This window comes from Methylobacterium sp. 1030 (assembly GCF_040544715.1).
Lineage (GTDB): Bacteria > Pseudomonadota > Alphaproteobacteria > Rhizobiales > Beijerinckiaceae > Methylobacterium.
In genome coordinates this window covers 1-56766 of sequence record NZ_JBEPKM010000005.1, presented here as the reverse complement: position 1 = coordinate 56766, position 56766 = coordinate 1, and the positions used below count along the sequence as shown (strand labels likewise).

General features: G+C 72.2%; 48 protein-coding genes and 1 rRNA gene (1 of these 49 only partly in view). 29 read left to right on the top strand and 20 right to left on the bottom strand.

Features of this window, described 5'->3' with window-relative positions:
* Positions 1–457, top strand: partial view of a zinc-dependent alcohol dehydrogenase family protein gene (locus ABIC30_RS08285; protein ID WP_020095033.1) — the final stretch only. Its footprint begins 500 nt before the window's first position; 457 of the gene's 957 nt are visible here — the last part of the coding sequence; its start codon lies beyond the left edge, outside the window; its stop codon occupies positions 455–457.
* Between the two features lie 408 nt (positions 458–865).
* On the opposite strand, the gene ABIC30_RS08280 is transcribed toward ABIC30_RS08285, so the two are convergent.
* Positions 866–1030, bottom strand: coding sequence for a hypothetical protein (locus tag ABIC30_RS08280; protein ID WP_020095034.1), 165 nt, complete (start codon positions 1028–1030; stop codon positions 866–868).
* A gap of 258 nt (positions 1031–1288) precedes the next feature.
* On the opposite strand from ABIC30_RS08280, the gene ABIC30_RS08275 reads away from it, so the two are divergent.
* Entirely contained in the window at positions 1289–2416 is a 1128-nt protein-coding gene (locus tag ABIC30_RS08275) for a Gfo/Idh/MocA family protein (protein ID WP_020095035.1), read from the top strand.
* A 2-nt stretch (positions 2417–2418) separates the two neighbouring features.
* A complete protein-coding gene (locus ABIC30_RS08270) occupies positions 2419–3501 on the top strand; it encodes a Gfo/Idh/MocA family protein (RefSeq protein WP_020095036.1) in 1083 nt (360 codons plus the stop codon).
* An 80-nt stretch (positions 3502–3581) separates the two neighbouring features.
* On the opposite strand, the gene ABIC30_RS08265 is transcribed toward ABIC30_RS08270, so the two are convergent.
* Positions 3582–3725, bottom strand: a complete 144-nt coding sequence (locus tag ABIC30_RS08265) for a hypothetical protein (RefSeq protein WP_020095037.1) — start codon at positions 3723–3725, stop codon at positions 3582–3584.
* Positions 3726–4295: 570 nt separating this feature from the next.
* Here ABIC30_RS08265 and ABIC30_RS08260 point away from each other — a divergent pair.
* Positions 4296–4727, top strand: a complete 432-nt coding sequence (locus ABIC30_RS08260; protein ID WP_020095038.1) for a helix-turn-helix domain-containing protein — start codon at positions 4296–4298, stop codon at positions 4725–4727.
* A 166-nt stretch (positions 4728–4893) separates the two neighbouring features.
* On the top strand, positions 4894–6501 hold the full coding sequence (locus ABIC30_RS08255) for a putative bifunctional diguanylate cyclase/phosphodiesterase (protein ID WP_106735940.1): 1608 nt from the start codon (positions 4894–4896) through the stop codon (positions 6499–6501).
* A gap of 37 nt (positions 6502–6538) precedes the next feature.
* On the opposite strand, the gene ABIC30_RS08250 is transcribed toward ABIC30_RS08255, so the two are convergent.
* On the bottom strand, positions 6539–7441 hold the full coding sequence (locus tag ABIC30_RS08250; RefSeq protein ID WP_020095040.1) for an MBL fold metallo-hydrolase: 903 nt from the start codon (positions 7439–7441) through the stop codon (positions 6539–6541).
* Between the two features lie 243 nt (positions 7442–7684).
* Here ABIC30_RS08250 and ABIC30_RS08245 point away from each other — a divergent pair, with 243 nt between their 5' ends.
* From ABIC30_RS08245 to ABIC30_RS08230, 4 genes are all read left to right on the top strand, one after another.
* Positions 7685–8350: an SCO family protein gene (locus tag ABIC30_RS08245; RefSeq protein ID WP_020095041.1), complete on the top strand. Its 666-nt coding sequence runs from the start codon at positions 7685–7687 to the stop codon at positions 8348–8350.
* An 87-nt stretch (positions 8351–8437) separates the two neighbouring features.
* Positions 8438–10027, top strand: a complete 1590-nt coding sequence (locus tag ABIC30_RS08240; RefSeq protein ID WP_020095042.1) for an OpgD/OpgG family glucan biosynthesis protein — start codon at positions 8438–8440, stop codon at positions 10025–10027.
* Positions 10028–10120: 93 nt separating this feature from the next.
* Positions 10121–10351 carry a hypothetical protein gene (locus ABIC30_RS08235; protein WP_091976355.1) on the top strand — a complete coding sequence of 77 codons (231 nt, stop codon included), beginning with the start codon at positions 10121–10123 and terminating at the stop codon, positions 10349–10351.
* A 4-nt stretch (positions 10352–10355) separates the two neighbouring features.
* Positions 10356–10721 carry a hypothetical protein gene (locus ABIC30_RS08230; RefSeq protein WP_020095044.1) on the top strand — a complete coding sequence of 122 codons (366 nt, stop codon included), beginning with the start codon at positions 10356–10358 and terminating at the stop codon, positions 10719–10721.
* Between the two features lie 9 nt (positions 10722–10730).
* Here the strand turns inward: ABIC30_RS08230 and ABIC30_RS08225 are convergent, their stop codons facing one another.
* Positions 10731–10997, bottom strand: coding sequence for a DUF6894 family protein (locus ABIC30_RS08225; RefSeq protein ID WP_020095045.1), 267 nt, complete (start codon positions 10995–10997; stop codon positions 10731–10733).
* 246 nt (positions 10998–11243) lie between these two features.
* On the opposite strand from ABIC30_RS08225, the gene ABIC30_RS08220 reads away from it, so the two are divergent.
* Positions 11244–11735 (top strand): DUF6894 family protein, encoded by a 492-nt coding sequence (locus ABIC30_RS08220; protein WP_181049218.1) that lies wholly within the window; start codon positions 11244–11246, stop codon positions 11733–11735.
* Here the strand turns inward: ABIC30_RS08220 and ABIC30_RS08215 are convergent.
* Positions 11717–12436, bottom strand: coding sequence for a Crp/Fnr family transcriptional regulator (locus tag ABIC30_RS08215; protein ID WP_020095047.1), 720 nt, complete (start codon positions 12434–12436; stop codon positions 11717–11719). The two genes, ABIC30_RS08220 and ABIC30_RS08215, sit on opposite strands and share 19 nt — an antisense overlap.
* A 425-nt stretch (positions 12437–12861) precedes the next feature.
* Here ABIC30_RS08215 and rpoN point away from each other — a divergent pair, with 425 nt between their 5' ends.
* From rpoN to ABIC30_RS08195, 4 genes are all read left to right on the top strand, one after another.
* Positions 12862–14436: an RNA polymerase factor sigma-54 gene (gene rpoN, locus ABIC30_RS08210; protein WP_091927410.1), complete on the top strand. Its 1575-nt coding sequence runs from the start codon at positions 12862–12864 to the stop codon at positions 14434–14436.
* Positions 14437–14511: 75 nt separating this feature from the next.
* Positions 14512–15888 (top strand): bifunctional UDP-N-acetylglucosamine diphosphorylase/glucosamine-1-phosphate N-acetyltransferase GlmU, encoded by a 1377-nt coding sequence (gene glmU, locus ABIC30_RS08205; protein ID WP_354454663.1) that lies wholly within the window; start codon positions 14512–14514, stop codon positions 15886–15888.
* Between the two features lie 146 nt (positions 15889–16034).
* Positions 16035–17861 carry a glutamine--fructose-6-phosphate transaminase (isomerizing) gene (glmS, locus tag ABIC30_RS08200; protein ID WP_020095050.1) on the top strand — a complete coding sequence of 609 codons (1827 nt, stop codon included), beginning with the start codon at positions 16035–16037 and terminating at the stop codon, positions 17859–17861.
* A 168-nt stretch (positions 17862–18029) separates the two neighbouring features.
* Positions 18030–19181, top strand: coding sequence for a M20 family metallopeptidase (locus tag ABIC30_RS08195; RefSeq protein ID WP_354454661.1), 1152 nt, complete (start codon positions 18030–18032; stop codon positions 19179–19181).
* A 4-nt stretch (positions 19182–19185) separates the two neighbouring features.
* Here the strand turns inward: ABIC30_RS08195 and ABIC30_RS08190 are convergent, their stop codons facing one another.
* The gene (locus ABIC30_RS08190; RefSeq protein WP_091976350.1) at positions 19186–20181 is read right to left on the bottom strand and encodes an aldo/keto reductase; all 996 of its coding nucleotides are present in this window, start codon (positions 20179–20181) and stop codon (positions 19186–19188) included.
* 93 nt (positions 20182–20274) lie between these two features.
* Between ABIC30_RS08190 and ABIC30_RS08185 the strand changes: the two genes are divergently transcribed.
* The gene (locus ABIC30_RS08185) at positions 20275–21162 is read left to right on the top strand and encodes a LysR family transcriptional regulator (protein WP_354454658.1); all 888 of its coding nucleotides are present in this window, start codon (positions 20275–20277) and stop codon (positions 21160–21162) included.
* A 14-nt stretch (positions 21163–21176) separates the two neighbouring features.
* On the opposite strand, the gene ABIC30_RS08180 is transcribed toward ABIC30_RS08185, so the two are convergent.
* From ABIC30_RS08180 to ABIC30_RS08160, 5 genes are all read right to left on the bottom strand, one after another.
* A complete protein-coding gene (locus ABIC30_RS08180) occupies positions 21177–22307 on the bottom strand; it encodes a serine hydrolase domain-containing protein (protein WP_354454656.1) in 1131 nt (376 codons plus the stop codon).
* 143 nt (positions 22308–22450) lie between these two features.
* Positions 22451–23428, bottom strand: coding sequence for an FAD:protein FMN transferase (locus ABIC30_RS08175; protein WP_354454654.1), 978 nt, complete (start codon positions 23426–23428; stop codon positions 22451–22453).
* Entirely contained in the window at positions 23425–25524 is a 2100-nt protein-coding gene (locus ABIC30_RS08170) for a 4Fe-4S binding protein (protein WP_354454787.1), read from the bottom strand. The genes ABIC30_RS08175 and ABIC30_RS08170 overlap by 4 nt, the downstream gene beginning before the upstream one ends.
* 392 nt (positions 25525–25916) lie before the next feature.
* On the bottom strand, positions 25917–26924 hold the full coding sequence (locus tag ABIC30_RS08165) for a YVTN family beta-propeller repeat protein (protein WP_354454652.1): 1008 nt from the start codon (positions 26922–26924) through the stop codon (positions 25917–25919).
* The gene (locus tag ABIC30_RS08160; RefSeq protein ID WP_020095058.1) at positions 26921–28174 is read right to left on the bottom strand and encodes a lanthanide ABC transporter ABC transporter substrate-binding protein PedA1; all 1254 of its coding nucleotides are present in this window, start codon (positions 28172–28174) and stop codon (positions 26921–26923) included. Before ABIC30_RS08160 ends, ABIC30_RS08165 begins: the two co-directional genes overlap by 4 nt.
* A gap of 217 nt (positions 28175–28391) precedes the next feature.
* Here ABIC30_RS08160 and pedF point away from each other — a divergent pair, with 217 nt between their 5' ends.
* The 9 genes from pedF (at position 28392) to ABIC30_RS08115 (ending at position 36549) form a co-directional block, all read left to right on the top strand.
* Entirely contained in the window at positions 28392–28820 is a 429-nt protein-coding gene (gene pedF, locus ABIC30_RS08155) for a cytochrome c-550 PedF (RefSeq protein ID WP_020095059.1), read from the top strand.
* A complete protein-coding gene (locus ABIC30_RS08150) occupies positions 28810–29670 on the top strand; it encodes a substrate-binding periplasmic protein (protein WP_502915832.1) in 861 nt (286 codons plus the stop codon). The genes pedF and ABIC30_RS08150 overlap by 11 nt, the downstream gene beginning before the upstream one ends.
* 347 nt (positions 29671–30017) lie before the next feature.
* Entirely contained in the window at positions 30018–31787 is a 1770-nt protein-coding gene (locus ABIC30_RS08145) for a PQQ-dependent methanol/ethanol family dehydrogenase (RefSeq protein WP_026605230.1), read from the top strand.
* A 174-nt stretch (positions 31788–31961) separates the two neighbouring features.
* Positions 31962–32621: a response regulator gene (locus ABIC30_RS08140; protein ID WP_020095062.1), complete on the top strand. Its 660-nt coding sequence runs from the start codon at positions 31962–31964 to the stop codon at positions 32619–32621.
* A gap of 258 nt (positions 32622–32879) precedes the next feature.
* A complete protein-coding gene (locus ABIC30_RS08135; RefSeq protein ID WP_020095063.1) occupies positions 32880–33011 on the top strand; it encodes a hypothetical protein in 132 nt (43 codons plus the stop codon).
* Positions 33008–35056 carry an FUSC family protein gene (locus tag ABIC30_RS08130; protein WP_020095064.1) on the top strand — a complete coding sequence of 683 codons (2049 nt, stop codon included), beginning with the start codon at positions 33008–33010 and terminating at the stop codon, positions 35054–35056. Before ABIC30_RS08135 ends, ABIC30_RS08130 begins: the two co-directional genes overlap by 4 nt.
* Entirely contained in the window at positions 35053–35262 is a 210-nt protein-coding gene (locus ABIC30_RS08125; protein WP_026605231.1) for a DUF1656 domain-containing protein, read from the top strand. Before ABIC30_RS08130 ends, ABIC30_RS08125 begins: the two co-directional genes overlap by 4 nt.
* A complete protein-coding gene (locus tag ABIC30_RS08120; RefSeq protein WP_020095066.1) occupies positions 35259–36185 on the top strand; it encodes an efflux RND transporter periplasmic adaptor subunit in 927 nt (308 codons plus the stop codon). Before ABIC30_RS08125 ends, ABIC30_RS08120 begins: the two co-directional genes overlap by 4 nt.
* Positions 36186–36258: 73 nt before the next feature.
* Complete coding sequence (locus tag ABIC30_RS08115) at positions 36259–36549, top strand: hypothetical protein (RefSeq protein WP_020095067.1); 291 nt, start codon at positions 36259–36261, stop codon at positions 36547–36549.
* 82 nt (positions 36550–36631) lie between these two features.
* On the opposite strand, the gene ABIC30_RS08110 is transcribed toward ABIC30_RS08115, so the two are convergent.
* The 6 genes from ABIC30_RS08110 to ABIC30_RS08085 form a co-directional block, all read right to left on the bottom strand.
* Positions 36632–38104: an NAD-dependent succinate-semialdehyde dehydrogenase gene (locus tag ABIC30_RS08110; protein ID WP_020095068.1), complete on the bottom strand. Its 1473-nt coding sequence runs from the start codon at positions 38102–38104 to the stop codon at positions 36632–36634.
* Positions 38097–40109, bottom strand: coding sequence for an acyl CoA:acetate/3-ketoacid CoA transferase (locus tag ABIC30_RS08105; protein WP_020095069.1), 2013 nt, complete (start codon positions 40107–40109; stop codon positions 38097–38099). Before ABIC30_RS08105 ends, ABIC30_RS08110 begins: the two co-directional genes overlap by 8 nt.
* A gap of 24 nt (positions 40110–40133) precedes the next feature.
* Positions 40134–41264: a class III poly(R)-hydroxyalkanoic acid synthase subunit PhaC gene (gene phaC, locus ABIC30_RS08100; RefSeq protein WP_020095070.1), complete on the bottom strand. Its 1131-nt coding sequence runs from the start codon at positions 41262–41264 to the stop codon at positions 40134–40136.
* Complete coding sequence (locus ABIC30_RS08095; RefSeq protein WP_020095071.1) at positions 41257–42087, bottom strand: poly(R)-hydroxyalkanoic acid synthase subunit PhaE; 831 nt, start codon at positions 42085–42087, stop codon at positions 41257–41259. The genes phaC and ABIC30_RS08095 overlap by 8 nt, the downstream gene beginning before the upstream one ends.
* Before the next feature lie 187 nt (positions 42088–42274).
* Positions 42275–43450, bottom strand: coding sequence for an iron-containing alcohol dehydrogenase (locus ABIC30_RS08090; protein WP_020095073.1), 1176 nt, complete (start codon positions 43448–43450; stop codon positions 42275–42277).
* 43 nt (positions 43451–43493) lie between these two features.
* Positions 43494–45146 (bottom strand): acetolactate synthase large subunit, encoded by a 1653-nt coding sequence (locus ABIC30_RS08085; protein ID WP_020095074.1) that lies wholly within the window; start codon positions 45144–45146, stop codon positions 43494–43496.
* Positions 45147–45410: 264 nt separating this feature from the next.
* On the opposite strand from ABIC30_RS08085, the gene ABIC30_RS08080 reads away from it, so the two are divergent.
* On the top strand, positions 45411–46898 hold the full coding sequence (locus ABIC30_RS08080) for a DUF2252 domain-containing protein (protein ID WP_234082762.1): 1488 nt from the start codon (positions 45411–45413) through the stop codon (positions 46896–46898).
* Positions 46899–47072: 174 nt separating this feature from the next.
* Here the strand turns inward: ABIC30_RS08080 and ABIC30_RS08075 are convergent, their stop codons facing one another.
* Positions 47073–48011: a LysR family transcriptional regulator gene (locus ABIC30_RS08075; RefSeq protein WP_020095076.1), complete on the bottom strand. Its 939-nt coding sequence runs from the start codon at positions 48009–48011 to the stop codon at positions 47073–47075.
* A gap of 937 nt (positions 48012–48948) precedes the next feature.
* Positions 48949–50592 carry a GMC oxidoreductase gene (locus ABIC30_RS08070; protein ID WP_020095077.1) on the bottom strand — a complete coding sequence of 548 codons (1644 nt, stop codon included), beginning with the start codon at positions 50590–50592 and terminating at the stop codon, positions 48949–48951.
* Positions 50593–50802: 210 nt separating this feature from the next.
* Between ABIC30_RS08070 and ABIC30_RS08065 the strand changes: the two genes are divergently transcribed.
* Genes ABIC30_RS08065 through gluQRS form a run of 3 tightly spaced genes read left to right on the top strand, consistent with a single transcriptional unit; the run spans position 50803 to position 54041 of the window.
* On the top strand, positions 50803–52833 hold the full coding sequence (locus tag ABIC30_RS08065; RefSeq protein WP_331327343.1) for an ATP-binding protein: 2031 nt from the start codon (positions 50803–50805) through the stop codon (positions 52831–52833).
* A 46-nt stretch (positions 52834–52879) separates the two neighbouring features.
* Positions 52880–53161, top strand: coding sequence for a hypothetical protein (locus ABIC30_RS08060; protein WP_234082766.1), 282 nt, complete (start codon positions 52880–52882; stop codon positions 53159–53161).
* Positions 53162–53177: 16 nt separating this feature from the next.
* Positions 53178–54041, top strand: coding sequence for a tRNA glutamyl-Q(34) synthetase GluQRS (gene gluQRS, locus ABIC30_RS08055; RefSeq protein WP_354454644.1), 864 nt, complete (start codon positions 53178–53180; stop codon positions 54039–54041).
* A gap of 16 nt (positions 54042–54057) precedes the next feature.
* Here gluQRS and ABIC30_RS08050 read toward each other — a convergent pair whose 3' ends face one another.
* The gene (locus ABIC30_RS08050) at positions 54058–56082 is read right to left on the bottom strand and encodes a M23 family metallopeptidase (RefSeq protein WP_091927400.1); all 2025 of its coding nucleotides are present in this window, start codon (positions 56080–56082) and stop codon (positions 54058–54060) included.
* 602 nt (positions 56083–56684) lie between these two features.
* Here ABIC30_RS08050 and ABIC30_RS08045 point away from each other — a divergent pair.
* A 16S ribosomal RNA gene (locus ABIC30_RS08045) occupies positions 56685–56766 on the top strand; the annotation flags it as partial.

The following is a 56766-nucleotide window of genomic DNA, read 5'->3' as shown; positions in this document are numbered from 1 at the left end:
CGGGGCACGGGTCCTGGCGACGGCGCGCGGCAGCGACGTGGCGCGCGTCGAGCGGCTCGGCGCCTCCGCCGTCATCGATTTCGAGCGCGAGGACTATGTAGACGCCGTCGATCGCCTGACCGAGGGCAGGGGCGTCGACGTCGTCCTGGACACGATCGGCCGCGACACGCTCGCGCGCTCCCCGCGCATCCTCCGCGAGGACGGGCGCGTCGTCACCCTGGTCGACACCGCGACGCCTCAGAACCTCATCGACGCTTGGGGCCGGAACGCCACCTACCACTTCGTCTTCTCGCGCCAGGACGGCCGCAAGCTCGACGCCGTGACGCGCCTCCTCGAGCGCGGCCTCGTGGTGCCGCGAGTCGGCCTGGAGTTTCCCCTCGACGAGGTCGCCAGCGCCCACGCGCGCTCCGAGGAGGGTCGGCTCGGAGGCAAGATCGTGCTCCGGGTGAGATCGTGAGGCGGCCAGACCTCGATCGCTGTCCCTGACGTGACACCGGCAGCGTCCGGCGCCGCGAAGGGAAGCGGCTCACCTGAGATCGAACCCGCGGAAACGGTGATGTCGCACCGTGGCAAGCCCGACCGGTCGGCGGGTCGAGCGGCACCCGGAGGCACGCGATCCTGCCGTCGACGACCTCGGTTACGTCCGTTCCGGTGACCGCGACCGGCCCGATCCCGACCCGCCTTCCATCGAAGGGATCCCAGGCGGTGGTGCCCGACGGCTACGTCGACCGGGGTGAACCGGTTGAGGGTCAGGGATCCTCGCGCGACCTGGGCACGACGGATCTTCCCGGCGGGAACCCGACCCGACCGCGAACTTAAAGATCTGAGACGCCGGATACTCGGCCGGTGCCGGTCGAATGCCGACCTACGCGCGCCCGAAGTGACGGAGCACGAGGGGCTCGGTCCGGGTAAGCTTGAGGCCGCGCGGCTGCGAGCGGCCGCTCCGGCCGGCGACGATGGCCAGGCCGACGAGGCCGACCGATCCGGTCAAAGCCACGGCCACACACCACCAGAAGGCGACATCGAGCATGGCTGTCCACGGGGCTCCGGTTGCACCCGAACTGTCGGACCGTACGGTAAACGGAGCGTTAAACGCGCGTTCGACCGAATAGCGTCAGCGCCTGCGGCCCGAGCGCCGTGTACTGCCGAGACATGGGCGCCGAATTCGGGCGCCGGAGAGCGTCGCTGAGCTCTCGGCGCGTCGATCCTACGCCCAATGGATGAAGGCGCGGAACGGAGCGCTGCCGCTACGACCCGAATCCGGTGCGGATGACCTTCAGGGACAGAGATGCAGATCGGGATCGTCGGCTGCGGTTACGTCGCCGACTTCTACATGACGACCCTCGTGAACCACCCCGAACTGCGCCTCGCCGGCGTCTACGACCGGGACCCGGAGCGGCGCGCCGTCTTCTGCCGTCACTACAACGCCCGCGCCTTCGACAGCCTCGAGGCCCTGCTCGCCGAGCCGGAGATCGGCCTCATCCTGAATCTGACCAACCCGCACAGTCACTACGTCGTGACCAAGGCCGCCCTGGAGGCCGGCAAGCACGTCTACTCCGAGAAGCCGCTCGCCATGGAGTACGCCCAGGCCGAAGCGCTGGTGGAACTCGCCGAGGCGAAGGGCCTCTCGCTGAGCGGCGCGCCCGCGAGCATCCTGGGCGAGGCGGGCGCGACCGTGCGGGAGGCCGTCGCGTCCGGCCAGGTCGGGTCGGTCCGGCTCGTCTACGCCGAGTTGGAGGACGGGCCGGTGTTCCAGGAGCCGGTGCATGAATGGCGGAGCGTGACCGGCGCCCCCTGGCCGGCCGAGGACGAGTACCGGGTCGGCTGCACCCTGGAGCACGCCGGCTACTACCTGACCTGGATGAGCCTGATGTTCGGCCCGGTCGAGCGCATGACTGCCTTCGCGTCGCGCCTGTACCCAGACAAGGGCACCGGCCAGCCCCCGGACTCGGTCGCCAACGACTTCTCGACAGCGTGCCTGGAGTTCCGATCCGGCGTCGTCGCGCGGATCACCTGCGGCCTCGTCGCGCCGCAGGACCGCTCCCTGCACATCATCGGCGACCGGGGCGTCCTGACCGTGACCGATTCGTGGGCCAGCCAGGGCCCGGTCTATCTCCGTTCGCCGAGCGGCGAGGCGCCCGGGCGGCTCGGCCGGCTGCTGCACCGGATCCAGCGCTACCTGCCCGGGCGGATCTTCCTCGGTCGGAAGCTGCCGACTCCCCGCTTCGGGGGCAAGCTGCCCAGCTACCCGTCGCAGATGGATTTCGCCCGCGGACCCGCGGCCCAGGCCGCGGCGATCCGGGCGGGCGTTCCGGCGCCGCTCCCGGCGCGGTTCGTGCTGCACATCACCGAGATCGCGCTCGCCATGCAGAATGCCGGCGGCGGCGCCGTGATCCAGCTGAGATCCAGGTTCTAGCCATGGCACAGACCGTCTCGTGGGGCGTCCTCGGCACCGGGGTCATCGCCCAGCGCTTCGTCAGCGACCTTCTCGGGCGGCCGGACGCGCGCCTCACAGCCGTCGGGGCGCGGAGCACGGGGAGCGCCCAGGCCTTCGCCGCGGCCTTCTCTCAGGCGTCCGGCGCGCCGGCCGCCGTCGCCGGCGTCGAGGCCCTGGCCGCGCGGCCGGATATCGACGTCGTCTACATCGCCACGCCCAACAGCGACCACATGGACAGCGCGCTGGCCTGCATCGAGGCCGGCAAGTCGGTCCTGATCGAGAAGCCGATCGCGCTCTCGGGCGGGCAGGCGCGGCGCATCGCGGAGGCGGCGCGGCGGAAGGGCGTCTTCTGCATGGAAGCGATGTGGATGCGCTTCACGCCCGGCGTCGTGCGGGCTAAGGCGATGCTGGAGGCGGGAGAGATCGGCGATCCCCTGCATCTCGACGCCCGCCTGTTCTTCCCCCGCGCGTTGAACCCGCCCGGACGGACGGACGATCCGGCCGAAGGCGGGGTGATCCTCGATCTCGGGGTCTACCCCGTGTCGCTGGCGCTCCACCTGTTCGGCGCACCCACGGAGGTCTCGGGCGTCGGCCTCGATCGGGGCGGTGCGGCGGCGCAGCAGGCCGCGCTCGCGCTCGGCTGGAACGCCAGGACCGCGACCCTGAGCTGCGGCTCGACCGGAGAGGCCGACAACGCCGCCGTGATCGTCGGCACGCGCGGCCGCATCCACCTGCACCGGCAGTTCCTGTGCCCGCCCTTCCTCACGCGCGTGCGCACCGCCGCCGCGCCGGCGCCCGCCGACCGTGCCCCGCCGCGCCGCCAGGCCGTCGACCGACTGGCCTTCGCGAAACGCCTCCTGCAGCCGCTGGACTTCCGCCGCGTCGCGCTGATCCCGACGCCGTACCTCGGGTTCGGGCTGCGGCATCAGATCGACGAGGTGCATCGCTGCCTGCTCGCCGGCGCCCGCGAGAGCCCGATCATGCCGCTCGCGGACAGCATCCGCACCCTCGACATCCTCGATCGCGTCCGCGCCCGGCCGCAGCCGCTGGAGGCCGTCGCCTAGGAGGGGCGTCCGGACCGGGCGCCCGTCCCGAGCGGATGATCCGTCCGGGCAGGTCGCGGCGCCGTTCCCGGCGGTCGAGGTCAGGTCGTCTTCGTCGCCTTGGCGGGAGGCAGCCTGCGCAGAATCCGCGCGATATGCGCGCGCAGGGCCGACGTCTCGGATCCCGGCCCGGCCTGCCCGGCGGGTTCGGCTGGCTCCTGGAGGGTGACGAGAAGGTCGGTCATCGACGAGGGCGCTGTGATGGGAGACCGACTCTACCGTCGAGCCTGGCCGGTGAATACATCATTTCATAGATTTTCTCGACCGGGACTTAAAGTGTTTAGGCCGGCGATAGACGCGGCCCGATGTCGGAAACAGGGGTGTGTGTCCCACCGGCCGCGACATTCGCGCCGGTGAATTGCATCGCCGATGTCTTGATGGAGACCCGCGGCCGCAGTCCCATCACAATGCCGGCCGCATCACATATCCGTCACCGTCCGCCACGACGATCGGAGGCCTCGGTACTTTACCACCCCTTCGACCGATCTCCGATGTATCGTCGCGCACGGCGACTGAGAGGCTGCCGTAGCCGGCGAAGACAGGCGCAGGAGGGAAACCGTCTGTGCGCTGCGTGACGGATACAGTTGACCATTGCGGTTTCACCGTCCCTGGGCGTACAACCAACAGCCAAGCCATGCGTCCAGTGCAACTAGGAATTGCGCAACTTATTGGTGCGCTAAGCAGTTTTCGGTTGTGTTTTTTTCCGCGACTCTGGGTAAGTGCCACTCATCCCGCATGCTGAAGGTTTCCGTTCGATGTCGTCCTCCCCGAAGCCCAAGTCCGCCACCGAGACCGATCGCTCGATCGGCGGCCGCATCGCGGCGCTCCGCGTGGCACAGGGCCTGAGCCAGACCGATCTCGGTCAGGCCATCGGCGTCAGCTTCCAGCAGGTTCAGAAGTACGAGAAGGGGCGCAACCGCATCGGCGCAGGGCGTCTTCAGGCCATCGCCGACCTGCTGAGGGTGCCGGTGGACACGTTCTTCGCGGATCCGCGGGACAACGGCGGCGGACGCGTCGGACCCGCGGCCCTGTTCGAGGATCCGAAGGTCATGGAACTCGTCCTGGCCTTCACCAGCATCACCGACGAGACGACCCGCGGCGGGATCCTGTCGATCGTCAAGGCCGCCGCCACCCTCCAGGAGAGCCGCTCGGCCGCGCAGCGTCCGGACGCCGTCGACGAGGCGTGACGGCGCGGCCCTGTCCATCTCTTACCGCGACGGAACATACCGGCGCCCCCGAGCCGCGCGCAGCGTGGCGGCGCGATTTAATCCAAATTAAACCAAGACAAAGACCCGTAAAGATGTAGAGAAGCTGCCGCGTCCGGAGCTGATCTACAGCGCGTGAGCGGACGGCATGCTTCGCTCTGACGTTGGAAACCGGGTCCTGACCATGCCGATCGAGACGTCGAGAGCCTGGGGCCGCGGCGAGCTGTACGAGACCCTGTGCCTCCTCGTGATCGGCGTCGGGATCTGGTTCGTCGGCGTCACGCTCGGGACCTTCGCGTATCTGAACAGCGTCGTCGCCACCTACAACCTCACGGACCTGCTGCTGCTCGCCGCCTGCATGGGCGTGGCGCAGTGGGGCGCCAGCATCCGCAAATCGATCATCCTCCGGCGGCTCATGCTCGAGCGCGCCGCCGCCGCCGCGCAGGCCGAGGCGATCGCCCGGCACGACGGGCTGACCGGTCTGGCGAACCGCCGCCGCTTCATCGACGCCGTGGAACGGGCGCACGCGCCGGGCGCCGCGGACGCGGCGGTGCTCCTCATCGACCTCGACCGGTTCAAGCCGGTCAACGACCTCTACGGCCACGCGGCCGGGAATGCGGTCCTGTGCGCCGTGGCCGAGCGTCTGCAGCAGCTCGTGCCGTCGGGCGGCCTGGCGGCCCGTCTGGGCGGCGACGAGTTCGCCATGCTGGTCCCGCTCCGCTACGAGAGCGAGGCGCTGCGGCGCCTCGCCCAGGCGGTCATCGCGCGCATCGCCGAGCCGGTGACGTGGAGCCAGAACGACCTGAAGGTCGGGGCCACAGTCGGCGTCGCCGCGGTGTCGGCCGAGCACGGGGACGCCGACGCGATCCTGCACGCGGCCGACCTCGCCATGTACCAGGGCAAGAAGGACGGGCGCGGCAATGTCCGCTTCTTCCGCAGCGCCATGGACGCGGAGCTGCGCGCCCGCGCCCGCATGGAGACGGAACTTCGCCTCGCCATCGAGACGGGCGCGATCGAGCCCTTCTACCAGCCGGTGGTGTCGCTCCCCGAGAAGGAGATCGTCGGGGTCGAGGTCCTGGCGCGCTGGCGCCACCCGACGCGCGGGGTGGTGGGCCCGAGCGAGTTCATCCCGGTGGCCGAGGAGACCGGGATGATCGCGGATCTCAGCTACAGCCTGATCCGCCGCGCCTGCCTGGATGCCCGGGCCTGGCCGCCGCACCTGATCCTCGCGGTGAACATCGCCCCGCAGCAGTTCCAGGACGCGTGGCTCGCCCAGCGCATCCTCGGGATCCTGACCGAGACCGGCTTCCCGCCGCAGCGCCTGGAGGTCGAGATCACCGAGAGCGCCCTGATCCAGGACCTGGAGGCGACCCGGACGACCCTGCTGTCGCTGCGCGAACTCGGCGTGCGCATCGCGCTGGACGATTTCGGAACCGGCTATTCCAGCCTGTACCACCTGCGCGAACTGAAGTTCGACAAGCTGAAGATCGACCGCAGCTACGTCGACGCCATCACGATGAGCGACGAGCGGGCGAAGCTCGTCGACGCCATCATCAAGCTCGGGGCGAGCCTCGGCCTCTCCACCACCGCCGAGGGGATCGAGACCGACGCCAGCCTCGACTGGCTCTCCGAACAGGGCTGCCATTTCGGCCAGGGCTACCTGTTCGGCCACGCCATGCCGAAGGCCGAGATGGACGGCGTGCTCGCCGCCGTGCGATCCCCGGCCCCGTTCCAGGATCTCGCGCGGGCCTCGTGAGGCGCGGGATTCCGCCCGCGCGGCCGCATCACGTCGGTCAGCGCGGCGCCCTGTAGGCGGAGCCGTCGGCGGCCCCGAGCGGGTGCTCCACGAACCGGCCCGTCTCCGGCACCGCGACCCGGTCGAAGTCCGCCGCCAGGGCGTCGAGGGCGCGGCGCATCTCGGCGCCCTGGAGCGGCCGGCCGTGTCCGGTGATAACCCGCTCCGGGGCGAGCGCGGCGAGCGCCCGCACCGACGCGCGCGCCGCCGGCCAGTCGATCGTCAGGTACATCGGCGGCCCGTGCAACTCCGGCGCCTGCGTCGCGACCGCGTAGGCGGATTCCTGCGCCGTGGTGATGAAGGCGTCGCCCGCGATCAGCGTCCGGTCGGATTCGCGCCAGAGCGAGACGTGGCCCGGCGCGTGGCCGGGCGTGTGGATCCAGCGCCAGCCGGGCAGGGGCGGCACCGAACCGTCCTCCGGCAGGAGGCGGAGCCGCCCTGAGACGTCGACCGGGCTCGTCGGGAACAGCGGCGACAGGCGGCCGAGGAGCCCGCCGCCGACGCTCGGATCCGGCGTCGGGTAGGCGGCGCTGCCGTCGAGATAGGGCCGCTCCAGGGCGTGCACGTAGACCGGGACGTCCCAGTCCTCCGCGAGGTCCTCCAGGACGCCGACATGGTCGAAATGGCCATGGGTCAGGACGATCGCGGCCGGCCGGGCGCCTTCGCCGAAGCGGGCCCGGGCCGCGGCCTCGATCCCGCGCTTCGCGCCCATCACGCCGGCGTCGATCAGGACCCAACCCCGGTCGCCCGCGCCGGGGGGCCCCACGAACACGACGTTGACCAGGACGTGGCGCTGATAGGCGACGTCATCGGCGATGGCGTGGGTGGCGTCGTCCCGCTCGGCGTCGCGGCGGGGATCGTCGGCCCGGGCCTGCGGGTCGACGGGGATCTGCTGGGCCATCTGGGGCGGCTCCCGTGCACGGTCGCGGAGGGGACGGTCGGGCCCGCGGCCCGAGTGTCCCGGCGCCGGATGGCGCGAGCGCCCGTACCCTGGCCAACCGGCCGCTCCCAGGCGTGTTCCTGACGTCGTCGCCTCTCCAGGTCCGGCCCCGCACGGGAGGCCGCGGCCTCACGCCTGTCGACACGGACCCCATATTGGCGGCATCGATACCGGCCACCCCGACGCGCCGTCGCAGGTCACAGCATGGCACCGAGCCCTCTCGCCCTCATCGCCTCCGCCGCCCTCGTCGCCGTGATCGCTACCGGCACCGGGGCGATCGTCCTCCAGCAGGGATCGCGGTTCAGCCATTCCCGGAAGGTCGGCGGCCCGTTCACGATGGCGGATCTCGACGGCCGCCCGGTGACCCAGGCCGATCTCCGCGGCAAGCCGTCCGTCCTGTTCTTCGGCTTCACCCACTGCCCGGACGTCTGCCCGACCACGCTCGCGACCCTGGCGTCGGCCCTCGGCCGGATGGGCCGCGACGCGGATCGCCTCAACGTCGTCTTCGTCACCCTCGACCCGGAGCGGGACACGCCCGACACCCTGCGGGCGTACCTGGCCTCGTTCGATCCGCGGATCCGCGGCTTCGTCGGCACGCCGCAGCAGGTCGCCCGCATGGCCGACGCCTACCACGTCGCCTACAAGCGCGTGCCGACCAAGGACGGCGACTACACGATGGAGCATTCCGCCACCGTGGCGCTGTTCGACAGGACCGGCCGCATGGTCGGCGAGATCGGCTACGGCGAGGACGAGGCCAACACCTTCGCGAAGCTGATCACCCTGGCGCTGCCGGGGCAGTGCCCGCCGGGGGGCGGCGCCAACCTCTGGACGACCGACGGCAGCACCGGCAACTGCGGTCCGCGGAGCTGAGCCGCGGCCGGGAAATTGCGCCGCCGCGCCGGCGTGGCTAGAGGGCGGCGCGGGTCGCGAGGCCCGACCGAATCCGGGGGTTCCAGCTTGATCACGCGCCGCGTCCTGACCGCCATCGGGCTCCTCGCCCTCGCGCCGTATCCCGGCCTCGCCCGGGCCGCCGGAGGCGGGCCGCGCCTCGCACCGCCCGAGCCCATGGACCTCGACCGGCTGAAGGATCTCGCCCGGACGCTGCGGGACCGGCCCTACGCGCCGCCCCCGGAGGCGCCCGCCTCGGCGGCCCTCGACGCCCTGACCTACGGGCCGCTCCAGGAGATCCGCTACCCGCCGGGCCACGCCCTGTTCGCCGACAGCCCGTACCCGGTGACCTTCTTCCACCTCGGCAACTTCTTCCGCCATCCCGTGAAGGTCTACGCCCTGGAGGGCGGGCAGGCCCGCGAGGTGCTCTACAGCCACGACCTGTTCACCTACCCGCCGGGCAACCCGGCCAAGGACGTTCCGGACGGGGCGGGCTTCGCGGGGTTCCGGTTCCAGAAGGCGCCCGCCGGGCAGCCGGGCGACGACGGCGACTGGCTGGCCTTCCTGGGCGCGTCGTACTTCCGCGCCGCCGGGGACGGAGCCCAGTACGGGGCCTCGGCCCGGGGCATCGCGATCGACACGGCGCCCGGGCCCGGGAAGACCGAGGAATTCCCGGTCTTCACGCGCTTCTACGTCAGCCCGGCCGCGGACGGCGCCGTGACCGTGCTGGCGCTCCTCGAGGGCCGGAGCCTCACCGGCGCCTACCGGTTCGTCGCCCGGAAGGAGCCGCACGTCGTCATCGACGTCGCCTGCACGGTCTACATGCGCAAGGCGGTCGAGCGGTTCGGCATGGCGCCCCTGACCTCGATGCTGTGGTACTCGGAGGGCATGAGCCGCTTCCTCGCGAGCGACTGGCGGCCCGAGGTGCACGATTCCGACGGGCTGCTGATGCAGACCGGCGCCGACGAGCTGATCTGGCGGCCGCTCAACAACCCGCCCCGCCTCAGCGTCAGCGCCTTCGCCGACCGGTCGCCGAAGGGCTTCGGCCTGCTCCAGCGCGACCGCGCCTACGAGAACTACATCGACGACGGCTTCGAGGAGAACCGTCCCGACATCTGGGTCGAGCCGCAGGGCGACTGGGGCCGCGGCAGCGTCCAGCTCGTGGAGATCCCGACCCATCAGGAGACCGACGACAACATCGTCGCTCTCTGGGTGCCGGACGACGCGCCGCAGGCCGGGTCGGACCGCAGCTTCGCCTACCGGCTGCGCTGGACCGTCAAGGAGCCGGTCGCCACCGACCTCGCCCGGTGCGTCGCGACCCGGGCCACCAAGGCCGCGTGGCTCGCGGATGCCGACAGACGCCCGGGCCGGGCCAACCTCGTGCGGCAGTTCGTGCTGGAATTCGAGGGCGCGGCCCTGTCGGGCCTCGATCCCGAGAAGGCCACGGTCGCGCTCACCCTGTCGCGCGGCAGCGTGGAGGAAGTCGGCGCCACCTGGGCGCCCTACGGCAAGCCGAGCCCCTGGCGGGTCTTTCTCAAGGTCTACGCCGAGGGTCCGGATCCGGTGGAGATGCGTCTGCAGCTGAAGTCCGGGGAGAGGCTGCTCTCGGAGACCTGGGCCTACCAATACTACCCGCAGGCACCCAGCACGGTACTGTGAGCGGCGGTCGTCGCCGGACGGCCCGTCGCCCGAACCGGTCCGGCTCCGGGCGGTTCCGCCCCGGACCCGCCCATCGTCGCATCGGAGACCGCCATGACCGGCGAGACACCGCCCGGCCCGCACCTCCCGGAGGTGCTGACGCGGCTCCTCAAGGCGCCCCGGGCGGCGATCTGGCCGACTCCGGAGGACCGGAACCGCCTGCGCCCCGGCCGGTCGCGACCGCGGCAGCCGAGCCGCGCCGTCCTGGGTGTCTGGATCTGGGCGATCCTCTACAACGTTCTCGGCTTCGCGATCCTCGCGGCCCTGTGGTGGACGATGCGCTGACCCGATGAGCCGACACGCCCAGATCCCCGGCCGAGCGATTCTCGCGGCAATCCTCCTGCTCGGCCTCGCCCCCTCCGCGGCGCAGAGCCAGGGGGACGCGCTCAACGCCGACGACGGCACCGGGGCGGTCAAAGTCTGCTCGCCCGTGGCGATGCCGCGCTGGCGGTCCATGACCCCGGTGCCGAAGACCTGGACCTTCCTGGACTGCATGGGCTTCGCGGGCGAGATGGGCGCGACCCACTTCCAGCTCGGCTGCCTCTTCGCCAACGTCACGCCCCACGCCCAGAAATACGCCTGGGGCGCGATGGTGCCGATCGAGAAGTCGGCCATGGCCAAAGCGCAGCCGCCGATCCCCAATTGCGGCTGGTAGGGCCCGCGCTCAGCCGTCGGAGGGCTGCCAGTCCAGGTCGAGGGTGAGGCGGGCGCGGAAGACCGTGCTGCCGGTCGCGTCGCGGACCCGCGCCTCCAGCACCAGGCCGGCATCTCCGGGGGCCGGTCGGTCCGCCCGGACGCGGAGCCGGTCATGCACGGCCTCGATCAGGGCCTCGGTCGCCGACAGGCACGCCTCGTGACGATCGGCGAAGGGCAGCCCCTCCTCGTCGAGGGACAGGCCGCGGTCGTCGGTGAAATCGGTGAAGTAGCGCATGGCGCAGAACCTCACGGCCAGCTGAGGAGCGTGCGCCGCGACCTGAGCGGTGTCGTTAACCTGTGTGTGGGCGCCGCACGGCCTCGCGCGACGGGCCGCCGGATCCTCGCGCCGCGGCGACCGCGCGAAGAACGCGGCCGCGCGGGCCGCGATCCACCCGCCCTCAGAAAAATGTATGAGTGTGGACAGACGCCGCGCGTGCGGCCGGACTGATTCGGCCCCGAACCCTCTGCACGAAAGTACGATATGGCCGGCGCGGTCGGCCCGGTACCCGTCGGTGCGCGAACTGCCGCAGCCGCCCTCGCGCGGGTTGCCCTCGCTCGGGTTGCCCTTGCGCGGGCCGCCCGTCTCGGCGGACACTCGGCGGCCGGTAACCCGCGCGGCGTGGTTCGCGCCGATCCGACACGCCGCTCAGGCCCGCGACGCCGTTCCCGATGGCGCGGCACGCGGTCTTCGGCGGGCGCCCCGAAGGCCCCGCTGGCCGATCCTCGAAGGGGATGTCACCTGCCCCGCTTCTTCCTCAACGTCCGGCGGCACGGCACGCTGATCGCCGATCGGGAGGGCGACGATCTGCCCGATCGGACGGCGGCCGAGCACCTCGCTCGCGACATCCTGCGCGAGATGCGCCGGCTGCCGCACGTCTACGGCGCGCCGCGCGGCTGGCGCGCCGACACCTTCGTCATCACCGACGAGGCCGGCGCGGTGGTGGCCGAAGTCCCCTACGCCAGCGTGCTCTGAGGCCGCCGCAGCGGGCCGATCAGGCGCTCGTACTCGGCCTCGGCCGGGCCGTAGGTCTGGCCGGCGGCCTCCTCCAGGCGGGTGCGGCTCAGGACCCGGATCCGGCCGCGCCGGGCCCGGATCAGGCCGGCGCCCTCCAGAGTGTGGATCGCGACCGTGACGGTCGGGCGGCGCACGCCGAGCATGATCGACAGGAACTCGTGCGTCACCGACAGGTCGTCGCCGTCCTGCCGGTCGTGGTACATGAGGAGCCACCGCGCGAGCCGCTCCTCGGCGGGCGCGCCCGCGTTGGCGATCGCGGTCTGGGCGACCTGGACCAGGAAGGTCTGGACGTAGCGCAGCAGCAGGTTGCGCATCGACGGGCTGGATTTCAGGGCGTCGCGCAGGGCCGGCACGGAGATCCGGCGCCCTCGGCCTGCGACCTGCATGAAAATCTGGTACGGGATCGTGTCGGTTCCGAGCAGCAGCGCCGGTGCGGCCATGCCGTCGCGTCCGAACAGGCCGACCTCGATCCGGCCGCCCTCGGCGAGAGTCGACACCACCGAGCACAGGCCGGTGTCGATGAAGACCGCGTGCGGGATCGCGGCGGCCGGCTCGACGAGCACTTTGCCGAGGGGCAGGTCGATCGCCTCCAGATGAGGCCCGAGCAGTGCGCCGTCCGCCTCGGATAGGGCGGCCAGAAGGCGGTTCTGATGCGGCATCGGCAAACGCGTACGCAGAAATCGACCTCCGCGCAGCGGCTCTCGTGCGGGAACCGCGGCGCACCCCCGAGCCATGCTCGGATCAACACGGAATAGCGAGCGGATATTGCATCTAGCGGGGGAAGCGTCTGCAACCAGACAAAGCTTTGCCGGCGGATTTCGGATGTCCTGGCAAATGCGCGCGGATGATTGCGCAAACCTTCCTTTAAGATCTGCCCTCAGACTGCCGGGCGGCGGATCGGGATGTGACTGGAACGCTGCGCGTCCCGCAGCGCCGTGCACTTGCCAACAGCGGCGTGCACGGTCGCGCTTTGACGCGCGGGTCGGATCGCGTTACAGAAAGTGCGACGGAGCAAGCAAGAACCATGCCGTGAGCAGCGTGGCTCCGGCTGGCGAACCGCGCCGGAAGGGCATCGGGGCCTCGCATGAGTTTGGTGCAACGGCTGGAAGTGCGTCAGGGCCAGGCCCTGGTGATGACGCCGCAGCTCCTGCAGGCGATCAAGCTTCTCCAACTCTCGCACCTCGATCTCTCGGCCTACGTCGAGGCCGAGCTGGAACGCAACCCGCTGCTGGAGCGCGCCGAGCCGGACCTGCCGGCCGCGGGTGACGCCGCCGAATCGGGCAGCCATGCCGAGGAGGCGGGGGCCGACGGCTTCGACGCGCCGGAGCCCGACTCGTGGCTCTCGGCCGACCTCAACCCGAGCCGCGGCGAGATCGAGAGCGACTTCGACACGCGCCTCGACAACGTCTTCCCCGACGAGAGCCCCGTCCAGGCGCGCGAGGCGGGCGGGGGCGACATGCTCTCGCTGACGCCCCCGCCCTACGGCAGCACCGGCGGCAGCTTCGACGCCGAGGCGCCCGATTTCGAGGCGACCCTCACGGCCGAGACCTCGCTGCGCGAGCACCTCGCGGGCCAGCTCGACCTCGCGACCCGGGAGCCGGCCGAGCGGTTGATCGGCGGCTTCCTGATCGACGCCGTCGACGAGGCCGGCTACCTGCGCGAGACGGTGGAGGGCGTGGCCGAGCGGCTCGGCGCCGACCCGGCCCTCGTCGGCCGGATGCTGGCGCTGGTCCAGACCTTCGACCCGCCCGGGATCGCGGCCCGCGACCTCGCCGAGTGCCTCGCGATCCAGCTGCGCGAGCGCGACCGGTTCGACCCGGCGATGCAGGCGCTGGTCTCGCGGCTGGACCTCGTGGCCAAGCGCGATTTCGCGGCCCTGCGCCGGCTCTGCGGCGTCGACGACGAGGACCTCGTCGACATGCTGGGCGAGATCCGCCGCCTGGATCCGAAGCCCGGCCGGGCCTTCGGGTCGAGCGCCGTCGAAGTCCTGGTCCCGGACGTGTTCGTGCGCGCCGCGCCGGACGGCTCCTGGCTGGTCGAGCTGAACAGCGAGGCGCTGCCCCGGGTCCTGGTGAACCAGAGCTACTACGCCCGCGTCTCGCGCAACGCCGCCGCGGAGGGTGACAAGGCCTTCCTGTCGGAGGCCCTCCAGAACGCCAACTGGCTGACCCGCTCGCTGGAGCAGCGCGCCCGCACCATCCTGAAGGTCGCCACCGAGATCGTCCGCCAGCAGGACGGGTTCTTCGTCCACGGCGTCACCCACCTGCGGCCGCTGAACCTCAAGACCGTGGCCGAGGCGATCGGCATGCACGAATCGACCGTCTCGCGGGTCACCTCCAACAAGGCCATCGGCACGAGCCGCGGGACCCTGGAGATGAAGTACTTCTTCACCGCGGCGATCCCCGGGGCGGCCGGCGCCGCCGCACACTCCTCCGAGGCGGTGCGCCACCGCATCAAGCAGCTCGTCGACGGCGAGACGCCGGACGACGTGCTGTCCGACGACGCCCTGGTGCAGAAGCTGCGCGGGGAGGGCGTCGACATCGCCCGGCGCACGGTGGCGAAGTACCGGGAGTCCCTGCGGATCCCGAGCTCGATCGAGCGCCGCCGGGAGCGCTTCGCCCACGGCTCGGGCCAGCACGTCGCCCTGGCGCTGCGCTGATCGGCCCGGACGGGGTTGCGCCGGGCGCCCGTCCGGCCCATCCGTCTTGGCCCTCGATCGATGCCTGGACCCGCGATGACCCCGACCGGAACGCCCTCGCGCAGCCTCACCGCCATCGTGCTCGCGGCCGGGAAGGGCACGCGGATGCGCTCGGACCTGCCGAAGGTGCTGCACCGGATCGCCGGGCGCAGCATGCTCGGCCACGTCCTGGCCGCCGTCCAGGCGGCGGGCGCGGGCCGGATCGCCGTGGTGGCCGAGCCCGGCCGCGACGACGTCGCCGCCGAGATCGCGCGGGCGGCCCCCGGCGCCCGGGTCTTCCCGCAGGCCGAGCGCCTCGGTACCGCCCACGCGGTGCTCGCCGCCCGGGAGATCCTGGCCGACCCCGACGACGACGTGGTGATCGCCTTCGGCGACACGCCGCTCGTCTCGGCCGACACCTTCCTGCGTCTCCGCGCGCCCCTGGCCGACGGCGCCGCGGTGGCCGTGCTGGCCTTCGAGACGGCGACACCCTCCGGCTACGGGCGGGTGCTGACCGAGGGCGACCGCGTGCTCGCCATCCGCGAGGAGAAGGACGCGAGCGCGGCCGAGCGGGCCGTGACCCTGTGCAATGCCGGGCTGATGGCGCTCGCCGGAGGGCACGCCCTGGCCCTGCTCGCCCGCATCGGCAACGACAACGCCGCCGGCGAGTACTACCTGCCCGACGCGGTGGCGCTGGCGGTGGCCGACGGGCTGCCCGTCACGGTCGTGCCGGTGGACGAGGCCGAGGCGCAGGGCGTCAACGACCGGGTGCAGCTCAGCGTCGCGGAGGCCGCGATCCAGGCGCAGCTGCGCCGCAGCGCCATGCTGGGGGGCGCCACGCTGATCGCCCCCGAGACGGTGTTCCTCAGCCACGACACGGTGCTGGGGCGCGACGTGATCGTGGAACCCAACGTGGTGTTCGGCCCCGGCGTGCGGGTCGCGGAGGGCTGCACCGTGCGGGCCTTCGCGCATCTCACCGAGACCAGCCTGGAGGCGGGCGTGAAGATCGGGCCGTTCGTGCGGCTGCGCGGCCACGCCGTGCTGGAGGCCGGCGCGGAGCTCGGCAATTTCGTCGAGCTGAAGAACGCCCGGATGGGTGCCGGCGCCAAGGCCGCGCACCTCACCTATCTCGGCGACGCGGAGGTCGGCGCCAAGGCCAATATCGGCGCCGGCACGATCACCTGCAATTTCGACGGCGTGCTCAAGCACCGGACCACGATCGGCGCGGGCGCCTTCATCGGCTCGAACTCGGCCCTGGTCGCCCCCGTCTCGGTGGGGGAGGGGGCCTACGTCGCCTCCGGCTCGGTGATCACCGACGACGTGCCGACGGACGCCATGGCGGTGGCCCGGGGCCGGCAGGCGGTGAAGCCGGGCTGGGCCAGGGAGAAGCGCGCGGCGCTGCAGGCCGAGAAGGCGCGGCGCGGCAAGGCGTGAGGCCGGGCACGCCGCGCGGGCGGGGCTGGCCCTGCGCCGTGCCGATCCGGTAGAAGTCCCGCTCGGCCCCGCACGGCGCGGGGCGGCCCGGACCTTGCGCACGACCTGCGCGCGGCCATCCGGGCGCGACAGCGAGAGACACTCCTATGTGCGGCATCGTCGGCATCGTCGGGCGCGACGCGGTGGCGGGGCAGGTGATCGAGGCCCTGCGGCGGCTCGAGTACCGCGGTTACGATTCCGCCGGCATCGCCACCCTGGAGCACGGCCGGCTGGCGCGGCGCCGGGCCTCGGGCAAGTTGGTCAACCTGGAAGCCAGGCTCGCCCAGGAGCCGCTCACCGGCACGATCGGCATCGGCCACACCCGCTGGGCGACCCACGGCCGGCCCAACGAGACCAACGCCCACCCGCACGCCACCAAGCGCCTGGCCGTCGTGCACAACGGCATCATCGAGAATTTCCGCGAGCTCAAGCAGGAGCTGGAGGCCGACGGCGTCGTCTTCGAGACCGAGACCGACACCGAGGTCGTCGCCCAGCTCGTCAGCCGCAACATGGACCGGCAGATGGGGCCGGTGGAGGCCGTGGCCGCCGCCCTGCCGCGGCTGCGCGGCGCCTTCGCGCTGGGCTTCCTCTTCTCCGGCGAGGAGAACCTGCTGATCGGGGCCCGCCACGGGGCGCCGCTGGCCATCGGCTTCGGCGAGGGCGAGACCTACCTGGGCTCCGACGCCCTGGCGCTCGCCCCGTTCACCGACGCCATCACGTATCTCGACGAGGGCGACTGGGCGATCCTGTCCCGGGGCGGCGCCGAGATCCGCGACGCGTCGGGCGCCACGGTCGAGCGCGCCCGGCAGACGATCGCCACGCAGGCCTACCGGATCGACAAGGGCGAGTACCGCCACTTCATGGCCAAGGAGATCCACGAGCAGCCCGAGGTGGTGGGCCGCACGCTCGCCCACTACGTCGACATGGCGCAGGGGCGGGTCGCGCTGCCCGAGGCGCTGCCCTTCGACTTCGCCAAGCTCAGCCGCGTGTACATCACCGCCTGCGGCACGGCCTACTACGCGGGGCTCGTCGCCCGGTACTGGTTCGAGCAGGTGGCCCGCCTGCCGGTGGAGATCGACGTCGCCTCCGAGGCCCGCTACCGCGAGGCGCCGCTCGAGAAGGACGGGCTGACGCTGGTCATCTCGCAGTCGGGCGAGACCGCCGACACCCTGGCTTCCCTGCGCTACGCGAAGTCGAAGGGCCAGCACACGCTGAGCGTGGTCAACGTGCCGACCTCGACGATCGCGCGGGAATCCTCCGTGGTGATGCCGACGCTGGCCGGGCCGGAGATCGGCGTCGCCTCCACCAAGGCGTTCTCGTGCCAGCTCACCGTGCTGCTCTGCCTCGCCATCGCGGCGGGCCGGGCCCGCGGCACCCTCGACGCGGCGGGCGAGCGGCGGCTGATCGACGGCCTGATCAAGGCGCCGGGCCTGATGGCCGAGGCGCTCACCCACGAGGCGGCGATCGAGGGTCTGGCCCGGGAGGTCGCGAAGGCGCGGGACGTGCTCTATCTCGGCCGCGGCACCAGCTACCCGATGGCGCTGGAAGGCGCGCTGAAGCTCAAGGAGATCAGCTACATCCACGCCGAGGGCTACGCGGCGGGCGAGCTGAAGCACGGGCCGATCGCGCTGATCGACGAGAGCGTGCCGGTGATCGTGATCGCGCCGCACGACGCGGTGTTCGAGAAGACCGTCTCGAACATGCAGGAGGTGGCCGCCCGCGGCGGGCGCATCGTGCTCATCGGCGACGCCAAGGGGGCCGCCGAGCACGGGCTCGACACGCTCGCGACCTTCACCATGCCGGCGCTCGACCCGACGGTGGCACCGATCGTGTACGCGGTGCCGATCCAGCTGCTCGCCTACCACACGGCTGTGTTCATGGGGAAAGACGTCGACCAGCCCCGCAACCTCGCCAAATCGGTCACGGTCGAGTAGGCGCCGCCGACCACATCGGCGGTCGATTCGGACGCTGCGCCGTCTTTGCGAGCGGAGCGAAGCAATCCAGTCTGCGCTATGCTGCCAGAGGTTGCGCGACGCTGGGTTGCTTCGCTGCGCTCGCAAAGACGGTCTGCGCAATCCTGCTGACCCCGGTACGAGGCCCCCATGACCGCCCATGACACCGACGTCCTCCGCTGGCTCGACGGGCAGGAGGGCGCGATGCTGGCGCTCCTCGAGGAGCTCGTGAACATCGATTCCGGTTCCTACGACAAGCCGGGGGTCGACGCGGTCGGCATCCGCATCGCGGAGTTCCTCGCCGGCCACGGCATCCCGGTGACCACGATCCCGGTCGACGGCTACGGCGACGCGCTGAAGGCGAGCGTGGCCGGATCGGGCGGCGGCAACCGGCCGGTCGTGCTCATGGGCCACCGCGACACCGTCTTCCCGAAGGGGGAGCCGGCCCGCCGGCCGTTCCGGGTCGCCGACGGCCGCGCCTACGGGCCGGGCGTCGCCGACATGAAGGCGGGCCTCGTGATGAACGCCTTCGTGTTGGCCGCCTATCACCGCGCCGGCGGCGCGCCGGTGCCGCTCGTCGGCCTGTTCACCAGCGACGAGGAGATCGGCTCGCCGGCCTGCCGGCCGATCATCGAGGAGACCGCCCGGGGCGCCCGCGCGGTGCTGAATTCCGAGCCGGGGCGGCCGACCGGCAACGTCGTCACCGGCCGCAAGGGCGGGGTGTTCATGCACCTCGAGGTGCTCGGCAGGGCGGCCCATTCCGGCGGCAACTACGCCGACGGGCGGAGCGCCATTCTGGAGCTCGCCCACAAGACCGTCGCGCTTCACGCGCTCACCGACCTCGACCGCGGCATCACGGTGAATGTCGGCCTGGTCTCCGGCGGCCAGTCGGTGAACACCGTGGCGCCCCGGGTGACCTGCGAGATCGACCTGCGCTACGTGACCCCGCCCGACCGCGAGGCCGCCATGGACCGGATCGCCGCGATCGTGGCCGGATCGACGGTGCCGGACACGACCGCGCATCTCACCATCAAGGGCGAGTTCCTGCCGCTCGTGCAGGACGAGGCCTCGCGGGCCCTGTTCGAGACCTACGCAAGGGTGAGCGCGGAGGGCGGCAACCCCGTCACCGGCGAGTTCGCCGGCGGCTGCGCCGATTCGGGCTTCACCGCCAGCGTCGGCTGCCCCACGCTCTGCGCCGTGGGCCCGGTGGGCGGCAAGGCCCACTCGCCCGAGGAGTACCTGGAGGTGGGAAGCCTCGTGCCGCGGGCGCGCGCGGTGGCCGAGACCATCGCGGCGCTCTGACGGCTCAGAGACCGACCATCGCCAGCCCGGCGGCGCCGTAGCGGTCGCCGGTCACCGCCTCGGCGGGCATCGCGTCCGCGATGGCCCGCAGGTCGGCCTCGGCCAGGACGAGACCGGCCGCCGCCGCGTTCTCCTCGAGGTTCCGGATCTTGCGGGCGCCCGGGATCGGCACGATGAAGTCGCCCTGGTTCAGCACCCAGGCGATGGCGAGCTGGGCCGGCGTGACACCCTTGTCGCGCGCCAGGACGGCGAGCGTGTCGAGCAGCCGCTGGTTGGCCGCGAGGTTCTCCGCCGCGAAGCGCGGCATCGTGCGGCGGTAATCGTCGGCGGCGAGGCTGTCGCGGTCGCGGATTGCGCCGGTCAGGAGTCCGCGCCCCAGGGGGCTGTACGGCACGAAGCCGATCCCGAGTTCGCGGCAGGTCGGCAGCACCTCAGCCTCGGGATCGCGGCTCCAGAGGGAGTACTCGCTCTGCACGGCGGCGATGGGGTGGACCGCGTGGGCCCGCCGGATCGTGGCCGCGCCGGCCTCGGACAGGCCGAGCGCCCGGACCTTGCCGGCCCGCACCAGATCGGCCATGGCGCCGACCGTGTCCTCGATCGGCACCGCCGGGTCCACCCGGTGCTGGTAGAACAGGTCGATGACGTCGACGCCGAGGCGCCGGAGCGAGGCGTCGCAGACCGCCCGGACGTGCTCGGGCCGGCTGTCGACGCCGATGATCCGGTCGGGACCCTGGCCGGTCTCGGAGATCTTGAAGCCGAACTTGGTGGCGATGATCACCCGGTCGCGGACCGGCGCCAGGGCCTTGCCCACCAGCTTCTCGTTCTCGAAGGGGCCGTACATCTCGGCCGTGTCGAAGAGGGTGATGCCGAGGTCGACGGCGCGGCGCAGCGTGGCGGTGGCCTCGCCCTCGGGCTGGCCGCCATAGGCGTAGCTCATGCCCATGCAGCCAAGGCCGAGGGCGGAGACGGTGAGTTCGGTTCCGAGTCGGCGGTGATCCATGCGGGCCTCCCGTGATGCGGGCCGGACTTCGCACGGGGCGCCGGCGGCGATAATCCGTGACCTGCGGCGCAGGCTGTTCTATGCGGCTCAACAGTGAGACGCGCCGACCTCCCCGCCCTGTCGCTCTTCGCCGCGGTCGCGGCGCGCCGGAGTTTCCGCGGCGCCGCGCGCGATCTCGGGCTCTCAGTCTCGGCGGTGAGCCACGCGATCAACGGCCTGGAGGCGAGCCTCGGCGTGCGCCTCCTCGCGCGGACGACCCGCAGCGTCGCCCCGACCGAGGCGGGCCAGCGCCTGCTCGACGGTCTCGAGCCCGCCCTCGCGGCGATCGCCGACGCGGTCGAGGTGGCGACCGCCGCGGAGCGGCGGCTCACCGGGACGCTGCGGATCTCGGTGCCGCGGTCGGCCGCCGAGATGCTGCTGGTGCCGATCGCCGTCGCGTTCACCCGCGCGCATCCGGGCGTCGAGATCGAGATCCGCGCGCAGGACGGCTTCCGCGACATCGTCGCCGAGGGGTTCGATGCCGGCGTCCGCTTCGCCGAGAGCCTGGACCAGGACATGATCGCGGTGCCGCTCGGCCCGCCGCAGCGCGGCGCGATCGTCGCCGCGCCGGACTATCTCGCGCGTCACGGGACGCCCGCCGACCCGCAGGACCTGCACCGGCATGTCTGCGTCCGGCGCCGATTCCCGAGCGGCGGCCTCTACCTCTGGGAACTCGAGAAGGACGGGATCGCCCAGTCGATCCCGGTCACCGGCACCCTCGTCCTCGACGATGACGGGCTGGTGGCCGGAGCGGCGCGCGGCGGCGCCGGCCTCGCCTACCTCTTCGAGGCGCAGGTGGCGGCCGACATCGCGGCCGGCCGCCTGATCCGGGTCCTCGACGCGTGGTGCCCGCCCTTCCCCGGCTTCTTCCTCTACTACCCGAGCCGCCGCCAGATGCGGCCGCTGCTCCGGAGCTTCGTCGATCACGTCCGGGGCCGCTAGCGCCGCCGGCCCGCCTACGGGCGCAGGGCCGCCACGAGGCGCAGCAGGAAGCCGTCGAGGGCCGCCTTGTCGATCCAGCGCAGGACCGCGACGAGGTCGTGCTCGGGATCGCACCAGATCACGTTGTTGCCCGCCCCGAGGGCGCTGAAGGCCGAGGCCGGCAGCTGCGGCTTGGCGGCCGCGCCGCGGTTCAGCCACCAGAGGTAGCCGTAGCTGTCGAGGGTCGGAGAGGGCGTCAGCATGGCGCGGATCCAGCGCTCCGAGAGCAGCTGCCGCCCGTTCCAGGCGCCGCCGCGGGCGACGAGGAGGCCGAGGCGGGCGTGGTCGTCGGCCCCGATGAACAGGCCGCCGCCCCAGTGGCCGCCGCCGGGGACCGACTGGACCCGCGCGCCGTCGACCGCGACCCAGGCCGAGTCGTAGCCGTGCCACGCCCAGTCGCGGGAGGCGCCGATCGGATCCATGATCCGCTCGCGGAGCACGTCCGGGAGGGCCCGGCCGAAGCGGCGCATCAGGCAGTACGACAGCAGGTTCACCCGGACGTCGTTGTACTCGTAGTAGGTGCCGGGGCACCGCAGCGCCCGCGCCTCGCCCTTGCGGCTGTTGTCGGCGCCCGGGCCGATCTGCCGGAAATGATCGACCTGATCGGACTTGCCGAACAGGGTCCCCTGCCACTCGCTCGACTGCTGCAGGAGGTGGCGCCACGTGATCGCGCCGTTGTGCGGGCCGTCGAGGAGCGGGTCGGGGACGCTGTCGCGCACCGGCGCGTCGACGTCGGGGATAAGGCCGTCGTCGTGGGCGAGGCCGGCCAGCACCGCGAGGTAGCTCTTGGCGATCGAGAAGGTCATGTCCGGGCGGGCCGTGTCGCCCCAGGCGGCGACGCGCCGGCCGGCCTTCAGGATCACGCCCGCCGGGCCGCCGCGCGGGCGCACCGGCCCGTCGACGGCGCTCCAGGGCCCCGTCTCGTTCCACTCGACGATCCCGACGTAGCGCCCGTCGGGATAGTACAGGCTGCGCGGCCACGCGCTCTCGTGGTCCTGCGCGAACGCCACCGCGTCCGCGAGCCGCCCGGCATCGAGCCCCGCCGCACCCGGGTCCTGCTCAGCCCAGTCATCCGTCGGCCAGTACGGCCCGGTCGCTTCGGTCACGCGCGTCTCCTGACGGTCCTCTCCGGTCCGGGCGCATGCAGGGCCTGCGCCGCGGATCGGACCCTCCGTAGAGCCATCGGCCCCGCGAGGGCAGGGCGCGCGCCGCGGTTCGGGCCTCGCCCCGCACGACGGGGCCGGATGTGTCAGCCCTTCCCGGTGAAGCGCACGGCGCAGCCCGGACGGGCCGCGACGAGGTCCGCGCCGCGCGCGCGGCCCAGGACCATGCAGGCGGTCGACAGCCCGTCGGCGACGAGCCCCGTCGGCGCAGTGACCGTCACCGACGACAGGCCGCGCGGCGACCGGCCGGTGGCCGGGTCGAAGATGTGGTGGTCGGTGCGGTCGTCCGAGAAGCTCATGTTGTAGTCGCCCGAGGTCGCGGCGAAGCCCGTGAACGGCGCGATGACTGCGGCGACCGCCCCGGGATCGCGCGGATCCGCCAGCCCGAGCCGCCAGGGCGTGCCGTCGGGATGCGCGCCCGCCGCGCCGAACTCGCCGGTATCCACGAAGGCGTCCGCGATGCCGCGCGCCCGGAAAGCCGCCATGACCTGGTCGGCCGCGTAGCCCTGGATCAGGGCGTTCAGCGTCAGGGCCGTCCCGGGCTCCAGGACGATCCGGTCCGCCGCGACCCGCACGCGCCGCCAGCCGACCCGCGACAGGGCCCCCCGCAGGGCCTCCGCCCCGGGGCGCTCGCCGCGGGCGGCGGCCTGGGCCCAGACCGGCCAGAGCGGCTGGACGGTCGGGTCGAAGGCGCCGCCGGTCTCGGCCGCGAGGGCGAGCGCGAAGCGCAGCAGGGCGAGCAGGTACGGGTCGGGCGCCTCGAGGGATCCGTCCCGGTTGAGCCGCGCCAGGGCGCTGTCGGCCCGGAACAGGCTGGCGGCCGCCTCCACGGCGCGCATCGCCGCGAACCCGTCGCCGAGGGCGGCCTCGATCGCCGACGCGTCGGGCCCCGCGGCGGTCAGCGCCACGGTGGTGCCGAAGGCGAGGCCGGCGCGGGTGCGCAGCGCCAGCCCGCGCGACGCCGCGGCGGCGCGGAACGCCGCGACGCCGCCGAGCGCGGCCAGCCCCGCGGCCCCGACGAGGAGCCGGCGCCGGGCCGGCGCGAAGGGCGGCAGCGCGCTCATCCGACGGTCACCGGCCGGGGCGCGGCGCGGCGGCCCCGCTTGCGCGCCACGACCTGCGGCACGCACTGCCCGGGATCGTGGATGATCGTCACGCACTCCATGCACTGGAAGCACTCGGCGTAGTCGACCCGGCCGGAGGGCGCGATGGCGCCGTAGCGGCAGCGGACCTTGCAGAGCTGGCACGGCGAGCCGCACTCCGCCCGGCGCGGGATCCAGTCGAGGACGCGGACCCGCCCGAGGAGGGCGAGGGCGGCGCCGAGCGGGCACAGGTAGCGGCAGAAGCCCTTGTAGACGAGCAGGTTGAGCACCAGCAGCCCGGCCGCGTAGGCGACGAACGGCCACGCCCGGACGAAGTACAGGGTGACGGCGGTCTTGAACGGCTCGACCTCGGACAGGGTGTCGGCGAGGGGCGACCCCGCGGCGGCGGCACCGAGGATGCCGGCCAGCACGACGTATTTCAGCGACCGCAGCGGCCGGTCGAGGCCGGGCGGCACCGCGACCGGGCGAATGCGCAGCGGCCGGGCGAGCAGCGCGACGAGTTCCTGCAGCGCGCCGAAGGGGCAGAGCCAGCCGCAGAACGTGCCGCGCCCCCAGGCGACCAGGGCAGCCAGCGCGAAGGCCCAGAGTACCAGCGAGGGCGGGTCGTAGAGCAGGAAGGCGAGGTCGTGGGTCACGGTGGCGGCCCGCACGAGGCCGACGAGGGTCACGATCGAGAGTTGCGCCTGCGCGTACCAGCCGACGAAGCCGAGGGTCAGCGCCAGGAAGCCGAGGCGGAAGAGGGGGAAGCGGCGCTGGTCCGCCACCAGCCCGCGCTGGCGGCTCAGGACCGGCACCAGCACCGCGAGCATCAGCCCGATCAGCGCGAGTTCGGGCGCCCGGGCCCGCCAGGGGTCGGTCCAGCTCGGCCCGTCATCGGGCCGGACCCGCGTGAACAGGTCGGCGGGCAGGGCGGTCTCGACCGTGAAGGTCCGGGCGATCTTCTCCGACAGGATCTGCCCGCGCTCGCGGACGATCGTCTCGGTCAGCACCCAGGGCGCGGACGGGTCGAAGCCGGCGGCCTGGTCGATCCGCAGGATCGTCCAGGGGCCTGGCGGCAGCCCCTCGGCGAGGCCGGCGTCGCGGCGCTCCACCGCCATGTCGCGGGCGTTCACGATCAGGCCGGCCTGGCCGATCGCCAGCCGGTCGGGGACGGCGCCCAGCACGAACCGGTCGCCGACCGGGTTCTCGGGCGCGTCCTCCGGCCCGGCGCTGACGACCATCACGGCGTGGTTGCCGGGACCGAGCTCGCGCATGAGCGCGTCGTAGCGCGCCGGCCCCAGCAGGTTGCGGCCGATCGAGGGCGGGTCCAGGGCGGCGACGTAGAGGTCGGTCAGCACGGCGTCGGGCGGCCCCTCGGACGGATCGGCCACGCCGGTGCCCCGGAAGGCCGCGGCGGCGTCCGCGTTCGTGACCGTCAACCGCCGGACCCAGCCCCGGGCAAGAAGCTCGGCCAGGGACCGGGGCTCGTAGAGGTCGGGCTTCGCCTCGACCTTCAGGCCGACATTGGCCGCCCCGAAGCCGAGCTTCGCGCGGGCGACCGCCAGCGCCGAGGCCAGGATCGATTGGTTGATCACCCGGGTCGAGGCGGTGGCCATGGAGATGCCGTCGACGGTGGTCTGCGGCGCGGCGCCGGCGGCCCGCGCGTTGGGCCGCCCGACCCGGATCGCCTGCCGGGCCGACAGGCCGGCATACTGCTCGACGAAGGCGAGGAGCGGCTCCGGGCCGAGCCCCTCGAGGAAGACCGGCTCGTGGTGCGAGAGCACCGTCACGTCCCGGAAGGTGCCGTCGGGGGCGAGCGCGATCAGCAGGTCGGGGGGCGTGCCCCCGAAGCCCGGGATCGGCGCGAGGTCGACGGATTCGAACGCGTAGGCGAAGACCTCGTAGGACCCGGCCTGCTGCTTCAGGATCGGCCAGACCGGGAGCCTGTCGTCCTTCTCGCCGACCACCAGCGGGGGCGGGAAGTGGCGTTCGACGCCCGCGCGATCGAGCTGGCCGGCCCGGGCCGGGAGGGTCGGCAGGAGCAGGGCGAGAAGGAGCAGTGCGGCGCGTAGGAGCAGGCCCGCGCCCAGGCTTACCGCGGTTCGGAGCGCGGATGGGCTGGGAGACGCTGCGCTCCGCAGCGGCCGCGCCTTATCCCTCCCTCCGCCCCCGGCCGCGTCGGTCACCCATCCGGACCGAGCACTGACGCCGGCGGCAGTGCGCGACGGGCCCCCTCTCCCGAGCGGGAGAGGGTCGGGGTGAGGGACGATGAGTTTCAGGATGGAGCACGGTCTTGACCCGCGGTCGCCTCGCGCCTCGTCCCGATGGCCCTGATCCCTCACCCTGTCCCTCTCCCGCACGGGAGAGGGGACCCGAGTGTCCTTCGGCTCCGCTGTGGCCCAGCCCCCAGTGTGGATCCGGAAGCCTCCAACGAGGGAGGCGGATGCCTGGGTCCGCGTCAGCCAGACTGTCACGGCACCGCACCGGCGGCGCGCCCGTCCGTCGCCTGCGCCGAAGGCATCGGCCGCGCCGCCGCGCCCCAGGGGAAGCGGCCGACCTTCACGGTCTTGATCGGCCGGAACGTCGCGGCGTCGATCACCGTCACGTCGCCGGAGACGCCGTTGGTGGTGAAGAGCCGCGTGCCCGCCGCGTTGAGCGCGAGCTGCCAGACCCGGCGGCCGACCAGGATGTAGCTCTCCACCCGGTAGGTCGCGGTATCCACCACGGCGACCCGGTCGGACGGCCCCAGCGCCACGAAGGCGTGGCGCCCGTCCTTCGCCATCTGGATGCCCACCGGCTGGATCCGGTCGGCCGCGATCCCCTTCACGGCGAACTCGATCGTCGCGATCACCGCGCGGGTGGCGACGTCGATCACCGACACGGTGCCGCCGATCTCCGAGGACGCCCACAGCCGGGACCCGTCCGCCGTGAAGGCGGCGAAGCGCGGCCGCTGCCCGACCGGCGTCGCGTCCACGGCCGCGAGGGTCTGCGTGTCGATCCAGTGGACCATGTTGGTCGTCTCGGAGGTCGTGACGGCCGTACGGCCGTCCGGGCTGACCGCGACGCCCTCCGGCTCGATGCCGACGTCGATCTGCGCCAGCACCCGGCGGGCCTGCGCGTCCACCACCGTGGTGGTGGCGTTCTCCTCGTTGGCGATGAACAGGGTGCGCCCGTCGGGCGCCAGGGCGAACTGCTCCGGGTCCTCGCCCGAGGGCAGGTCGTGCCGGACCTGCCCGGTCTCCGGGTCGATCACCTGCACGGCGTCGGAGTCGCTGGCGCAGACGTAGAGCGACCGCCCGTCGCGCGAGAAGGTCAGCCCGCGGGGCCGACGGCCGACCGGGAAGGTGCGCAGCACCTCCAGGCTGTCGCCGTCGATCACCGAGACGGTGTTGTCGCGCTCGTTCGAGACGAAGATCTCCTCCGCCCGCGCGGGGCCCGCGAGGCAGAGCAGCAGTGCGAGGGCGGCGGGCCGGGTCATTCTGACGTCCCCGAGAAGGCGCGGCAGGCACTCTCGGGCGCGTCGAGGCCGAGCGTGTCGAGTTCCGTGCGGTGGTGGAGGAAGCCCTCGATCGGCGCCGTCGCGGTGACGGCCCCGGGCCAGAGCAGGAAGACCGGCTGGCGCAGCTGCCCGTCCCAGGCGCGGAAGCTCAGGGGGCGGCCCTTGAAGCCGCCGATCTCGAAGCCGGGCGCCGTCAGGGCGGCGCGGACCGCCGCGGGGTCGGTGCTGCGCGCCTTCACGGCCGCCTCGCCGACGACGTGCACCGCCATCCAGCCGGCCCAGTCGACGGGCCGCATGGCGCGGCCGGCGAGCTTCCGGAACCGCCCCTGGAGCTGGACGGCGGCCCAGGCCTCGACGGGCCGACCCCAGGCGGCCGGCGCGAGGCCCTGCGTGCCGACGAGGGGCCGGGGCGAGGCGGTGTTGTAGTTGAGGCTCGCGCCGAACGCGCCGGCCTCGTCGGCCACCGCGACCACGTCGTGCTCGGGCCCGCGGGTCGGCAGGGCGAACTCGCGCAGGGCCGTGTCGCGGACGTCGCCCCCCTGCGGGTCGTAGCGCGTCTCGGCGACGATCCGCGCGCCGAACTTCCTCGCGCTGCGCCGCAGCGCCTCGGCGAAGAGCGCGTCAGCTGGCGCCGGCCCGGTCACCAGCAGGATCCGGGACCAGCGCTTGAACGCCAGGAACTGCACCAGCGCGTCGGACAGCATGGCGCGGGACGGCAGGACGTGGAGCAGGTTCCGGCGGCAATCGGCGTCGCGCAGGCGCGTGTCCGGGGCGCCGATGTTAAGGAGCACGCTGCCCTTCGCCTCCGGCAGGTCGGCCAGGGCGAGGACGTCGGCGGCCGGGGCGTTGAGCACCACGAAGCGCCGGTCGGCGAGGTCCCGGAAAGCCTGGCGGATGTCGGCGGCCGGCTCGACGATCGTGGTGCCGAGGTCGAAGCCGAGGCCGAGGAACCGGCCGGTGGCGTTGGAATCGCGCAGGCCGAGTTCCGCGCCCTTGGCGCCCTCGTCGTCGGGGATCGGGTCCTCGTTGTTCAGCGGCGCCGGCCGCTCGACCCGCCGCTCCAGGTAGCGGATCGTCAGGGGCGGGCCTGCCGGCGCGGGCGCGGCCCGCCCCTGCGCGACCGGCGCCAGGGTCGCCATGGCCGCCACGGCCGCCAGCACGACGGCGCGCCGCAGGCCGGCCCATGGCCCGCCGCGCATCCCGGGCCGCCGCGCACCGGAGGACACCATCCCCGCCCGTCTCCTCCAGCCCCGCGGCGCTCGTCTTTGGCCGGGAGTCTAGGAGCGGAGTTGCGCCCTCCGATATTAGACCAAGGTGCACAAACCGGGTTTGGTGCAGCGCAACACAAGTCGTCGATGGCGCTAATCTGGCCGATCCGTACCAAAGCATAATGGGTCCGCCGCCCGGTACTTGCTAACCGTTGTGCAACGACGACGGGAGGGGCGGATGCGCACGATGAAGACGGCGGCGGGCGGCGTGCTCGCGGCGCTGGGACTGGCCCTGGCCGCCGGCGGCGCCCTCGGGCACGGCGATGTCCAGCCCCAGCCGGTCAACACCGACGGCCTCAAGCCGCTGGGCGCCGAGTGGGTCGCCGAGAACCCCTACAAGGACGACAAGCACGCCATCGCGATCGGCGCCTCGGGCTTCAACCAGAACTGCGCCCGCTGCCACGGCCTGGAGATGATCTCCGGCGGACTCGCCCCGGACCTGCGCTACCTGCCGCAGGGCAAGGAGGGCGACGAGTACTTCGTCGAGCGCATGAAGCACGGCGCCGTCATCAACGGCGTGACCAAGATGCCGGCCTTCGAGGGTGTGATCTCGCAGGAGGGCCTGTGGGCGATCCGGAGCTACATCGAGTCGAAGCATGAGGATTAGCGCACGGCTCCTTCTCGCCTGCGGCCTGCTCATGGCCCTCCGGTTCCAGCCGGAAGCGGCGGCGCGCCCCCTCGACCAGATCGTGGCCGACGGCACCCTGCGGGTGGCGGTCTACGGCGACAACGCGCCGTTCTCCGCGGAGGAGACCGGCAGGCCCCGCGGCATCGACGTCGATCTCGCCCGCGCGATCGCCGACGCGCTCAAGGTGAAGCTCGACCTGCGCGTGGTCGACGCCGGCGAGAACGTCGACGGCGACCTGCGCCTGACCCTGTGGCGCGGCGACCTCGCCGGCACGCCGCTCGCCGACCTGATGCTGCACGTGCCGACTGACCGGCAGCTCGCCCTGCGCAACGAGCAGGTGTTCTTCACGGCGCCGTATTTCGAGCAGGAGATCGCCTTCGCGTACCGCAAGGGCGCGCTGGACGGCTTCGACAGCCTCGACGACATCGGCGACCGGAGCGTCGCGCTGGAGGGCACGGGCGCCGCCGACCTGATGCTGCTGACCGCCCAGGGCGGCCGCTTCCGCCCGAACCTGAAGCACTACAGGAGCTTCGAGGAGGCCGCGAAGGCCTACCTCGCCGGCGAGGCGCCGATCCTGGCCGGGAGCCGCGCGGCGATCGCGGCGGCCCTGTTTGCCGCGAAGGTCCCGAAGGACGACAACCCGATCGCCACGGTCCCGTCGACGGGGCTGGTGAAAACGCGCTGGGAGATCGGCGGCGCGGTGAGGACCGATTCCCGCGACCTCGCCTACGCGGTCGGGGACGCGATCACGGCACTGAACGCGGAGGGTCGGCTCAGGGCGATCTGCGAGAGCTACGGCGTCACCTACGCGCCGCCGAAGGGGTATTGAGCGCATCCGTCATCGCGAGCGCAGCGAAGCGATCCAGACAGCGCGCCATCGTGGGATGCTGTGCTGCCCTGGGTCGCTTCGCTGCGCTCGCGATGACGGTAAGAGCGAACATCAGATCTCCCGAACGAGACCTCCGTCGGATTCGCGCCAATCCGAGCGCCGATCTCGACGAATACATTGCATTCGCCGGTCCGCAGAGTGGCCTTATTGGACCAATGGCCAATAAGACTTTCCTGAGAAGCCCGATAGCTTCGTCCTCCAAGGGGGCGCCCCGCGACTCGTGCGGCCCGCGTCGAAACCCGGATGCCCCGGCCACACGGACCGGGGCCGACCACGGAGGACACGTCATGAGAATGCGGACCCGGTTCCTCGCCGCGGTGGGCGTCGCCGCCCTCGTGGCGGGCGGCGCCCTGCCGGCCATGGCCCAGGGGGTCACCGAGCAGGACATCATCAACGACGCCAAGACGCCCGGCGACGTGGTCACCTACGGCCTCGGCCCGCAGGCCCAGCGCTTCAGCCCGCTGAAGACGCTCAACCGCGACAACATCAAGGGCCTCGTCCCGGCGTGGTCGTTCTCGTTCGGCGGCGAGAAGCAGCGCGGCCAGGAGAGCCAGGCGCTGGTCAAGGACGGCATCATCTACGTCACGGGCTCGTACTCGCGCATGTACGCGATCGATTCCCGCAGCGGCGAGAAGAAGTGGGAGTACGACGCCCGCCTGCCGGAGGGCATCCTGCCCTGCTGCGACGTCGTGAACCGCGGCGCCGCGCTCTACAAGGACAACGTCTACTTCGGCACGCTCGACGCCAAGCTCGTCGCGCTCAACACCAAGACCGGCAAGGTCGTCTGGCGGAAGGAGATCGACGACTTCAAGGCCGGCTACAGCTACACGGCCGCCCCGATCATCGTGAAGGGCAAGATCATCACCGGCGTGTCGGGCGGCGAGTTCGGCGTGATCGGGCGGATCGAGGCCCGCGACGCCGAGACCGGCGAGGTCGTGTGGAAGCGGCCCGTGATCGAGGGCCACATGGGCGAGCTCAACGGCAAGCCCTCGACCATGACCGGCAAGGTCAACGAGAGCTGGCCCGGCGACATGTGGAAATTCGGCGGCGGCGCCACGTGGCTCGGCGGCACCTACGATCCCGAGACCAACCTGATCTACTTCGGCACCGGCAACCCCGGCCCGTGGAACTCCTGGCTGCGGCCGGGCGACAACAAGTGGACCTCCTCGCGGCTCGCCCTCAACCCCGACAACGGCGAGATCGTCTGGGGCTTCCAGACCACCCCGCACGACGGCTGGGACTTCGACGGCGTCAACGAGTTCGTGCCGTTCGACCTGAACAAGGGCGGCAAGACCATCAAGGCCGGCGCCACCGCCGACCGCAACGGCTTCTTCTACGTCCTCGACCGGACCAACGGGAAGTTCATCTCGGCGACGCCGTTCGTCGAGAAGATCAACTGGGCCAAGGGCATCGATGAGAACGGCCGCCCGATCTACAACGAGGAGAACCGCCCCGGCGACCCGAGCAAGGCGACCGGCAACGACAAGAAGGGCAAGTCGGTCTTCGCGGTGCCGAGCTTCCTCGGCGGCAAGAACTGGATGCCGATCGGCTACAGCCCCGACACCAAGCTGTTCTACGTGCCCTCCAACGAGTGGGGCATGGATATCTGGAACGAGCCGGTGAACTACAAGAAGGGTGCCGCCTACCTCGGCGCCGGCTTCACCATCAAGCCGGTCTTCGACGACCATATCGGCTCGCTCAAGGCGATCGACCCGGCCTCCGGCAAGGTCGTGTGGGAGTACAAGAACAAGGCCCCGCTCTGGGCCGGCGTGCTCACCACCGCGGGCAACCTCGTCTTCACCGGCACGCCGGAGGGCTTCCTGAAGGCCTTCGACGCCAAGACCGGCGAGGAGGTCTGGAAGTTCCAGGTCGGGACCGGCGTGGTCTCCTCGCCGATCACCTGGGAGCAGGACGGCGAGCAGTGGGTCGGCGTCGCGGCCGGCTGGGGCGGCGCGGTGCCGCTCTGGGGCGGCGAGGTCGCCAAGTCGACGGCCGGCATCAACCAGGGCGGCAGCTTCTGGGCGTTCAAGCTGCCGAAGACGGTGGCGTCGCGCTGAAGGCGCTCAATCGGAAGCGTGCCGGCCCCCGCGGGTCGGCACGCCCAGGTCCCGGGGCCGGGCGGTCGTCTCAACACCCGCTTGCGCCCCGGGGCCGCATCGATCACCTTCGGACCTCCCGCCCGCGTATTCGGCGGATCCTGTGAGGATCTCGAGCGAAGGACCGAGGTCTCCGTGCATCTCCTGATCGTCGATGACCACCCGCTGTTCCGCGACGCCCTGGCGGCCACGATCCGCCTCGCGCACCCGGACGCGGTGCTGCACGAGGCCGACGGGATCGAGGCGGCCTGCGCGGTGCTCGCCGCGAACCGCGGCATCGACCTGACGCTCCTCGACCTGTCCATGCGCGGCGTCACCGGCTTCGACGGGCTGATCACCATCCGGGCGAGCTTCCCGCGCATCCCGATCCTGATCGTCTCCGGCCACGAGGATCCGCGCATCGTCCGCGAGGCCCTGCAGCACGGGGCGGCGGGCTTCGTCCCCAAGGCCATGGACAAGGCGACGCTCACCCGGGCGATCACCGAGGTGATGAGCGGGGCGCTGTTTCTGCCGCCCGGGCTCGCCGAGGCCGGTGCGCCCGCGCCCCGGTCCAAGAAGGCGCCACTGGCCGAGCGCCTCGCCCGGCTGACGCCGCAGCAATTGCGGGTCCTGATGATGATCCGTCAGGGCAAGCTCAACAAGCAGATCGCCCACGAGCTCCAGGTCGGCGACTCGACCGTGAAGGCGCACGTCTCGGAGATCCTGCGCAAGCTCGAGGTCATCAGCCGCACGCAGATCGTGATCGACACGGCGTCCCTCGACTTCGACCAGATCCACAACAGCCACTCGGCCTGACGACGCGATCGCGGGATCCGGCCTGCGGCTCGGGGATCGCCGCGACGGCGGCTGCGCGTCCGCACCCGCCCCGTGCAGCGACCGGATTATATGCGCCCGCCGCAGAACAAACCCAAGTTATGGGTCGACTCATTCTTCTGGCGCAGCCCTGATCCCCTCGCGGCATCCCTCAATCGAGATCGATATGAGGCTATCTATCGGCGTGCGAGCCGATTGATCCGGTGACCTCGCCGGCTCCTCGCGACGGTGGATCAGGTTGTGACCGGCATCGATGGTCCGACGACGCGCGGGCGACATCAGCAGATCGACACCCACGCCCTCCTGACCACCGGCCGCCACCGGCGCCGCGCCACCGTCGGGGCCGCGCCCGAGCCGGAGCCGGTGCCGTGACCCTCCCCGCATGGCGCGACTGGGCCTTCGCGCTGAAGACCTACGCGGCGGCGATGCTCGCCCTGTACCTCGCGCTCTGGATCGACCTGCCGCGGCCCTACTGGGCCCTCGGCACCGTCTACATCACCAGCCAGGTCCTCTCCGGCGCGACGCGCGCGAAGGCCGCGTACCGGGTCTGCGGCACCGTGCTCGGCGCGGCGGTCAGCGTCGTGCTGGTGCCGAACCTCGTGAACGCGCCGATCCTGCTGAGCCTCGCGGTGGCGCTGTGGGTCGCGCTCTGCCTCTACGTCTCCCTCCTCGACCGAACCCCCGCGAGCTACCTGCCGATGCTCGCCGGCTACACGGCGGCGCTGATCGGTTTCCCCGCCGTCGACGATCCCGGGGCGATCTTCGACACGGCGGTGGCGCGGGCCGAGGAGATCTCCCTCGGCATCGTCTGCGCCAGCCTCGCCGCCACGCTGATCCTGCCGCAATCGGCGGCCCCGCTCATCGTCGGACGGCTGAACGACTGGTCGGCGGAGGCCCGGGCCTGGATCCGGAGCGCCCTCGCGGCCGCCCGCGCGCCGGAGGCCGTTGGGCCGAGCCAGGGCCGGCGCCTGCGCCTCGCCTCGGACGCGATCGGCCTCGACGCCCTCGGCCTCGCCCTGCGCAACGAGGCGACGGGCGCGGAGCGCGCCGCCGAGGCCTTCGCGCCCCTCCGTCAGCACATGCTGATGGTCCTGCCGATCGTCGCCGCCGTGGCGGACCGCGTCGCCGCCCTCGAGCAAGCCGGCGCTGTTCCGGCGCGGGTCCGGGCCTTCCTGTCGGACCTCATCGACTGGCTCGCCGACGAGGTCGACGATCCGGATCGCGCCGCGCGGCTGCGCGACCGGATCGACGGGTTCGAGCCCGCCCTCGGCCGAGCGCCGGACTGGAACACGCTCCTCCTCGCGAGCCTCGCGGCGCGCCTGCGCGACGTCATCGACCTGCGCCAGGATCTGCGGGTACTGCGCGGCCACCTCGCGGTCGGCACCGCGCCCCGCGCGCCGCTCGCCTTCGCCTACACGGCCCGCGTCCGGTCGATCCGCCACCGGGACCACGGGCTGGCCGCGTTCTCGGCCTTCGGGGTGTTCGCGGGCCTGCTCGCCTGTTGCACCATCTGGATCGCCACCGGCTGGCCGGACGGCTCCGCGGCGCCGATGATGGGCGCGGTCGCCTGCTGCCTGTTCGCCGCGCAGGACGATCCCGCGCCGCAGATCCTGAGCTTCGCCAACTCGGCGATCGTCGGCGCCCTCGGCGCGGGCCTCTACCTGTTCGCCGTGCTGCCGCTCGCCACCTCCTTCGAGATGCTGGCGCTCGCGCTCGCACCGGCCCTGATCCTGTGCGGCCTGATGATGACGCAGCCGCGCACCGCCCCGATGGGCATGGGCGCGGCGCTGAACGGCGCGACCCTGCTGGCCCTCCAGAACGGTTACAGCGGGGACTTCGCGCCCTTCGCCAACGGGGTGATCGCCTCGGTGGTGGGCATGTGGATCGCCGCCGCGGTGACCCGGGTGATCCGCTCGGTCGGCGCCGGCTGGAGCGCGCGGCGGCTGATCGGGATCAACCGGCGCAGCCTCGCGGCCGCCGCGGACGGGCGCGGCACCGGCCACGGGCTCGAACTCGCGGCCCTCATGCTCGACCGCGTCGGCCTGATCGCGCCGCGGCTGGCGAGCCTGCCCGCGGACACGTCCGCCTCCGTGGGCGACCTGCTGGCCGATGTCCGGGTGGGCATCAACCTCGTGGAGGTTCGCCGGGTGCGCCGGCGGCTGACGGGCCCGGCCCGCAACACCGTCGACCGGGTCCTCGCGCTGGCGGCGCGCCAGCTGCGCGGCCGGACCGACCGGCCGGACGCGGCGCTGCTCGCGGCGCTGGACGAGGCGCTCGACGCCGTCGCGGGCGCGGCCCCGTCGCCGGAGCGGCGCGCCGCCCTGATCGGCCTCACCGGCCTGCGCCGCGGGCTCTTCGCCGACGCGGCGGCCTACCGGGCGGCGCCCGCCCTGGACCACCGGGAGATGGCGGCATGATGGGCGAGATCGACCTCTGCGGCGTGTTCGTGCCGGGCCTCGCCCTCTGGATGGCGCTGGCCTTCGCCCTCGGCCTGCCGCTGCGCCGCCTGCTCGCGGCGACCGGCCTCTACCGCCTCGTCTGGCACCGGCCGCTCTTCGACCTCGCCCTCTACGTCGTCCTGCTCGGCGGCGTGGTGACCCTCGCCCACCGGACCCTGCCATGACCGCCCTGTTCTCCGCCCTCGGCCGCCTCCTAGTCACCCTCGGCATGGTCGCCGCGGCGCTGATCGTCGGCCTCGGCCTGTGGGACTACTACATGGACGCCCCCTGGACCCGGGACGGGCGCGTGCGCGCCGACGTGGTGGCGGTGGCCCCCGACGTCTCCGGCCTCGTCACCGAGGTGCTGGTGGAGGACAATCAGGTCGTGCGGAAGGGCGACGTCCTGTTCCGGATCGATCCGGACCGGTTCCGCCTGGGGCTGCGGCAGGCGGAGGCGATGGTGGAGGGCCGCAAGGCGACCGCCGAGCAGGAGGCGGCCGACTACGCCCGCTACAGCAGGCTCTCCGACGCGGCGGTGTCGCAGCAGCGGGTCGAGGCCGCCAAGGCGGCCGACCTGTCGGCGCGGGCCGCCTACGAGCAGGGCTTGGCGGATCGCGACCTCGCCAAGCTCAACCTGGAACGCTCGGCGGTGCGCGCCCCGGTCAACGGCCGGATCACCAACATGGAGCTGCGGCCGGGCGCCTACGTCACCACCGGACGTGGCGTGATGGCGCTGATCGACAGCGACACCGTCCGGGTCGAGGGCTACTTCGAGGAGACGAAGCTGCCGCGGATCCGCGTCGGCGCGCCCGTGACCGTCGAGCTCATGGGCGAGGACGGGGCGCTCCGCGGCCACGTCGCCAGCATCGCCGGCGGCATCGGCGAGACCGGCCGCAGCGACGCCTCCAACCTGCTCGCGAACGTGAACCCGACCTTCTCGTGGGTGCGCCTCGCCCAGCGCATCCCGGTGCGGATCAGCCTCGACGGCGGCACGGCGGATCCGCGGCTGGTGAGCGGCCGGACCGCGACGGTCTCGATCGCGCCGGCGGCCGGCGGGGAACCCCTGCGCTGGCCCTGGACGGCGTGGCGCGAGGCGCTCGCCCGCTGAAGGCGCGACCGAACCATCCGGGCGCGCCCGGGTTGGCCTCACACCACAGCCCAACGACCTGTCAGGAGGCCCCATGTCGAAGACGATCCTCGCCCTCGCCACGTCATTCGTACTCGCCACGTCCGGGGCGGCGCTGGCCCAGGCGCCGCAGACCGGCGGCGCCAACCAGGGCAACGTCAACAAGTCCGGCGCGGTCGGCGGCACCGGGACCGGGACCGGCTCGATGGAGAGCACCGGGTCTACCGGCGCCGGCATGGCGCCCGGCACCAGCGGCGGCCCGCGGGTCAGCACGCCCGGCGCCCCCGCCGGCAGCAGCTCGGGCAACGGCGCCACCGGCAGCGGCGCTGCGCCCAGCGGGAAGTAGGCCCCGCCGGTTCTCCCTCCCACCTGCGCGGGGGGAGGGAGAACCCGTCAGGTCCCGATCCGGACCGGCGTGTGCCCCGGCCCTACGCGCCGAGCCCGCCCACGCACAGGTACTTGGTGTTCAGGTAATCCTCGATGCCCTGGTACGAGCCCTCTCGGCCGAGGCCGGATTCCTTCACGCCGCCGAAGGGCGCCACCTCGGTGGTGATGATCCCCTCGTTGATCCCGACCATGCCGTATTCCAGCGCCTCCGCGACTCGGAAGGTCCGGCCGAGGTCGCGGGTGTAGAAGTAGCAGGCGAGCCCGTACTCGGTGTCGTTGGCCATGCGGATCGCCTCCGCCTCGTCGCGGAAGCGGAACAGCGGCGCCAGCGGCCCGAAGGTCTCTTCCCGGGCCACCGCCATGGCGGGGGTGGCGCCGGTGATCACCGTCGGCTCGAAGAACTGGCCGCCCAGCGCGTGGCGGTGGCCGCCCGCCACCACCCGGCCGCCCTTCTCCACGGCGTCGCGGATATGGGCCTCGGTCTTCTCCACGGCCGCCATGTCGATCAGCGGCCCCTGGGCGACGCCGTCCTCGACGCCGTTGCCGACCTTCAGGCGGTTGGCCGCCTCGGCCATCTTCTCCGCGAAGGCGTCGTAGATCCCGTCCTGCACCAGGAACCGGTTGGTGCAGATGCAGGTCTGGCCGGAATTGCGGTACTTGGCGAGCATCGCGCCGGCCACCGCCTTGTCGAGGTCGGCGTCGTCGAACACGATGAAGGGCGCGTTGCCGCCGAGCTCCATCGAGACCTTCTTCACCGTGTGGGCGGCCTGCTCCAGCAGCACCTTGCCGACCTCGGTGGAGCCGGTGAACGTGATCTTCTTGACGAGCGGGTTGCCGGTCATCTCGGCGCCGATGGCGCGGGCCGAGCCGGTGAGGATCGAGACCGTGCCGGCCGGGAAGCCGGCGCGCTCGCACAGGACGCCCCAGGCGAGGCCGGAGAGCGGGGTCTGCGAGGCGGGCTTGATCACGATCGGGCAGCCGGCGGCCAGAGCCGGGGCGATCTTGCGGGCGATCATCGAGGACGGGAAGTTCCACGGCGTGATCGCCGCCACGACGCCGACCGGCTCCTTGGTGACGAGAATCTTGCGGTCGCCCCAGGGGGAGGGGACCACGTCGCCGTAGACGCGGCGCGCCTCTTCCGCGAACCACAGCACGTAGGCGGCCGACATGGCGACCTCGCCGCGGGACTCGGTCAGCGACTTGCCCTGCTCGGCGGTGAGGATCTGCGCCAGATCCTCCTGATGCTCGGTCACGAGCGCCGCGAGCTTGCGCAGCAGCACGGCGCGCTCGTTGGCGGTCTTGGCGCGCCACGCCGGGTAGGCCTCGTGCGCCGCCTTGATCGCCTGCCGGGTCTCGTCGGCGCCGGCATTCGGCACCTTGGCGATCAGCGCGCCGGTCGCCGGGTTGGTGACGTCGATGCTGCCGGAACCGGCCTTCGACCATGCGCCGCCGATCAGGCAGGCATCGACCAGCAGGGCGCGGTCCTTCAGGGAGGGGGTCTCGAACTCAGGCATCCAACGGTTCCTTCGGCGGCCGCGGCATGTCGGGCTGGGACATGCCGGACCGCGGCTTGAGAGGCACGCTCTGGGCCGTATTCCTCGCCTGCGCCTCGGCTTTTGTCTCGAAGACATGGGGAGCCAGGTCGCGGCTCGCCAACGAGGCGCCGAGTTTCAATCGCAAGAACGCGCTCGTGGTATACCGGGACGCGGTCTCGTAATAGCGGTTTTCGAGATAGGCGATCGCCGAGAAGTAGGCGTCGCTCACCGTCGGGTCGATCTCGAACCCGTCGTAATTGGCGATCAGGTGGACCTTCCTGCCGATCTCCTGGCAGGCGCGCTCGTATTCGCGGCGCACCAGCTCGACGTCGTCGATGGTCCGGACCTGGAAGCCCTCGAGGTTCGAGAACAGGATGTTGCGCTCCGGGTCGTAGCTGATCCGCTCCGACAGCGAGAGGCCCAGCAGCCAGGGCTCCAGCGCCATCACGGACTCGCGGAACAGGCGCGGATCCATCGGCTGCGGATCCTGCACGATTGGGGTGAAGCCCATCTGGCCGAGGATGTCGCGCGCGATGTCGATGCCCGGCGCGACCTCGACCAGCTCCATGCCGGCCCGCGTCCGGCGGAACACGCAGCGCTCGGTCACGTAGAGCACCGGCTGGCCGCGCTCGGCCGCGTAGGCCCCCGAGAAGGTCACCTGCTCGACCGCGGCGATGAATTTCCGCGAGCGGCCCTCGCTGAGGATCCGGATACCGCCGTCCTCCACCGCCACCTTGAGGCCGTCGGCCGTGAACGTGCCGGCGAAGACGAGGCTCTTGGCGTTCTGCGAGATGTTGATGAACCCGCCCGCGCCCGCGAGCTTCTTGCCGAACCGGCTGACGTTGACGTTGCCCTCGGCGTCGCACTGGGCGAGGCCCAGGCAGGCGAGATCGAGGCCGCCGCCGTCGTAGAAGTCGAACTGCTGGTTCTGGTGCAGCACCGCGGCCGGGTTGAGGGCGGCGCCGAAATCCAGCCCACCCTGCGGCAGGCCGCCGATCACGCCGGGCTCGGCGGTCAGCGTCAGGTATTTCAGCACCCGCTCCTCGGCGGCGACCGCCGCGACGCCCTCGGGCATGCCGATACCGAGATTGACCACGCCGCCCGGCGGGAGCTCGAAGGCGCAGCGCCGGGCGATGACCTTGCGGGTGTCGAGCGGCATCGGGGCGATCCGGTCGAGCGGCACGCGCTGGCGGCCCGTGAAGGCGTGGTTGTAGGGCGTGCCGTAGGTCTGGCGGTGGTTCTCGGGCGTGCTGAGCACCACGCAATCGACCAGCACGCCGGGCACCTGCACCTCGCGCGGGTTGAGAGAGCCGGCCTCGGCGAGCCGCTCGACCTGGGCGATGACGAAGCCACCCGAGTTCTTCGCCGCCATGGCGGCGGCGAGGTTGTCGAGGGTGAGCGCCTCGCGCTCCATGGTAATGTTGCCGGCGGGGTCGGCCGTGGTGCCGCGGATCAGCGCGACGTTGACCGGGAAGGCCTTGTAGTGGAGCCAGGCCTCGCCGCCGAGCTCGACCACGCTGACGAGGTCTTCCTGCGTCACGGCGTTGAGCTTGCCGCCCTCCAGACGGGGGTCGACGAAGGTGCGTAACCCCACTTTGGTGATGTGGCCCGGCGTGTGGGCGGCGATCTCGCGGTAGAGGTGCGAGACCACGCCGAGCGGCAGGTTGTAGGCCTCGATCTCGCCCGCCACCGCCATGGCGCCGAGCTTCGGCACGAGCGCCCAGTGGCCGCCGACGACGCGGCGGACGAGGCCCGGGATCGCGAGCTTGTTGAGGCCGCGCTCCTTGCCGTCGCCGGGGGCGGCGGCGAACATCAGGCCGATCCCGTGCGGGCCGTTGCCGGATTCGAAGCGGCGGGCGAGCGCCAGGATCAGCTCGTCGGGCGTGCCGATCCCGACGAAGCCCGAGACCGCCACCATGTCGCCGTCCTGCAGGATGGCGGCGGCCTCGTCGGCGCTGACGATCTTGTTCTTCAGGCTGCCCATGCGGCACTCCCCCGAGCCTGCACGTTATCCCCGCTTGCCGAGCCAGTCGGCGATGCCGGAGCCCAGCAGCTTCTGTGCCTTGCCGCCGACGAAGACGCCGACATGGCCGCCGGGCAGACCCATCTCGGTGTAGTCGGTGGTGCCGATCTTATCCTTCAGCGCCTGCGAGGTGGCCGGCGGGATGATGTGGTCGTCCTGGGCGAAGACGTTCAGCACCGGGCAGGTGATGGCCTTCAGGTCCACCCGCCGGCCGCCGAGCTCGAAGGCGCTCTCGACCAGCTTGTTGTCCTGGTAGAGGTCCTTCAGCCACTGCTTGGCGGCCTCGCCGGGATGGTCCGGACGGTCGGCGATCCACTTCTCCATCCGGAGGAAGTTCAGGAACTTTTTCTTGTCGTCGAGGGCGTCGAGCAGGTCGAGGTTGTACTTCGTCATGGTGCGCATCGGCGTCATCATCGAGAACACCGAGCCCATGAAGGCGCCGGGCAGCGACCCCTGCGCCTCGATCAGCCGGTCGACATCCTCGGGCGTGAGCGAGCGGGTCCAGACGTTGATGAAGCCGTGGCCGGCCCGGTTCTCCCGCGTGTCGGCGTGGAAGTCGATCGGCGTGATCGTCAGCACCATCGCGTTGACGGTCTCGGGGTAGAGCGCCGCGTAGCAGGTGGTGAAGACGCCGCCCTCGCAGATGCCGAGCAGGCTCACTCGCTCGCGCCCGGCCGCCTCCTGGATGAAGGCGACGCACTCGGCGAGGTAGCCGTCCACGTAATCGTCGATGGTGACGTAGCGGTCGGCCCGGCCCGGATTGCCCCAGTCGACCACGTAGAGGTCGAGGCCGAGATTCAGGAGATTGCGGACGAGCGAGCGGTCCTCCTGCAGGTCGGCCATCGTGTAGCGGCCGATCAGGCCGTAGACGATGAGCACCGGCGGCAGGCCCGCGCTCTCGGCGAGCGGCCGGTAGCGGTAGAGGCTGACCTTGTCCTGGCTCCAGACCAGGTCCTTCGGCGTGGTGGCGATCTCGACATCGGCGTCGCTGACATCGGCGAACAGCCTGGCGCCCTCGCTGATGCGGCGGCCGAGGGTGCCGACCTCGGCCAGCAACGCGGCCGGGGTGAGATTCAGCGGGGCGGCGGGCCCCTTCGGCTTCTCCTGATCAGCCATGGGCGTCCTCCCCGACCCGTGAACCGCCGGCTCTCGCGGTCTTGCCGGCCTGCCGACGCTCGCGGCGGAGCGCCCGGACTTCCCGGCGCAGCTCGGTCAGGCTCTTGTGGACGTCGTCGAGCTCGGCCCGGGTCGGCTGGCCGTAGAACTCGGACAGGAAGGCCGCGACGTCCTGCTGGGCGAGCCGGAGGTCCGTGGAGGCCCGCAGGACCGCCCGCTGCGAGGCCAGGAACGCGTCGGAGCGCTGGACCTCCAGGAGGACCGCGTTGGCGGTCTCGATCCACCGGCTCATCATCTCGCGGGCGGAGGCGAAGCTCTCGCCGTTTTCGGCGCGGGCATTGGCCTCCTTCGCGAAGGTCCCGGCCGCCCGCGTCCAGGCCTGCAGCATCACGGCCTGATGCTCGCTCTGCGCCCGCCGCAGGCTCGCCCAGGCGGTGAACAGCGCCGCGTAGCGCCGCTCGGTCTGCCACAGGTCGGCGAGCTGCGGGCCCTCGGCCATGCGGGTCAGGGCGGCGTCGAACTCGGCCGAGCCGCCGAGCCAGGCCTGCGGATCGAAGATCCGGGCGAGCACCGCTCCGGCCGTCGGGTCCGGTGCGCCGGGGCCGCCCTGGAGCGAGCGCGTCAGCGTCTGCGAGAGGGCGCTGGCGGCGGTCCAGGCCTCGGTCAGCTTGGCCTGCGCCGCGGCGAGATCCGCGAGGTCGCCGCCCGGGAAGGCCGGCCAGCCGAACCCGGTCGCGGACTGCCCGGCGCCCGGGGTGAAGAAGCCCGCGCCGGCCCGCGTCCAGAACTCGCTCATCGCCCGGAACGCGTCGAACTGGTCCATGCTGGCGTCTCTCCTCACAGCCCCGAGGCTGAAACCGTCGCCCCCGTCCCCGCGAGCGGAGCGAAGCAATCCAGCAGCGCCATGCTCAACGACGGCGCGCCACCCTGGGTCGCTTCGCTGCGCTCGCGATGACGGTGTGGGCTGGACTGATCGGGCGACAGCCCCGGCATCACCGCCGTCGTCATGCTCACGCCGCCGGGCGCGCCTCTCCCAGCGCCTCGGCGTAGATCGCGAAGGCGTCGTCGTAGGTGACCTCGCGCGGGTTGTTCACGAGGAGCCGCGTCTGCTTCATCGCGTCGGTGGCCATGCGCTCTAGGTCCTGCCGGGCGACGCCGACCTCGGCGAGCGAGGCCGGAACCTTGCAGTCGCGGCAGATCGCGTCGAGACTCTCCACGAAGCGCTTGGCGGCCTCGGGCCGCGGCAGGTCCGCGGCCGCGGGGTCGAGGATCGGCGCGAGCTCAGCGTAGAGTCCTTCAGCGTGCGAGAGGTTGAAGCGCATCACCCCCATCAGCACCAGGGCGTTCGAGAGCCCGTGCGGCACGTGGAAGATCGCGCCGACCGGGTAGGCGAGGGCGTGCACCGCCGCCACCGGCGCGTTGGCGAAGGCCATGCCGGCCAGCATCGAGCCGAGCAGCATGCCGGAGCGCGCCTCGAGGTTCTTCCCGTCCGTGCAGGCAGTCCGGATGTTGGCCGAGAGCAGCGCCAGGGCCTGCTTGGCGAGCTGGTCGGAGATCGGGTTCTTCTTGTTCTTGCTGGTGAAGGCCTCGATGGCGTGGACCATGGCGTCGATGCCGGTCGCCGCGGTGACGTGCGACGGCAGGCCGAGCGTCAGCTCCGGGTCGAGCACCGCCCAGTCGGGCAGGAGCTTCGGCGCGACGACGCCCTTCTTCTCGGTGGTCGGCGTCGTGACGATCGAGATCGGCGTCACCTCCGAGCCGGTGCCGGCCGTGGTCGGCACCAGGATCAGCGGCAGGCGGTCGCCCTTGGCGAGGCCGACGCCGTAGATCGCGTCGAGCGGCTCGTCGGACTTGGCGAGGTAGGCCACGAGCTTGGCGGTATCGAGCGCCGAGCCGCCACCGATCGACAGGACGAGGTCGGTCCCGAGCTCGCGGGCGCGCTTGGCCGCCGCCTCGATCACCGTCGAGGGCGGGTCGGCGACCACGTCCTCGTAGACGTCGAGGGTGACGCCCGCGGCGGCCAGGGCCGCCTCGGCGGCCTGGGTGAGGCCGGCGCCGCGCACGCCCTTGTCGGTGACGAGGAGGACGCGCTTGGCCCCGAAGCTGCCGACGATCTCCGGCAGCTTCTTCGCGGCGCCGGCCTCGAACAGCACGTTCGGCGTGGTCTGGAAGGTGAACGGGTTCATCGCGCTGCCCTGTCTTGCGTGCCGACCATCTGCGAAACCGGCCTCACTCGGCCGGCTCGAAATCCTTCACCTTGGCGCGCAGCTCGTCGACCAGCACGCGGGTGTTCTCCGAGTAGTCGATCGGCACCGCCACGAGGTGCACCCCGCCCGCCGCGAAGGCCCGGTCCAGCGTCGGCACGAGGTCGTTGACCGACTCGACCCGGTGGCCGGTCGCCCCGTACGACTTGGCGTAGAGGACGAAGTCCGGGTTGCTGAAGGTCATGCCGTAATCGGCGAACTTGTCGACCGCCTGCTTCCAGCGGATCATCCCGTAGGCCGAGTCGTCGAGCACCAGCACCACGAGGTTGAGCTTCAGCCGGACGGCGGTCTCCATCTCCTGGCTGTTCATCATGAACCCGCCGTCGCCGCAGACGGCCATCACGCGCCGCTTCGGGTAGAGCATCGCCGCCATCATGGCCGAGGGCAGGCCCGCGCCCATCGTGGCCAGCGCGTTGTCGAGGAGCAGCGTGTTGGCGACGTAGGTTCGGTAGTTCCGGGCGAACCAGATCTTGTACATGCCGTTGTCGAGGCACACGATCCCGTCCTCCGGGATCACCCGGCGCACGTCACGCACGAGGCGCTGCGGCGTCACCGGGAAGCGGTCCTCGCCGGCCCGGTCGGCGATGTGGCCGAGGATGTGCTCGCGCAGGTGCAGCAGCGCGCCCGCGTTCGGGAGCTTGCCGTCGAGCTTGTCGGCCAGGAGCTTCAGCGTCGGGCCAAGGTCGCCCACCACCTCGGCATCCGGATAGTACACCTGCTCGACGTTGGCCGGCATGTAGCCGATGTGGACGACCTTCTGGTCGGCCTGGCCCATGAAGAACGGCGGCTTCTCGATCGTATCGTGGCCGATGGCGATGATCAGGTCGGCCTTGTCGATCGCCTCGTGGACGTAGTCGCGCTCGGAGAGGGCCGCGGTGCCCATGTAGAGGTCGGTCCCGCCCGCGACGGTGCCCTTGCCCATCTGGGTGGTGAAGAACGGGATGCCGGTGCGCTGCACGAAGCCGCCGAGCTCGCCGGTGGCGCGGGGGCGGCTCGCGGCGGCGCCCAGCATGATCAGCGGGCGCTTGGCCTTCAGGATCATGTCCGCGGCGCGCGCGATCGCGGTCGGGTGGGCGACCGGGATGTCGATCGGGTGCGAGGGGACGAGGTCCGCCTCGGCCTCCTCGGAGGCGATGTCCTCGGGCAGCTCCAGCAGCACCGGGCCGGGCCGCTCCTCGGTGGCGACCCGGAAGGCGTCGCGCACGATGGTGGGGATCGAGGAGGCCGAGACGATCTGCCGGGCCATCTTGGTGATCGGCTTCATCGACGAGATCACGTCGACGATCTGGAACTTGGCCTGGCGCGAGGACAGGATGCCCTTCTGGCCGGTGATGATGATCATCGGCATGGCGCCGAGATGGGCGTAGGCCGCGCCGGTGGAGAAGTTCAGGGCGCCCGGGCCGAGCGTCGAGAGGCAGACGCCGGGGCGGCCGGTGAGCCGGCCGTGGGTGGCGGCCATGAAGCTCGCCGCCTGCTCGTGGCGGGTCAGGACCAGCTCGATCTTGGAGTTGCGCAGAGATTCGACGACGTCGAGGTTCTCCTCCCCGGGAATCCCGAAGATGCGGTCGACGCCCTCGTTCTCGAGGGCCGCGACGAGGAGATCTGAACCTTTGGGCATGCGACGTCTCGCTGATGTAACGGTGTTCCCCGGCCGTCCGGGCCGATTCCGGCACTGTGATCGCGAGGCCGTGAACGACACGAGACGGAGGAACACCCCCCGAATACTCGGTTCGTTAGAGGGCCCCCCTGTAGGGTGGTCAAGGGCCGTCCGGGCCCGTGACGTCACAGAGCCGGCCGGATGCTAACGTGCGGTCCGCCGCCCCGGCTTCGGGCCGGTCGAGCGCACCGGCGGGGCCGACCCGGCTGCCGCGATGGGACAGCGATGGATCGCATCGAGAGCGACAAGACCGTGCCGCCGGAGGACCGGGAGGCGGATGCCCCGGCCGTGGACTCGGTGCTGGCACCGGTCGCCGATTTCCCGCGGATCGACCTCCGCGCGGGCGTCGAGGCCTGGGACAAGCGGCGCAAGGCCGGCAAGCGGCTGCGCGCCGAGGTGCCCCACGCGGGCCAGGCCGCCCTGGCTTCCGATCCCGACCGGCCCGACCCGGTCGCCCTGATCGAGGCCGCCCACGCGGGCCGCCAGCCGCACCTGATCCCGCTACGGGTCGCCCGGATGGCGAGCTCGCCCTTCGCGTTCCTGCGCGGGGCCGCGCACGTCATGGCCTGGGACCTGTCGCGCGGGCCGCGCAGCGGCATCGACGTCGTGATGAACGGCGACGCGCACACCGACAATTTCGGCCTGTTCGGCACGCCGCAGCGCGACATCGTCCTCGACCTCAACGATTTCGACGAGGTCACGATCGGCCCGTGGGAGTGGGACCTCAAGCGCCTCGCGGCCGGGCTGGCGGTCGCCACCGACGACGCGGGCCTGCCGGCGGGCGAGCGGCGGGCGGCCGTCATGGAGGCGGTCTCCGGCTACCAGCACACGATGCGGCGCCTCGCGCCGCAGGGCTCCCTCGACGTCTGGTACCAGACGACCCGCGCCGACGGTCCGCACATCGCCGGGCTCCAAATGAACGCGGAGGCCCGGGCGGTGGTCCGCCGGGCGGTCGACAAGGCGCGGCGTCGCAACAACCGCAGCCTGCTCGCCCAGGTGGCCGAGCGGCGCACCGACGGCACCTGGCAATTGCAGACCGACGCGCCGATCCTGACACCCGTGGACGCGGCGACCCGCGAGGGCGTCGTCACCGGACTGGAGCGCTACGCCGAGACCCTGCCGCGGGAGCGGCGCTTCATGCTCGACCGCTACCACGTGGTCGACGTCGCCCACCGCGTCGTCGGCGTCGGCAGCGTCGGGACCCGGGCCTACCTCGCCCTGCTGTTCGGCAATTCCGACGCCGACGCGCTCTTCCTGCAGGTCAAGGAGGCGGTCCGACCGGCGCACGCGCCGTACCTGCCGGGCGTGCCGGCGCCGTTCTCCGGGCACGAGGGCGAGCGGGTGATCTACGGCCAGCGCCTGCTCCAGGCGGTGGGCGACCCGCTGCTCGGCTGGACCAGCATCGCGGGCCGCCCGTTCTACGTGCGCCAGATGAAGAACCTGAAGGGCGCGATCCCGCTGGCGCGGATGTCCGGCGCGCCGCTCCTGACCTTCTCGTACGCCTACGGGACGCTGCTGGCGCGCGCCCACGCGCGGACCGGGGACGCGGCGGCGATCGCCGGCTATTGCGGCAGCGGCAAGCACCACGACCTGAGCGGGGCGATCGCCGACTGGGCCGCGGCCTACGCGGAGCGCAATGCGGCCGACTTCGCCCTGTTCCGCGCGGCGATCGCGAGCGGCCGCCTGGAGGCCGCAGCGGATCCGTGCCTGTGACGGTGCGGTCTGCTCGCGGCCGGTCGATGCCGTCCGCACGTCCGTCCTCGCGAGCGGAGCGAAGCGATCCAGATCGCGCGACGCCGGCCAGCCTCGCGCTGTCCTGGGTCACTTCGCTCCGCTCGTGAAGACGGCACGGAATGCGTCGACCGTCGCGTTCAAGCGGAAAGCGTATCAGATGATGCCCGGCGCCGGCGGCTCGTGGGCCAGCCGGACCAGGAGGTCCCGCAGCCAGCGGTGGGCCGGGTCGTGGTCGTAGGAGGCGTGCCACAGCATCGACACGGGCACGTCGTCGAGGGGCACCGGCACGGGGCTGACGCTCAGCGCCAGGGCGCTGGCGAAGGAGGTCGCGAGCCGGGCGTGCATCGTGGCGATCACCGGCGCCGCGCGGACCATGAACGGGACCACGAGGAAGCGCGGGGTCGTCACCGCCAGGGTGCGCGAGCGCCCGATCAGCGCGAGGGCGTCGTCGACGACCCCGTGGGCGGTCTCGCGCAGGGACGTCAGCACGTGGGGGAAGCGCAGGTAATCGTCGAGCCCGATCGGCGGCTCCAGGCCGATCAGGGCGGCGTTGAACAGCACCACGTAGCTGTCCCGGTAGAGAAGGCGCTGCTTGTGGTGGAGCTGCCCCTCCGAGAACAGGCCGATGGCGAGGTCGACCCGGTCGGCGTCGAGCTCGTCGAGGATCCGGGTCCGGTCGACCGAGCGCAGCAGCAGCCGGATGCCGGGCGCCTCCCGCCGGAGCTGCGCGATCAGCCGCGGCCCGAGCAGCGCCTCGACGCTGTCCGGCAGGCTCACCGTGAAGACGCGTTCGACGGTGGCCGGGTCGAACCGCTCCTCCCGGTGCACCAGCGCCTGCACCTGCCGGAGGGTGGCGCGCAGCGGCTCGGCGATCTTCAGGGCGCGGGGCGTCGGTCGCATCCCGTCCGGCGCCCGGGTCAGGAGCTCGTCGTCGAACAGGCGGCGCAGGCGGGCGAGGCTCGAGCTCATCGCCGACTGGCCGATCCCGACCCGCGCGGCGGCCCGCGTGACGCTGCGCTCGTCGAGCAGCGCGTCGAGGGCGACCAGCAGGTTCAGGTCGATCCGGCTGAGATCGATATGGTCGATGGCCACGGGCGTCGCGTTCGGTGGAGGGTCGGAGTGCCGACATAGCAGATGCGACGGCTTGCCCGTCATCCCGAAGTCGCGCCGCGGCGTCCCGGAGTGACGGCAGGGCTCGGCCCATGTGACGGTGCCCGCGGCCGATGGTTTCTCGGCACCGACGTCCTTGCGAGCGGAGCGAAGCGAGCCAGCAGCGCGACGCCTGCCGATGTTGCGCCGCCCTGGCTCGCTTCGCTGCGCTCGCGATGACGGAGAAGCGTCGTCGAGAGCGGCGCGCAGCTCAGTTTGCCTTGACAATGTTCCTATTTTGTGCTTCCTGACCGCACCTGTCCGCGGCGGCCCGGGAGCGATCCCGGGCCGTCCTTCGGGGGCCCGCCCGGTGGCTGACCGTGCGGGTCCGGGGACGGGGCGGCGCCCGCGTCGGTGGCTCTCAGCCGCCATCGCCCCGGGCGACGGACCGGTGCGGGGCGTGCCTCGGACGCGGGCGTGAGACCGGGCGGCACTGTGCCCGGCGGGGTGAGGAAATGCCCCCGCGCCGACCCGCCTCTGGGCCGACCCTGAGCGACCTGCGGACCCGCCCACTACGAGGCGGGGGACGGCTGGAAGGCCACGGCGCCGATGCGGGTTCCGGGGGTTGCGGGCACGGCGTGCGCGCACCTCGCCCGAGACCGCTAACGGGGAGTCGCAGGACCGCGACGTCGGAGACGTCGCGACGAGACAGACGGCACCGGCCGGGGACCATGCCTGGTCGATGCCGCGGGGCGCCGCGGGGATCGGATCCCGCGCGTATTTGGCCGACACCTGGGTTCCCGCGGCGTCCCGCGTCCCTCGTGCTCGCCTCCCGGGCCATGCCCCCGGCGCCAGTCGGCGCGCGGGGACGATCACGCGCGTCCGGTGCCGGCACCTCGGGACGAGCAGGGGAGAGCGATGGTTCGCGCCCCGCCGGTCCTCAGGCCGGCAGCGGCTCGCGCGGCTCGGTGTGGTCGAAGAGCCGGGGCGGCGCGATCGCGTCCCGGGCGCCCATCCGGGCGACGAGATGGTCGGCGACCCGCAGGGCGTTGGCGATGATGGTCAACGTCGGGTTCACGGCGCCGATCGACGGGAAGAAGCTGGCGTCGGTCACGTAGAGGTTGTCCAGCTCGTGCGCCTTGCAGTTCGGGTCGAGCACCGACGTCCTCGGATCCGCGCCGAACCGCAGGGTCCCCGCCTGGTGGGCCGTCCCGCCGATCGGGACGTTCTTGCCCAGGTAGAGCGAGCGGTCGAACAGGTGCGGGTGGATGTCGGTGAAGCTGCAGATCTCGCGCAGCTTCTGCCGGAGCCGCTTGTGCGCCTCGACGTTCGTCTCGGTGAGGTCGAGATGGACCTTGCCGCCCTTGTAGAAGATCCGGTTCTGCGGCAGCGGCACGTCCTCGGAGGTCAGCCAGAAGTCGACGGAGTGCTTGGCGATCCAGTCGAACGGCTTGTCGGGGAACCATTGCAGGAAGCCCGGCAGGCCCTCGCCGTGGATCTGGGCGCCGTCCGACTTGCCGACCATCTGGATGTGGCCGAGGGGGAAGTCCCAGCCGTCCTTCGGGTCCGGATCGCCGAAGTAGAAGTCGTTGAGGCCGAGCGTCTTCTGGAACCGGGTCGGGTTCGGGACCTTCGAGATCGCCAGCACCGTCGAGTTGTTGTGGCGCATGTAGTTGCGCCCGACCTGATCCGACCCGTTGGCGAGGCCGTTCGGGTGGCGGTCGCTGGCCGAGCGCAGCAGCAGCAGCGCCGACGAGAGGGCGCCGCAGGCCACCACCACGAGGTCGGCCGAGGCCTCGAACGGCGCGCCGTCCCGGTTCCCGACGACGCCCGTGACGGTGCGGCCGGAGGCGTCGGTGACGAGGCGCTCGATGTAGGTGCGGGTGAGCAGCGTCAGGTTCGGGCAGTCGCGCAGGGCGGGGTCGACCACCATGGTCTGCGCGTCCGACTTGCCGTTGGTGGGGCAGGGGAAGCCGTCGAACGACTCGCACTTGATGCAGGGCGAGGTCGGCACCGCGCGGCCGTCCTTCTCCACCAGCCGCACGCCCACCGGCAGGTGGAACGGGTGGTGGCCGGCCCGCTTCAGGTTGTCGAACAGCTCCTGGATCCGCGGCTCGTGCGCCACCGGCGGATGGGCGTAGGGCTTGGTCGACCAGGGCTCGGTCGGGTCCTCGCCGCGCAGGCCGTGGACGTGGAACAGCTCCTCGGCCGCCTGGTAGTACGGCTCGAAGACGTCGTACCCGACCGGCCAGGCCGGCGCGACGCCGTCCTGGTGGCGGATCTCGGCGAAGTCCTTCTCGCGGAGGCGGAAGAGGATCGAGCCGTAGAATTTCGAGTTCCCGCCGACGTAGTAGTGCAGGCCGGGGTGGAAGCTCTTGCCGTCGGACGAGTACCACGTCTCCTTGGCCTGGTAGTAGCCGTCGACGATCACCGCCTGACTGTCCCAGTTCCGCGGCTCGCGCAGCAGGTAGTCGCCGCGCTCGATCAGCAGGATGCGCTTGCCGGTCTGGGCGAGGCGCCACGCCATCGTGCCGCCGCCGGGACCGGACCCGACAATGATGACGTCGTAGTGCTCACCGGGCATGTACCGTCTCCGTCCGGACCTGCGTCCTGGCAGGCAACTCGCGAGCCGCTTTTCCGATCATCTCACGGTTCCGTTAAGCCCGTGCCGCGTCGCGGACTCCGCCGCGGACTCCGCGGAGTCCGCAACCGGCGGTTAAGGGCCTTTCCCAACGCCGCCTTCAGGTTCGGCTGCGATCCTGCGGCGAACCGGCCCGACGCCGGGGAGGCCGGAATGATCGACACGATGGCGCCTGTCCTGGCGCTCCTGACCGCGGCCGCACTGGCCTTCGGCCTCTGGCGCCTGCTCGGAACGCGGCGCGCCGAGCGCGAGGCCGAGCGGCTGCAGGACCGCATCTGGCGGATCAGCGAGAGCGAGGACCGCTACCGCGCCCTGGTGGCCGCCACGACCGAGATCATCGTCCAGCGGGATGCCCGCGGGCGCATCACCTACGCCAACGAGGATTTCGCCCGCCTGCTCGGCCGCGAGCCGATCGCGCTGATCGGCTCCCAGGACGATCTCGAGATCCTCGACCGGAACGCCGTGGAGATCGGGCCGGACGGGGTCCGCCGCCTGGAGGCGCAGGTCCGGACGGCGGACGGGCGAGCGCGCTGGTTCGCCTTCGTGGAGATGCCGGTGGCGCACGGCGACGCGACCCACTGGCTGCGCGCGGGCCGGGACGTGACCGCGCGGGTCGAGGCGATCCGCAGCCGCGACGCGGCCCTGGAGCGCGCGGAGGCGGCGAGCGTCGCCAAATCCCGCTTCCTGGCGACGGTGAGCCACGAGATGCGGACGCCGCTCAACGGCATCCTGGGCATGGCCGACCTCGTGCTCGGGACCGAGCTGAACCCCGAGCAGCGCACCTACGTGGAGGCGGTGCGCACCAGCGGCCAGGCGCTGCTCGGCCTGATCGACGGGGTCCTCGACTTCTCGCGGATCGAGGCGGGGCGCCTCGACCTCGCGGACGAGCCCTTCGACCTGCCGGCGCTCTCCGAGGGGGTGGTCGAGCTGCTGGCGCCCCGCGCTCAGGACAAGGGCATCGAGATCGCCCTCGACGTCGCCGAGGACTTCCCGGCCGCGATCCTGGGCGACGCCGACCGGGTGCGGCAGATCCTGATCAACCTCGCCGGCAACGCCATCAAGTTCACCGAGCGCGGCGGCGTCGGCGTCAGCCTGAGCTTCGCGCGGGCCGGGGCCGGCGGCGAGGTCGTGCTCGCCGTGGCGGATACCGGCCCGGGCATCCCGGAGGAGCGGCTGCCGATCCTGTTCGAGGAGTTCGAGCAGGGCGACGGCAGCGCGAGCCGCAGCCACGAGGGCACCGGCCTCGGGCTCGCCATCACGCGGCGGCTCGTGACCCGCATGGGCGGGCGGATCGAGGCGGACTCGCGCCTCGGCCGGGGCTCGACCTTCCGGGTCCTGCTGCCGCTCGCCGAGGTCGCGGACGCCGGGGGCGGCGGGCGCGCGCCGCTGCCGACGCTCTCCCCGCGGCGCTGCCTGATCGTCGCCGACTCGCCGTTCCAGGCCCCCTACCTCGCCCGCAGCCTGTCGCGGGCCGGGGCCGCCACCGTGATCGTCGACAGCCTGGAGTCGGGCCTCGACGCCCTGTCGGGGGCTGCGTTCGACGCCGTGCTGGCCGACCGGGCGCTGGGCGACGCGGCGGTGCGGCAGATCGCCGACGCGGCGCGCGCCTGCGGGGTCCGCACGAGCCTCGTGCTCCTCTCGCCGTTCGACCGGCGCGGCTTCGGCGCCCCCGGCGCGGCGGGCTTCGACGGCTACCTGATCAAGCCGGTCCGCCCGCGCTCCCTGTTCGATCGCCTGCTCGCCTCGACGGGCCCAGTCGAGGTCACGTCGGCCCCGCCGGCGGCGCCGACGCGCGTCGGCAGCAGCCTTCGGATCCTGCTCGCCGAGGACAACCCGATCAACGCCCTGCTGGCGACCCGGGCCCTGGAGCGGCTCGGCGCCACGGTGGTCCACGCCGTCGACGGCCTCGAGGCCCTCACGCGGCTGGAGACGGACGGCCCCTTCGACCTCGCGCTGATCGACGTGCGGATGCCCCGCCTCGACGGGCACGAGACCGCCCGGCGGATCCGCGCCGCCGAGTCGGGCGGCGCGCACCGGCTCCACCTCGTCGCGCTGACCGCGAATGCCGGCCGGGAGGACGAGGCCGCCGCCCGGGCGGCCGGCTTCGACGGGTTCCTGGCGAAACCGCTCAATCTGAAGCTGCTGCCGCCGCTGCTGGAGCGCCAGTCCGCGCGGGCCGCCTGAGGGTGCGCGTTGACAGGCGGGCGGGTCCCACGCCAACAGGAGGCCCATGTCGACAGCCAGCCCTCCGTCGCCCGCACCGCGCTCGTCGAGCGGCGCGCTTGCCGCCTGGGGCGCCGCCTTCCTCGTGATCGCCACCGTGCTCATCGGCGCCCTAGCGCCCGCGCGGCACGGGGCACCGGTCATCTCTGCGGCCGACGACCCGGCCTGCGTCGAGTGGACCGACGGCTGCAAGGTCTGCCAGCGCTTGGCCGAGGGGCCGGCCTGCTCGCTGCCCGGCATCGCCTGCCAGCCCGGCGCGCTGCAGTGCCTGCACCGCCGCGAGGGGTGATCCGGCGGTCCGGCCCGTGACTGCCGCGGCGCCGGTGCTGCGCTTCGCGCCGAGCCCGAACGGGCGGCTGCACCTCGGCCATGCCTTCTCGGCGCTGCTCAACGCGGACCTCGCCGCCCGGATGGGGGGCGTCTGCCGCCTGCGGATCGAGGACATCGATCCCGCGCGCTCGAAGCCGGACTTCGTCGACGGGATCGTCACCGACCTCGCCTGGCTCGGGCTGACCTATCCCGAACCGGTGCGGCACCAGTCCCGGCACATGGCGGCCTACCGCGTCGCCCTCGACGGGCTGATCGCGTGCGGGCTCGCTTATCCGTGCTTCTGCTCACGCGGCCAGATCCGGGCGCGCGTCGCCTCCGGCGGCGACGGCCCCCGCGATCCGGACGGCGTGCCGCTCTATCCCGGCACCTGCCGCCAGCTGGACCCGGCGGCGGCCGCGGACCGGATCGCCCGCGGCGACCCGCATACCTGGCGGCTCGACATGGCGGCCGCCCTGCGCCGCGCCGGCCCGACCCACGGCTACGTCGCCTTCGACGCGGCCGGCGCGCACCGGGTCGCGGCGGATCCGGCACGCTGGGGGGACGCGGTGATCGCCCGGCGCGACGTGCCGACGAGCTACCACCTCGCCGTGGTCCACGACGACGCGGTGGAGGGTGTCACCCACGTGGTGCGCGGCCGCGACCTGGAGGCGGCCACCGACCTGCACGTGCTCCTGCAGACCCTGCTCGGCCTTCCGGTCCCGCGCTACCGCCACCACCCGCTGCTGCTCGATGACGGGGGCGAGAAGCTGTCCAAGTCGCGCGACGCGCAATCCCTCGCCGACCTCCGGCAGGCCGGCCAGACGCCCGAGGCTGTCCGCGCCCGGCTCGGCTTCGCCTGAGCGGCAGCGCGCTCCCTCAGCGAACCGCCGCGTCGCGCTGGGCGAGGGCGGTGGCGCTCTTCGACTTCTGCATGGTGGCGTCGATCTGCTCGCGCTGGCGCTTGAAATCGGCGAGCAGGCGCCCGTCGAGCTCCCGGCCGCGGGGGACGCGGATCTTCATCGGGTCGACGAAGTGGCCGTTGATGATCACCTCGTAGTGGAGGTGCGCGCCGGTCGACAGGCCGGTCGAGCCGACGTAGCCGACGATCTGGCCCTGCCGGACCTTGACGCCCTCGCGGATGCCGCGGCCGAACCGCGACATGTGGTTGTAGGTCGTCACGTAGCCGTTGACGTGCTGCAGCTCGACCCGGTTGCCGTAGCCCGAGGTCATCTCCGCGCGGATCACCACGCCGTTGCCGGCCGCCATGATCGGGGTGCCGATCGGGTTCGACCAGTCGACGCCCGTGTGCAGCTTGGCGTAGCCCAGCACCGGGTGGCGGCGGTAACCGAAGCCGGAGCGCATGATCCCGTCGGCGATGGGCTTGCGCAGCAGGAACTTCTTCAGCGACCGGCCCTGCTCGTCGAGGTAGTCGATCGTGCCGTCGTCCGGCGACTGGAAGCGGTAGACCTTGCGGGTCTCTCCGCCGAGCGTCAGCGCCGCGTAGAGCAGGTCCGGACGATCGGCGCTGGCCTCGTCGTCGGTGCTGTAGAAGACGTCGAGCCCGTCACCGCTGCCGATGCGGCGCTGGAAGTCGAGGTCGTAGCTGAAGACGCGGACGATGTCCTCGACCGTGGCCCGCGGCAGGTCGTGGCGCGCGGCCGTCTCGTAGAGGCTCTGGTACAGGCGCGGCCCGGAGCCGGAATCCTCGTCCTCGTCCTCGCCGGCCTCCGCCTGAGGCTGTCCCTTGGGGGAGGGGGCCTCCTCGGCGGGGGGCGCCACCGACACGAAGGCGCCGCGGTCGTTCAGGGCCGCGATGCCCTCGATGCCGTTCTCGCCGTACAGCACCACGCGCGTCACCTGGCGGGGATCGCCGGGACGGGGCCCGGGGGCGACCTGGACGCGCATCGGCTGCCCCTCGTTGAGGGCAGCGGTGCGGGTCTTGCCCCCGAGCGCGGCGACGATGCCGCGAACGGCATCGTCGCTCGCGAGGCCGGTGGCCTTGAGCGTGGTCTCCAGTGTCTCGCCGCGCTTCAGCGCGAGATCGCGCTCCTCCACGAGCGGCGCCTCGTTGGCCTTCAGCTCGACCTTGGCGACCTTCGTGACGTTCTCCGGGACGACCAGCACCTCGATGGACTTGAACGGGTTCGCGTCCTTCGGCACCGCACCGTCGCCGTCGCCGGCCGCGCCCTGCTGGAGCGTCCGCGACAGCATGATCTGCGGGGCGATCGGGATGGCGGCGCGGCGCCCTGCCTCGGCGGCGATACGGCGCTCCTCCTCGACCTGCGCGGTGACGTCGTCGTCGCTGAGGGCGGGTGCGTTGGCGTCGACGGCAGCGTCGGCGAGTTCGCGCTTGACCACGGTGACCTCGGCGCTGGGGGCGTCGGCGGACGCATCGGGCGCGCGCTCCAGCGGCTCGTCGGAGACGAACTTCATGGGGTCGAAGCGGGGCGGCTCGGCGGCGTAGACGCCCGTCGTCATCGACAGGGGCGTCGTCAGCCGCACGAAGGCCTTGGCCTTGATGATCTCGCGGTCGCCGAGGCGGACCGTGACCGGCGCCTTGAAGCTCTGCTTGGCCGAGGCGATCATGAGGTTGCGCACCAGCCGGTCGCCCTTGCGGGCGATGTTGGCGCCGCTCTCGCTCGGCTGGGGGCGGGGCATGATCGCCGCCTTCTCGGGAATGGCCGCGAAGGAGACGTCGCCCTGGAGGGACACGTGGAGCGCCGCAGCGATCAGACCGGCGCCGGTCAGGCCGGTTAGACTGCTGGCGCAGAGCCAGCGGAGGTTGACGGCGCGTCGGTCGATCTGCGTCGCGGTCGCGCCGAGATGGTCGAGAGGCTCGTGCACCCCGCGTGCCGGGGGGAGGGCGGCCACGTCGCCGATCTTGAGTCGCTCGCGCTTCACTCGAAGGCCCTGAGAAGACGATGGCGAACGGGCGTTCCCGCGGGATCCGCGGCGCTGAGGCCGGGCTCGACCATACCGGAGGCGACATCCGCGCCCGGCAATCTCATCTCACGACCCAGCGTGTCGAGATTGAGGCGTGCTGCTCCCGAGCGCCAGCCCCGGCGCGGGAAAGACCGCGATCATCCACCGCCAGGCTTCCGGGTGGTTCGCCGCGCCGGCCGGCAAAAAGGGTGTTGACGGCCCGGATCGGCGGCTCTATACCCCGGCTCATCGGCGCCGGCCGCGGAAGTGGACCGGGCGCTGAGCCATCTTCTGACAAGCGGGCGGGCTGGCCGGCGGGATTGCCGGGCGGTCTTCTGTTTGCCTCTGATGAGCCTCGGGCGACCGAGGCGCTCTTTGACAAGTTGGATTGAGGAAGGGAGACGCGGGCGGCGTTTGTCCTTGCGGCTAGGTCGAGAGATCTAGCGTGAGTAGACTTGTGCCGATCTGTTGTTCTTCTTTCTGAGCTCACCGACGGGTGTTCTGGCGCTGTGAAGCGTCTGGCACTTGGTCGATGTGAGGCTCCGTCTGAGAATATACGTGATCGGCCAGATCAATCTCTTCAACGTGAGAGTTTGATCCTGGCTCAGAGCGAACGCTGGCGGCAGGCTTAACACATGCAAGTCGAGCGGGCCCTTCGGGGTC

Coding starts and splice junctions, on each gene's coding strand:
- ABIC30_RS08280 (WP_020095034.1), bottom strand. CDS start 1,030: ATGCTCGATGTCGCCTTCTGGTGGTGTGTGGCCGTGGCTTTGACCGGA.
- ABIC30_RS08275 (WP_020095035.1), top strand. CDS start 1,289: ATGCAGATCGGGATCGTCGGCTGCGGTTACGTCGCCGACTTCTACATG.
- ABIC30_RS08270 (WP_020095036.1), top strand. CDS start 2,419: ATGGCACAGACCGTCTCGTGGGGCGTCCTCGGCACCGGGGTCATCGCC.
- ABIC30_RS08265 (WP_020095037.1), bottom strand. CDS start 3,725: ATGACCGACCTTCTCGTCACCCTCCAGGAGCCAGCCGAACCCGCCGGG.
- ABIC30_RS08260 (WP_020095038.1), top strand. CDS start 4,296: ATGTCGTCCTCCCCGAAGCCCAAGTCCGCCACCGAGACCGATCGCTCG.
- ABIC30_RS08255 (WP_106735940.1), top strand. CDS start 4,894: ATGCTTCGCTCTGACGTTGGAAACCGGGTCCTGACCATGCCGATCGAG.
- ABIC30_RS08250 (WP_020095040.1), bottom strand. CDS start 7,441: ATGGCCCAGCAGATCCCCGTCGACCCGCAGGCCCGGGCCGACGATCCC.
- ABIC30_RS08245 (WP_020095041.1), top strand. CDS start 7,685: ATGGCACCGAGCCCTCTCGCCCTCATCGCCTCCGCCGCCCTCGTCGCC.
- ABIC30_RS08235 (WP_091976355.1), top strand. CDS start 10,121: ATGACCGGCGAGACACCGCCCGGCCCGCACCTCCCGGAGGTGCTGACG.
- ABIC30_RS08230 (WP_020095044.1), top strand. CDS start 10,356: ATGAGCCGACACGCCCAGATCCCCGGCCGAGCGATTCTCGCGGCAATC.
- ABIC30_RS08225 (WP_020095045.1), bottom strand. CDS start 10,997: ATGCGCTACTTCACCGATTTCACCGACGACCGCGGCCTGTCCCTCGAC.
- ABIC30_RS08220 (WP_181049218.1), top strand. CDS start 11,244: ATGGCCGGCGCGGTCGGCCCGGTACCCGTCGGTGCGCGAACTGCCGCA.
- ABIC30_RS08215 (WP_020095047.1), bottom strand. CDS start 12,436: ATGCCGCATCAGAACCGCCTTCTGGCCGCCCTATCCGAGGCGGACGGC.
- rpoN (WP_091927410.1), top strand. CDS start 12,862: ATGAGTTTGGTGCAACGGCTGGAAGTGCGTCAGGGCCAGGCCCTGGTG.
- glmU (WP_354454663.1), top strand. CDS start 14,512: ATGACCCCGACCGGAACGCCCTCGCGCAGCCTCACCGCCATCGTGCTC.
- glmS (WP_020095050.1), top strand. CDS start 16,035: ATGTGCGGCATCGTCGGCATCGTCGGGCGCGACGCGGTGGCGGGGCAG.
- ABIC30_RS08195 (WP_354454661.1), top strand. CDS start 18,030: ATGACCGCCCATGACACCGACGTCCTCCGCTGGCTCGACGGGCAGGAG.
- ABIC30_RS08190 (WP_091976350.1), bottom strand. CDS start 20,181: ATGGATCACCGCCGACTCGGAACCGAACTCACCGTCTCCGCCCTCGGC.
- ABIC30_RS08175 (WP_354454654.1), bottom strand. CDS start 23,428: ATGAGCGCGCTGCCGCCCTTCGCGCCGGCCCGGCGCCGGCTCCTCGTC.
- ABIC30_RS08165 (WP_354454652.1), bottom strand. CDS start 26,924: ATGACCCGGCCCGCCGCCCTCGCACTGCTGCTCTGCCTCGCGGGCCCC.
- ABIC30_RS08160 (WP_020095058.1), bottom strand. CDS start 28,174: ATGGTGTCCTCCGGTGCGCGGCGGCCCGGGATGCGCGGCGGGCCATGG.
- pedF (WP_020095059.1), top strand. CDS start 28,392: ATGCGCACGATGAAGACGGCGGCGGGCGGCGTGCTCGCGGCGCTGGGA.
- ABIC30_RS08150 (WP_502915832.1), top strand. CDS start 28,810: ATGAGGATTAGCGCACGGCTCCTTCTCGCCTGCGGCCTGCTCATGGCC.
- ABIC30_RS08145 (WP_026605230.1), top strand. CDS start 30,018: ATGAGAATGCGGACCCGGTTCCTCGCCGCGGTGGGCGTCGCCGCCCTC.
- ABIC30_RS08125 (WP_026605231.1), top strand. CDS start 35,053: ATGATGGGCGAGATCGACCTCTGCGGCGTGTTCGTGCCGGGCCTCGCC.
- ABIC30_RS08120 (WP_020095066.1), top strand. CDS start 35,259: ATGACCGCCCTGTTCTCCGCCCTCGGCCGCCTCCTAGTCACCCTCGGC.
- ABIC30_RS08115 (WP_020095067.1), top strand. CDS start 36,259: ATGTCGAAGACGATCCTCGCCCTCGCCACGTCATTCGTACTCGCCACG.
- ABIC30_RS08110 (WP_020095068.1), bottom strand. CDS start 38,104: ATGCCTGAGTTCGAGACCCCCTCCCTGAAGGACCGCGCCCTGCTGGTC.
- ABIC30_RS08105 (WP_020095069.1), bottom strand. CDS start 40,109: ATGGGCAGCCTGAAGAACAAGATCGTCAGCGCCGACGAGGCCGCCGCC.
- phaC (WP_020095070.1), bottom strand. CDS start 41,264: ATGGCTGATCAGGAGAAGCCGAAGGGGCCCGCCGCCCCGCTGAATCTC.
- ABIC30_RS08095 (WP_020095071.1), bottom strand. CDS start 42,087: ATGGACCAGTTCGACGCGTTCCGGGCGATGAGCGAGTTCTGGACGCGG.
- ABIC30_RS08090 (WP_020095073.1), bottom strand. CDS start 43,450: ATGAACCCGTTCACCTTCCAGACCACGCCGAACGTGCTGTTCGAGGCC.
- ABIC30_RS08085 (WP_020095074.1), bottom strand. CDS start 45,146: ATGCCCAAAGGTTCAGATCTCCTCGTCGCGGCCCTCGAGAACGAGGGC.
- ABIC30_RS08080 (WP_234082762.1), top strand. CDS start 45,411: ATGGATCGCATCGAGAGCGACAAGACCGTGCCGCCGGAGGACCGGGAG.
- ABIC30_RS08070 (WP_020095077.1), bottom strand. CDS start 50,592: ATGCCCGGTGAGCACTACGACGTCATCATTGTCGGGTCCGGTCCCGGC.
- ABIC30_RS08065 (WP_331327343.1), top strand. CDS start 50,803: ATGATCGACACGATGGCGCCTGTCCTGGCGCTCCTGACCGCGGCCGCA.
- ABIC30_RS08060 (WP_234082766.1), top strand. CDS start 52,880: ATGTCGACAGCCAGCCCTCCGTCGCCCGCACCGCGCTCGTCGAGCGGC.